The organism is Mycobacterium sp. MYCO198283 (assembly GCF_021213805.1).
Classification (GTDB): domain Bacteria; phylum Actinomycetota; class Actinomycetes; order Mycobacteriales; family Mycobacteriaceae; genus Mycobacterium.
The window spans coordinates 227621-283416 of sequence record NZ_JAJQJI010000004.1 but is presented as its reverse complement, the minus strand read 5'-3'; the positions used below and the strand labels follow the sequence as shown (position 1 = coordinate 283416).

Genomic DNA, 55796 nt, shown 5'->3' with positions numbered 1-55796 from the left:
TCTGGAAGCACTGGCCGCCTCTGGAGGGTCCCGCGAAGCCGTTCTGGCCGCATCTCAACGACGGCATCGTGCCGGTGATGTTTTGCTTCGGCTTCCTGCTGCTCGCCACGACGGGCGCGGGCCTGTGGTCGGTCGACTCCCGCCGCCGGGGTGCCTACGGGGCGGGTTACACCGGCGCCGGGTACGCCGGCACGACGGCTGCGCAACCCGTGACGACGACGGGCACCGCCCAGCGCGTGGTGCCGCAGCGCCGTGGCCTCGCCGGGCTCCGCGACCGCTTCAGCCGCCGCCGGTACTGAGCCGGCCGCTGCAAGGCACCCCACCTCATCGTCGTGTTCAGCCGACGCGTCCGGTGAAATTGACGTAGACCCCTCAGCGGGCGTCCCGCGCCCAGGCGGGCGTGATGAACACGCCGTCGGCCGCCACGGTGGGCTCGCCGTCGCGCAAGATGTGGCCGCGCGCATAGGTTTTGGCGCCGTCGACCCGCTCGATCCAGGCCTCGGCGCGCAGGTCCCCGAGCGGGGTGGCGCGCACGTACCGCAGGGTGATGGTGCCGGTGAACGCCGGCTTCTTCAGGTCGCCGCTCGCCGCCTCACCCAGGAGGTGGTCGAGGATCAGCGCGCTCACGCCGCCGTGGACGTGTCCGGGCGGCCCCTCGTAGGCGGCGCCGAGGTGAAATTCCGCCCAGCGCAGGCCGTTCGGCTCCGTGGTGATCTGCAGCGGCGGTGCGATCGGGTTGCGCAGCCCGATCACCGGGTTACCCCACGGCGCACCGCGGCCTCCGACGCGCATGCCGATGCCGTAGGCACCGGGTAACTGGTGGGCGCGCAGCGTCGCGGTGACGGCTTCGATCGCCGCCTGCGCGTCGCGGATCTGGTCGTCGTCGGCGAGCGTGCGGATGGTGGCGTCGACCAGCTCGCGGACGGCGTCGGCGAACGGTCCGTGCAGCGCCGCCAACCGCTGGTACTCCTCGACGCTCACCTGCTGCTGGGTGAAATCCGCCTGTCTCATTCAGGCACCGAACACCTTGCGCACCACCGTCTTCGCTCGTCGGGTCACCCGCAGATAGTTGTCCAGGAAGGCACCGCCGTCGTCGTCGGGCCAGCCCGCCGCGACAGCGACCGCGTTGAGCTGCGTGCCGGGACCGGGCAATTGGTCGGTGGGCTTGCCGCGCACCAACACCAACGCGTTGCGGGCCCGGGTGGCGGTCAGCCAGGCCTGCCGGAGCTGGTCGACGTCGCCCTCGGCGATCAGCTCGGCGGCGCCGATGGCGTCGAGCGCGGCCAACGTGGAGGTGCCGCGCAACGCCGGCACCCGGTGCGCGTGACGGAGCTGCAGGAGCTGCACGGTCCACTCGACGTCGGCGAGTCCCCCGCGACCCAGCTTGGTGTGCGTGTTGGGGTCGGCCCCCCGCGGCAGCCGCTCGGCGTCCACCCGGGCCTTGATCCGCCGGATCTCCTGGATCGCCCTCTCCGAGATGCCATCCGGCGGATAGCGGAACTCGTCGATCATCAGCAGGAAACGCTGACCGAGGTCCTCGTCGCCTGCGACCCGGTGGGCCCGAAGCAACGCCTGCACCTCCCATACCTGCGCCCACTGCCGGTAATACGCCTCGTAGGAGGTCAAGGTGCGCACGAGCGGGCCGTTGCGGCCCTCGGGGCGCAGGTTGGCGTCCACCTGCAGCGGCGGGTCGGCGCTGGGCGTCCCCAAGAGCGAGCGGACCTGCTCGGCGACGGGGCTGGCCCACCGCAACGCGTCGTTGTCGCTGACGCCCTCGGCGGGCTCGCAGACGAACAGCACGTCGGCGTCCGAGCCGTACCCCAGTTCGCCGCCACCGAGCCGGCCCATCCCGATGACCGCGATGCGCGCCGGCACCGGCCGGTCGCCGCGGCTGTGTGAGCGGATGACGGCGTCGAGCGCGGCCTGCAGCACCGCCACCCAGACCGACGACAACGCCCGGCACACCTCGGTCACCGGCATCATGCCGAGCAGGTCGGCCGACGCGATCCGCGCCAGCTCCCGGCGCCGCAGCGTGCGGGCCGCGGCGACCGCACGCACCGGGTCGGCGTGCCGGGCGGCGGACGCGATCAACGCGCGCGACACCCCCTCCGGCGTGCTGTCGAGCAGCTTCGCACCGTCGGGTCCGTCGGCGTAGAGCTGGATCACCTCCGGTGCGCGCAGCAGGAGCTCCGGCACGAACGCCGACGTCCCGAGCACCCGCATCAGCCGCTTGGCCACCGCCCCCTCGTCGCGCAGCGTCGACAGGAACCAGCGCTCCCGCTCGGCGAGCGCATCGCTCAACTTGCGGTAGGCCAACAGCCCGCCGTCGGGATCCGGTGTGTCGGAGAGCCATTCGAGCAGCGTCGGCAACAGCACCGACTGCACGCGGCCGCGCCGGCCGCTCTGGTTGGCGAGCGAACGCAGGTGCGTCAGCGCGTTGCGCGGCGCGAGATAGCCGAGCGCGGCGATCTGCCGTTCCGCCGCCTCCGGTGACAGCCCCTGCGAGAAGGTCTGTGCGCCAACTGATTCCAGCAGTGGCTGGTAGAACAGCTTGGCGTGTAGCCGCGAGACGCGGATGTGCTGGCGTTTGAGCTCCTCGCGCAGCACGCCGAGCGCGTCGTGACGGCCGTCGGGTCGCATGTGCGCCGCGCGCGCGAGCCAGCGCATCGCTTCGTCGTCGTCGGGTTTGGGCAACAGGTGGGTGCGCTTCATGCGCTGCAGCTGCAGCCGGTGCTCGAGCAGCCGCAGGAACTCGTAGGAGGCCGTCAGGTTGGCGGCGTCGTCGCGGCCGATGTAGCCGCCGGCGCCGAGCGCGGCGAGCGCCTCGACGGTCGACCGCACCCGCAGCGACTCGTCGTTGCGGCCGTGCACCAGCTGCAGCAGCTGCACGGCGAACTCCACGTCGCGCAGCCCGCCGGTGCCGAGCTTGAGCTCACGTTCGCGGACGTCGGCGGGCACCAGCGACTCCACCCGGCGCCGCATCGCCTGCACCTCGGGCACGAACTGCTCGCGCTCGCAGGCCCGCCAGACCATCGGCTTGAGCGCGGCCATGTACTGCTCGCCGAGCTCGGCGTCGCCCACGGCAGGCCGCGCCTTTAAAAGCGCCTGGAACTCCCAGGTCTTGGCCCACCGCTCGTAGTAGGCGACATGGGACTCCAGCGTGCGCACCAGCTCGCCGCTCTTGCCCTCGGGCCGCAGCGCGGCGTCGACCTCGAAGAACGCCTCGCTGGCCAGGCGCATCAGCTCCCCGGCGACCCGGGCCGCGACGGCGTCGGCCCGCTCGGCCACGAAGATGACGTCGACGTCGCTGACGTAGTTCAGTTCGCGCCCACCGCATTTGCCCATCGCGATGATCGCCAGCCGCGGCGCGGTGGCCGGATCGTCGCACACCTTGCGCACCGCCACGCCCAGGGTGGCGTGCAGCGCGGCGTCGGCGAGGTCGGCCAGCTGCGCGCCGATCGTGGCGAACGGCAGCACCGGTTCGTTCTCGACGGTCGGCGCGACGTCGAGTGCGGCGAGCACCAGCACCCGGTCGCGGTAGAGCCGCCGCAGGTCCGCCATCACCGGCGTGCCGGCGTGCTCTGCGTCGGCGACCCGGTCGTCGAACAGGCGGCGCAACGCGTCGGCGGACGGCAGTGAGACGTCACCGGCCAACAGGTGCCAGCTCTGCGGGTTCGCGACGAGGTGATCGCCCAGGGCCAACGAGCTTCCCAGCACGGCGAACAGCCGGCCCCGCAGCGAACGGTCGGTCACCAACCGCGAGTTCAGCGCGTCCCAGTCGTCGGCGAGCGCCTCGGCGAGCCGCACCATCGCCAGCAGCGCGGCGTCGGCATCGGGCGCCCGCGACAGCGACCACAGCAGTTCGACGTGCGCCTCGGTGTTCCAGCCGAGCCGGTCGAGGTCGTCGCGCGCGGTACCGCCCACCAACCCCAGCCGGCCCACGCTGGGTAACCGGGAACGCTGCGAGGCGGGGGTGGCCACGGAGTCGACGTTAGCCGACCTACCTGACGGCGAAGTAATGCCCGGCCGCCAGGTCCTCCAACAGCGTGGGCTGTTCGGGCGTCCACCCCAGGAGCCGGCGGGTGATCGCGCTCGACGTCGGATTGTCGAGCGCGGCGACCCAGCCGATGAAGCCCAACTGCTCGAACGCCGCCTCCGGCGAGACGCTGACGGCCGGAACGCCGAGCTGCTGGCCGATCGCTTCGGCGATGTCCCGGAACGGGACTCCCTCCTCGGCGGCACCGTGCAACATCGACCCGGCCGGAGCGGATTCGAGCGCCAACCGGTAGAGCCGCGCGGCATCGACGTCGTGGATCGCGGGCCAGCGGTTGGTCCCGTCGCCGACATAGACGGCCTGACCGGTTTTCCGGGCGTTGGAGATGAGGGTGGGGATGAAGCCGTGGTGATCCGCAGGGCCGTGCACCGTGGGGGCCAGCCGGATGACCGACGCCCGCACCCCGCGTCCGGCCAGGGCCAGGGTGGCGTTCTCCGAGGCGACGCGCAGCCCCTGCGGATGCGCTGGCGTCACCTCTGTCGCCAAGGCGCTGGACGAGCCGGTGGCCAACATCGCCGTACCAGAGGTGTTGACGAACGGTTTGCCGGAGCCAGCCAGCGACGCACCGATGGCTTCGACCGCTTTGACGTCGGTTTCGGCCGCACCGCCGTAGTCGGCAAAGTCGTGCTTGAACGCCAGGTGGATCACGCCGTCTGCCTGCGCGGCCGCATCGGCCAGCACATCGACGTCGTCGAGCGAGCCGCGGACCACCTGTCCGCCGGCCGCGGCGATCGACGCCGCCGAGGCGTCGGACCGGGCGAGGCCGGTGACTTGATGACCGTGATCGAGCAGTTCCCGAACCACCAGCGACCCGATGTGCCCCGAGGCACCCGTGATGAAGACGCGCACCTTTCTCCCTTTCACTAAACCGATGTCAGTTTATGACATTACCTGCGGTGATGTCAGCGTCTGTCATCGCCGTAGTATTCCCGGGTGGGTCGTTGGGAGCCGGATGCACGAGGGCGCCTCGAGCGTGCCGCGCTCGAGCTCTATGCCGAGCACGCCTACGAGCAGACCACCGTCGCCGAGATCGCCGAGCGGGCCGGCGTCAGCGAACGCACCTTCTACCGGCACTTCGCCGACAAGCGCGAAGTGCTGTTCGGCGGCGACGCCGTCGGCCGCGGAATCGCGGACGCGCTCGATGCCGTACCCACGTCGGTCGCGCCGCTGGACGCCGTCGCAGACGCCCTCGCATCGACCGCCGACTTTTTCGACGAGCGCCGGCCCTTCACCCAGAAGCGGCAGGCCGTCATCGACGCCAACCCGGCGCTACGGGAACGCGAACTCATCAAGCTCGCGTCGTTGACCGAGCGGATCGGCCAGACGCTCCGCCGTCGTGGCGTCGAAGAGCCGGCGGCCGCACTCACCGCGGAAGCCGGAGTTGCGGTGTTCAAGGTGGCGTTCGCACAATGGCTCGCCGACCCGGCGAACCGCAGCTTCGCCGTGCACGTCCGCGAAACGCTGACCGAACTCCGCTCCGTGACCGGCGGCAGCTGAGAACTGTCGCGACCGTCGTTACAGCGAGAGGTAGGCCTTGAGCTCGAACGGGGTGACGTGGCTGCGGTAGTCCGCCCACTCGGCGCGCTTGTTGCGCAGGAAGAAGTCGAAGACGTGCTCGCCCAACGCTTCTGCGACCAGCTCGGAGTTCTCCATCGCGGTGAGCGCCTCGCCGAGGCTGGACGGCAGCTCGCGGTAGCCCATCGCGCGCCGTTCCTCCGGGGTCAGCGTCCACACGTTGTCCTCGGCCTCCGGCCCCAGCACGTAGTGCTTCTCGACGCCGCGCAGGCCCGCGGCCAGCAGCACCGCGAACGTGAGGTAGGGGTTGCACGCGGAGTCGGGGCTGCGCACCTCGATGCGCCGCGAGGACGTCTTGCGCGGGCTGTACATCGGCACCCGCACCAGCGCCGACCGGTTGGCCGCACCCCACGACGCCGCGGTGGGCGCCTCGCCGCCGTGCACCAGCCGCTTGTAGGAGTTCACCCACTGATTGGTGACCGCGCTGATCTCGCACGCGTGTTCGAGAATGCCGGCGATGAAGGACTTGCCGACGTCGGAGAGCTGCAGCGGGTCGCCCGCGCTGTGGAACGCGTTGTTCTCGCCTTCGAACAGGCTCATGTGGGTGTGCATCGCCGAGCCGGGGTACTGGCTGAACGGCTTGGGCATGAACGACGCCCGCACGCCCTCGCCCAGCGCGACCTCCTTGACGACATAGCGGAACGTCATCACGTTGTCGGCCATGGACAGCGCGTCGGCATAGCGCAGGTCGATCTCCTGCTGGCCGGGCGCCCCCTCGTGGTGGCTGAACTCGACCGGGATGCCCATCGACTCCAGCGCGTCGATCGCGTGGCGGCGGAAGTTCGGCGCCGAATCGTGCACGGCCTGGTCGAAGTAGCCGCCGTTGTCCGCCGGCACCGGCGTGTCCTCGTCCGAGCCGGGCCGCAGCAGGAAGAACTCGATCTCGGGATGCACCATGCACGAGAAGCCCAGGTCGCTGGCCTTCGCCAGCTGGCGGCGCAGCACGTGGCGGGAGTCCGCCCAGGACGGCGAGCCGTCGGGCATCGTGATGTCGCAGAACATGCGGGCCGAGTGGTGGTGGCCGGCGCTGGTGGTCCACGGCAGCACCTGGAACGTCGAGGGGTCGGGACGGGCGACGGTGTCGGATTCCGAGACGCGCGCGAAGCCCTCGATCGACGAGCCGTCGAAGCCGATGCCCTCCTCGAAGGCGCCCTCCAGCTCGGCCGGCGCGATGGCCACCGATTTGAGGAATCCGAGCACGTCGGTGAACCACAGCCGGACGAAGCGGATGTCCCGTTCCTCCAGCGTGCGCAGCACGAATTCCTTCTGACGGTCCATGACGCGAGACTACGGTTCGGGCTGTTAATTCCGTGTTACAGCTTCAGCACCGCAGGCCCGGTGCCGGCGGCGTCAACTCGACGAGGTAGCGCTCGACGGGCTGGTCGATGCAGTCGTTGCCGCTGAACACCACGGTGTGCTGTTCGCCGTCGTAGGTGACCAGCGGCGCCTGCAGCTGACGTGCCAGTTCGACACCGTCGGCGTAGGGGGTGGCCGGGTCGCGGGTGGTCGACACCACGACGGCCTTGCCCGGACCGGGCGACGACACCGGCGCCGGGCCGGAGGTGGCGGGCACCGGCCACAGCGCGCAGATGTCGCGGGGCGCGAACCCGGTGAAGGTGCCGTAGGAGGCGAACGGCGCGACCTGGCGGATCTCGCGGTCGGCCGCCACCCAGGGCGCCGGATCGGTGGGGAACGCGCTGTCGACGCAGCGGATGGCGGTGAAGGCGTCCTGCAGGTTGGCGTAGTGGCCCGCCGGGTCGCGCAGCTGATACTCGTCGGCGAGCAGCAGCAGGTCGCCCGGATCGGTGCCGCGCGCCAGGCCCAACAACCCGCTGGTCAGGAAGTCCCAGTACCGCGGCGTGTAGAGCGCCTTGAGCGTGCCGGTGATGGCGTCGGCGTAGCTCAGGCCCCGCGGGTCGGAGGTGGGCGCCGGCGCACGAACCAGCGGATCGACCAGCGTCCGGTAGCGGGCGACCGCTTGCGCGGGGTCGCTCCCCAGGGGGCAGTCCCGATAGCGCCGGCAGGAAGCCGCGTAGGCGTCGAACACCCGCTGGAAGCCCGCCAGCTGGGAGATCGCCGCCGAGATCGGGTCTTCGGCCGGGTTGATCGCCGCGTCGAGCACCATCGCCCGCACCTGATCGGGGTGGGCCTGGGCGTAGCGGGCGCCGAGCAGCGTGCCGTAGGAGTAGCCGAGATAGTTGAGCTGGTTCTCGCCGAGCGCTTCGCGCACCACGTCCATGTCGCGGACCGTGCTGGCGGTCCCGACGCTGGACAGGAACTCCGGACCCGTGCGGGCCAGGCAGCCGTCGGCGACGGAGCGGTACACCTGCTCGATGTGGGCGACGCCGGCCGGGCTGAAATCGACGAGCGGTTCGCGGCGGTAGGCGTCGAACTCCTCGTCGGAGCGGCAGCGGATGGCCGGCGTGGAGTGCCCGACGCCGCGCGGGTCGAAGCCCACCAGGTCGAAGCTGCGCCCGAGGTCGGTCCCCGCCAGCCGGGGCGCGGTGGTGGCCACGCTGTCGACGGCCGAGGCGCCCGGACCACCCGGGTTGATGAGCAGCGTGCCGATGCGCGTGCCGCTGGCGGGGATCCGGATGACGGCCAGCTGCGCCTGGGCGCCGGCGGGGTTTGCGTAGTCGACGGGCACCGCGACGGTGGTGCACTGCGCCGTCGGCAGGGCCGCCGTGTTGTCGATCACCGCCGCACAGTCGGTCCAGGTGGGCGGCGCGACGGCGAGGCCACCGCCCGGGGTGGCGCGTGCCGACGGCGCGACGGCGCCCGCCACGAGTGCGGCGACGACGAGAACGGCCGGTGCGACCCGCCCCACCCGAGGCGCCCTGGGCGACATGGCGAACATGGTCGCACGGCCGCACCGGACCGCGGCGGCCGCGAGACCGTTGCGTGACCGGATGGCGACGGCGACGACACCCGCTCAGGCGCAGCGGGTGCCCGGCGGCGGCAGGGTGAGGTCGATGAGGTAGGCGGTGACCTTGTCGTCGATGCAGGCGTCGCTCTGGTAGGCCGCCAGGTGCTGGGTGCCCTCGTAGGTCAGCAGGACGCCGCCGAGCTGGCGGGCCAGTTCGACGCCGGCGGTGTAGGGCGTGGCGGGGTCGTTGGTGGTCGACACCACCAGCACCGTCGGCAGGCCGGGCGCCGACACCTCGCCCGGCCGGCTGGTGGGCGGCACCGGCCAGCGACCGCACGCCCCGATCGGCGCATGGCCCGTGAACTCGCCGTAGGCGCTGAAGGGTTCGACCTCCCTGCTGCGCCGGTCGGCCTCCACCCACGCCGCCCGATCCGTGGGCCACACGTTGTCGACGCAGCTGATGGCGACGAAGGCGTCGTGCAGGTTGTCGTAGTGACCGGACTGGTCGCGCCGCAGGTAGGCGTCGGCGAGCAGCAGCAGGTCGTCGCCGCCCGTCCCGGCGCGCAGCGACTGCAGCCCGCGGTAGAGCGGGGTCCACAGCTGCTTGGAGTAGAGCGCGAACTTGGTGGCGGTGATGGCGTCGCTGTAGGACAGTCCGCGACCGTCGGAGGTGGGCGCCGGCTTCTGCACGAGCGGCGCCACCAGCTGCTTGAACGTCTCGGTGGCGTTGGCGGGGTCGTCGCCGATCGGGCACTGCCCGGCCGCCGCGCAGTCCCGGGCGAAGTCCTCGAACGCTCGCTGGAACCCGGCGGCCTGGCGGATGCCGGCTTCGAGCGGGTCGAGGTTCGGGTCCACCGCACCGTCGAGCACCAGGGCGCGCACGTGCTGGGGGAACTGCTCGGCGTAGGAGGAGCCGATCGCGGTGCCGTAGGAGTAGCCGAGGTAGGTGAGCTTCTCGTCGCCGAGCGCCGCGCGCAGCAGGTCGAGGTCCTTCGCGACGTTGACGGTGCCGACGTTGGCCAGGAACGCGGTGCCCATCTTGTCGACGCAGCGCTGCACGAAGGCGCCGATCTTCGCGTCGGCGTCCGCGACGCCCGCCGGGCTGTAGTCGACGCCCGGGTCCTGCCGTTCGCGGTCGGTGTCCTCGTCGGAGTTGCAGCGGATCGCCGGCGTCGACTCCCCCACACCGCGCGGGTCGAAGCCCACCAGGTCGAACCGAGCCAGCAGGGCCGGCGGGAACGTCGGGTGCATCGAGATCGCGGCCTCGACGCCCGAGCCGCCCGGCCCGCCCGGGTTGATCACCAGCGAGCCGATCTTGTTCCCGGTGGCGGGGATGCGGATCACCGCCAGGCTCGCCCGCTCCCCCGCGGGGGCGGCGTAGTCGACCGGAACGGCGAGGGTGCCGCACTCCGCGCCCGCCGGCAGGGTCAGCGGCGCCGCCGGCTTGGTGCAGGGCTGCCAGGCGATCGCGGCGCCGACGGCCGGTGCCGGCGGCGGGGCCACCGCGGTGCCGCCCACCACGTGCGTGCAGCCCGCCGTCACCGCCAGCATCGACACGAGGGCAGCGGCGCGGCGCGGCAGGTGGCGGCTCATCGCCCACATGGTGCCACGGGGTGCCGGCGCTCCCCGCCCGTCGCGCTCAGCGACAGCGCGCGCCCTCGGCGGGTAGCTGCAGCTCCACGAGGTAGCGCGTCACCGCGTCGTCCACACAGGCGTCGGCCTGGAACACCGCCGTGTGCGCGGTCGCCGCCACCGTGAGCACGCGCGCCCGCAGCTTTCCCGCGAGGTCCACACCCGCCTGGTACGGCGTGACCGGGTCGTCGGTGCTCGAGACCACCAGCGTCGACGGCAGCGTCGGCGCCCCGACCACCGGCGGCGGCTCGGCCCGCGGCACCGGCCAGAAAGCGCAGACACCGAGCGGCGCGTGGCCGGTGAACCGGCCGTAGCTCAGAAAGGGCGCCACCTCCCGCATCCGGCGGTCGGCGTCGGCCGCAACCGCCGGATCGGTGACGCGCGGCAGGTCCACGCACCGCACCGCGATGCGGTTGTCCACCGAGTTGTCGTAATGACCGTGCGCGTCCCGGCCCATCGTGAGGTCGGCCATCGCCAGCAGGTTGTCGCCGGCGCCGCCCCGCAGCTGACGGAGGCCGTCGTCGAGGTATTTCCAGTAGCGCGGGGTGTACAGCGACTGCAGCGTGCCGCTGATCGCGTCGTTGTAGGACAGCCCGCGCGGGTCGGCGGTGGCCGCCGGGCGGGTGACGAGCGGGTCGACCAGTTGCCGGTAGACCTCGACGGCCTTGGCCGGGTCGGTGCCGAGCGGACAGTCGGGACGCTGCGCGCAGTCGGCGGCGAAGGTGTCGAAGGCCCGCTGGAACGCCGCGGCCTGCCGGAGGTCGGAGTCGACGGGATCGGCGTTGACGTCCAGGACGGCGTCGAGCACCAGCGCCCGCACGTGCTCGGGGTAAGCAAACGCGTAGGCTGCGCCGAGCACGGTGCCGTAGGAGTAGCCGAGGTAGGTGAGCTTCTCGTCGCCCAGCGCTGCCCGCAGCCGGTCGATGTCGTGGGCGACGGTGCCGCTGTCCACGTTCGCCAGGAACTCGGCGCCGGTCTTGTCGAGGCAGCGCTGCACGTAGGCCTTGGTGTCGGCGTCGATGCGCTCGATGCCGGCCGGGGTGTAGTCGACCGCCGGTTCGGCGCGCTGCCGGTCGGTGTCGGCGTCGGAGTTGCACCACAGCGCGGGGCGGGACTGGCCGACGCCGCGCGGATCGAAGCCGACGACGTCGAAGCGCTCCCGGATCTGCGCCGGATAGCCGGGCTGCTGTTGCACGGCCGCCTGCACACCCGAACCACCGGGACCGCCGGGGTTGATCACCAGCGAGCCGATCCGGTCGCCCGTCGCCGGGATCTTGATCACCGCGACCGACGCGCGGGCGCCGTCGGCGTCGTCGTAGTCGACGGGCACGCCGAGCTCGCCGCACCGCGCACCGGGCGGCGGGGTCAGCGCACCGAGGAAGTCGGCGCCGCAGTCGAACCAGACGATCCCGGTGTCGAGGTCCGGCGCACCGCGGGTGGCGTCGCCGTCGACGACCGTGCTGCAACCGGTGACCATCGCGACGGCGAGCACTGCGGCCGCCGCGCGTCTCGTCACGGCGCACATGCTGCCACGGCGTCGGTCAGGGCTTGGCGCGCAGCAGCTCTTCGAGCGCGACCGGGAATTCGTCGGCCAGCGCCCACAGGTCGGGCAGCAGCTCCGGACACGAGATGAGGCCGACGTTGAGCTTGCCGGACAGCGACATCACGGTGATGTTGAGCCCCGAGCCGTGGAAGATCGGCCCCAGCGGGTACATCGCGGCGACCCGCGCGCCGAGGAAGTACAGCGACTCCTGCGGGCCGGGCACGTTGGACAGCACCAGGTTGTGCACCGGGCGCGCCTCGGTGAGCCGCGTGTTGGCGTACACCCGCATCGCCAGGCCGAAGACGCTGGGGGCGGCGAACTGGGTCCAGTCCTGCAGCAGCGTGGCGCCGATCGCCGAACTGTGTTCCTTGGCAACGGAATTGGCCTCGGCGATGGCGCGCAGCCGCTCGACCGGATCCGCGATGTGCGTCTCCAGCCGGGAGAACATGCCCGAGACTTGGTTGCGGCCGGGCCGGTCGGACTTGTCGCGCACCGACACCGGGACCATGGCGACCAGCGGCACGTCGGGCAGCTCGCCGCGGTCGAGCAGGAACTGGCGCATCACGCCCGCGGTCAGCGCCATCACCACGTCGTTCACCTTGACGCCGAACCGGTTTTTCACCGTCTTGACGTCGTCGAGCTCCAGCTGCGAGTAGGCGATGTTGCGGTGCCCGGTGATGGTCGCGTTGAACACCGTCTTCGGCGCCCGGAACGGCCGTGTCATGGCCTGGCCGCTGCGCGCCCGCCGGATGGTCTCCACCACGCCGGCCACGGTGTTCGGCACGACGTTGACCAACCCGAGGGGACGGGTGGCGAACCGGAAGAGACCGGTGGCGGCCAGCTCGAGCGGGTTCAGCCCGCCCGGCCCCGGCACCGGGTCCGGCGGCGGCGCATCGGGTTCGGTGCTGCACAGCACCGACATCAGGTTCGCGCCGCTGACCCCGTCGACCGCGGCGTGGTGCACCTTGGTGAGCACCGCCAGCCGGCCGCCGTCGGCGGCGTCGGTGCCGGCGACGTTCTCGATGATCCACATCTCCCACAGCGGGCGGCCGCGGTCGAGCTGCAACGAGGCGATGTGGCCGCAGATCTCGGCCAATTCGTTGCGGCCGCCGGGCGCCGGCAACCCGATGCGGTGCAGGTGCCGGTCGAGGTCGAAGTCGTCGTCCTCGATCCACACCGGGTGGTCGAGGTTGAAGGCGCTGTCGGCCAGCTTCTCCCGGAACTCCGGCATGCCCTTGATGCGCAGCATCAGCGCATCGCGCAGCCGGTCGAAGGTGTAGCCGCCGGGGATCGTCGACGTGTCGACCTCCAGGATCGAGCACACATGCAACGGCTGCGCCGGCGATTCGAGGTACAGGAAGCTGGCGTCGAGCCCGCTGAGCCGTTGCATGCCGCGATGGTAGGTGGGCAGCGGTCGGCGCTGTGAGGAAGTCGACGCATCGGGTCCGTTCCGGGTTGTCCCCGGGCGATGGAATACTGGACGCCGTCAGACGAACCCGGGGACCCGCGCGCGGGCCACGAGGATCGACCCGACGATCAACCGAGGGACAACGATGTCTGAGACGTCTGTGTACGGTGCCCCATCGTCCGCTCCGCGGACTCCCGCCGAACCGTCTGCCGCGCCGCGGGTGAAGGTCCGCACCCACCACCTGCAGAAGTGGAAGGCCGAAGGGCACCGGTGGGCCATGCTCACCGCCTACGACTACTCCACCGCCCGGGTCTTCGACGACGCCGGGATCCCCGTGCTGCTGGTCGGCGACTCGGCCGCCAACGTGGTCTACGGCTACGACACCACGGTGCCGGTGACCGTCGACGAGCTCCTCCCGCTGGTACGCGGCGTGGTGCGCGGTGCTCCCCACGCGCTCGTCGTCGCGGACCTGCCGTTCGGCAGCTACGAGGGCGGCCCCGCGCAGGCGCTCGCCACGGCCACCCGGTTCCTCAAGGAGACCGGCGCCCACGCGGTGAAGCTGGAGGGCGGCGAGCGCGTCGCCGAGCAGATCGCCACGCTCACCGCGGCCGGTATCCCGGTGATGGCCCACATCGGCTTCACCCCGCAGAGCGTCAACACGCTCGGCGGCTTCCGGGTGCAGGGCCGCGGGGACGCCGCCGAGCAGACCATCGCCGACGCGATCGCCGTCGCGGAGGCGGGCGCGTTCGCCGTGGTGATGGAGATGGTTCCCGCCGACCTCGCCACGCAGATCACCGGCAAGCTGACCATCCCGACCGTCGGGATCGGCGCCGGACCGAACTGCGACGCGCAGGTGCTGGTGTGGCAGGACATGGCCGGCCTGACGAGCGGCCGCACCGCCCGCTTCGTGAAACGCTTCGGCGACGTGGGCGCCGAATTGCGCCGCGCGGCAACGCAGTACGCTGCCGAGGTGGCCAGCGGAGCATTCCCGGCCGAGGAGCACAGTTTCTGATCCGTTGGGAGGACCGACGCCATGGTGCCGCCGCCCGATCGCCATATCGAGGTGGAGCGCAAGTTCGACGTCACCGACGGCGCCGTGGCACCGTCCTTCGCCGGGCTGTCCGCGGTGGCGCGCACCGAGCAGCTGCCGTCCGTCACGCTCGACGCGCAGTACTTCGACACCCCGCGGCATGACCTGCGGGCCCACCGGATCACGCTGCGACGGCGGACGGGCGGACCGGACGAGGGCTGGCACCTGAAGCTGCCCGCCGGCGACGACACCCGCAGCGAGCTGCGCGCGCCGCTCGGCGACGACACCGACGAGGTGCCGTCCGAGTTGCGTGACATGGTGCTGGCGATCGTGCGTGACCGGCTGTTGGCCCCGGTCGCCCGCATCACCACCGAGCGCACCGTCACCCGCCTGTATGACGCCGACGGACGGCTGCTCGCCGAGTTCAGCGACGACCGGGTGACCGCGAGCCCCGCCGCCGACGGCGCGCCCGAACAGACCTGGCGGGAATGGGAGATCGAGCTCGCCGAGGACGCCGCCGACGACACCGCCCTGCTCGACCGGCTGGGCAACCGGCTGCTCGACGCCGGCGCCGAACCCGCCGCCAGCAGTTCGAAACTGGGGCGCGTGCTGACCGCCGCCGGGCCCGACGTCTCGCCGCGGACCCCGAGCGACGATCCGCTGCACCGCGCGGTCGCCGAGCAGGTCGACGAGCTGTTGCGGTGGGACCGCGCGGTGCGGGTCGACGCCCATGACAGCGTGCACCAGATGCGGGTGACCACCCGCAAGATCCGCAGCCTGATCAGCGGCGCCGAGGCATCGTTCGGGTTGACACCCGACGCCTGGCTGCTCGACGAGCTGCGCGAGCTGGCCGCCGTGCTCGGCACCGCCCGCGACGCCGAGGTGCTCGCCGAACGGTATGAGGCGGCGCTCGCCGCATTGCCCGACGAGCTCGTCCGCGGCGACGTCCGGAAGCGACTGGTCGACGGCGCGCACCGCCGCTACCGCGCCGGCCTGCGCCGCAGTCTGGCCGCCATGCGCTCACCGCGGTACTTCCGGCTGCTCGACGCGCTCGAGGGGCTTGCCGCCGCGGAGCCGCACGACGACGGCCAGTCGGCCACCTCGCTGGCGGCGGCGTACAAGAAGCTGCGCAAACGCGCCAAGGCGGCGCGCGCGGCCGGGGACCACGACGACGAGGCGCTGCACCGTATCCGCAAGGCCGCCAAAGGCCTGCGTTACACCGCATCCGCGACCGGGGCGACCAGATTGGCCGACGCCGCGAAGCGGGTGCAGAGCCTGCTGGGCGACCATCAGGACGCCGTGGTGAGCCGCGACCACCTGGCCCGCGAGGCCGCCGCCGCGCACGCCGCCGGCGAGGACACCTTCACCTACGGCGTGCTGTACCAGCGGGAGGACGAGGCGGCCCGCACGTCGCGGGCCGCGCTCGGCGACGCGTTGAAAGCCCTGCGGAAGGCGGCCGAGAAGGCCTGAGGCGGACGAGTTGGCCTGTAAGCCGGATTCTGTTCCGCACCTCCACGGTGGTCCGTGACGGCGCGGCGGCGACCATCCATCTGGGCAGCCCGTCGCCGGGTGCCTCAAGCGGCCTACCCGCAGGCTCGGGCGAGCAACCCTCGAACGCCTGCGCGGCCGCACCGGAGTGCGGCCTTCTTGGCCTTGCTTCGGGTGGGGTTTGCCGAGCCACCCCGGTCACCCGGGGTGCTGGTGCGCTCTTACCGCACCGTTTCACCCTTACCACCGCGTCGTCCGAAGACTCAGTGGTGGCGGTCTGTTCTCTGTGGCACTGTCCCGCGAGTCACCTCGGATTGCCGTTAGCAATCACCCTGCTCTGCGAAGTCCGGACTTTCCTCGAGCCCCGGAGGGCCCGCGGCCGCCCGGCCAACTCGTCCGCACCGGAACGATACCCCGCCGCGGCGCGGCGGCGACCCTTTCCGCGGCGGGCAGGCCGGGTGCTGCGGCCCTAGAGGTAGGCCGTCTGGTTGACCAGCCGCACCGACGTCGGGCCGTCGGGGTAGAACTCCGCGATCGACAGCGACGCCAAGTCGAGGTGCAGCCGGTAGAGGATGCCGGCGCCGGCGTCGAGCGCCAGCCGCAGCATCATCTTGATCGGCCCGACGTGGGAGACGACGAGCACGGTGGCCGGCCCGTGCTCGGCGACGATCCGGTCGCGGGCTCGGGCCACGCGCTGCGCGACCGCGTCGAAGCTCTCGCCGCCAGGCGGTGTCACCGACGTGTCGCGGAGCCAGGCGCGGTGCAGCTCCGGATCGCGCTGCGACGCCTCGGCGAACGTGAGGCCCTCCCAGTCGCCGAAGTCGGTCTCGATCAGGTCGTCGTCCACCGTGACCGGCAGGCCGAGTGCGTCGGCGGCCGCGGCAGCGGTTTCGCGGGCCCGCCGCAGCGGGGATGTCACCACCGCCGAGATGCCGCCCTGCTGCGCGAGGTAGGCGGCCGCCGCCGCGGCCTGCGCGCGGCCGGTCTCGCTGAGCTCGGGGTTGCCGCGGCCGGAGTAGCGGCGTTCTACCGACAGCGCGGTCTGGCCGTGCCGCAGCAGCAGCATCCGCGTCGGCCGGCCGGTCGCCCCCGTCCAGCCCGGAGAGGTCGAGGTCGCCACCGCGGCTGAGCCCGCGGCGTCCATCGCCTCGTTGGCGAGCCGGTCGGCGTGGGAGTTCTCGGCGCGCGGGATCCACCGGTAGGTGACGGCGTCGAACCGGTCGGCCACCGACTGCGCCTCGCGGTGCAGGGGCGCGATGTCGGGGTGCTTGACCTTCCAGCGCCCCGACATCTGCTCGACGACCAGCTTGGAGTCCATCGCGACGGCCACCTCGGTGGCACCCACCGCCGCGGCTTCGCGCAGCCCGGCGATCAGACCTCGGTACTCGGCGACGTTGTTGGTGGCGTGCCCGATCGCCGCCTTGGTCTCGGCGAGCACCGTCGTCCGGTCGGGCGACCAGACCACCGCGCCGTAACCGGCCGGACCGGGGTTGCCACGCGATCCGCCGTCGGCCTCGACCAGCACCCTCACGGCGTGACCCGCACGAGGATCGCGCGGCACTCGGGGCACCGCAGCACCTCGTCGTCGGCCGCGGCGGCGATCCGCGACAGCTCGCCGCGATCGAGCTCGATGCGGCAGGCGCCGCACCGGTGGCCCTGCAACACGCCGGCGCCCACACCCCCGGACGCCCGCTGCTTGTCGTAGAGCGCCAGCAGTTCCGGGTCGATGCCGCCGGCGAGCTGGCGTCGTTGCTCGGCGCGCTGCGCCCGCAGGGTGTCGATCTGCACCAGCGCGTCGTCCCGGTTGTGCCGGGCGGTGTCGGCGTCGGCGCGCAGCCCCGCCAGCGCCCGCTCCTCGGCGTCGTACTGCGCCTGCAGCTCCTCGCGCCGCTCCATCACCTCGAGCAGTGAATCCTCCAGGCTGGCCTGCCGGCGTTCGAGGGTCTCGAGTTCGTGCGAGATCTCCGCCACCTGCTTGGCCTGCACATTCGGTGAGGCGAGCAGGTTCCGGTCGCGCTGCTCGCGGCTGCGCACCCCGTCGATCTCGGCCTCGAACTTCGCGACCTCGGCGTCGAGGTCCTCCTGGGCCAGCCGCAGCGCCGCCAGCCGATCCTCCGCGGCCCGCAGTCGCTGCTGGGCCGCCTCGTGTTCCTGCTGTTCGACGAGGTGGGACTGCCGGTGCGCGAGCCGCGACAGCTCCGTGTCGATGCCGGCGAGGTCGATCAGGGTCCGTTGCTGGGTGGGGTCAGCTTTCATGGGGCACTCCGCACGGCTCGACGTTCCACGGGTCGGTTCGGACCGTCGACACCCGCACGGGCAGGGCTGCGCCGAACGCGTCGGACAGCACCGCGGCGGCCTGCGCGCACCACGGCTGTTCGCTGGCCCAATGCGCCACGTCGACCAATCCCACCGCCGATCCGCGGCGGTGTTCGTCGGCCGGGTGGTGCCGCAGGTCCGCGGTCACGTAGGCGTCGACGCCGCAGCCCGCGACCGTCGACAGCAGCGAGTCGCCGGCGCCCCCGCAGACGGCGACTCGCCGCACCGGCATCGCGGCGTCGCCCGCGGCACGCACGCCCCACGACGTCGCCGGCAGCGACCGGTGCACCCGGGCGGCGAACCGCGCGAAGGATTCGGGCGCGGGCAGCGAACAGATCCGGCCGATGCCGGCGCCCGACGGGATCGGCGCCATCGGGAAGATGTCGAACGCCGGTTCTTCGTAGGGGTGGGCGGCGCGCAGCGCGGCGAGCACCGTGGCGCGGGCGGCGGCCGGCGCGACCGCCTCGACGCGCTCCTCGGTGACCCGCTCGACGGTGCCGACCTCGCCGATCGCGGGCCGGGCCCCGTCGTGCGGCAGGAACTGCCCGGTTCCGGTGACGCTCCAGCTGCAGTGCGAGTAGTTCCCCAGGTGTCCGGCGCCGGCGGCGAAGATCGCCTCGCGCACCGTGTCGGCGTCGGGCACCGGCACGTAGACGACCCACTTGTCGAGCCCTGGCCCGGAGGCCACCGGCTCGAGCACGCCGTCGACTTTCAGCCCGAGTGCCGCCGCCAGCGCATCGGACACGCCCGGGGCTGCCGCGTCGGCGTTGGTGTGGGCAGTGAACAGCGCCGATCCCCGGCGCAACAACCGGTGCACCAGCGCGCCCTTCGGGCTGTCGGCGGCCACGGTGTCGACGCCGCGCAGCAGCAGCGGGTGATGGGCGACGAGCAGCGCCCGGTCGCCGGTCTCGTCGACGACGGCCGCGGTCGGGTCGACGGCGACGGTCACCGAGTCGACCGTCTCGACCGGATCGCCGCACACCAGCCCGACCGAATCCCAGTCCTGCGCCAGCGCCGGCGGATACGCCGCCTCGAGAACGTCGATGATCTCCCCGAGCCGAACCGCCACGCTTTTAGACAGTAGTGCGCCGCCGAGGCCGGCCGCCGCCATCCCGGCAGCGCCCGCCGCCGCTGCGGTCGGGGACAATGGCGGTGTGACCGATGTCGAGATGCAGCAGACCCGGGCCGGGCGCGCGGGCGTGCGACCGCAGCTGGTGCTGTTCGACCTCGACGGCACGCTCACCGATTCGGCGCCGGGCATCGTCGGCAGCTTCCGGCACGCGCTGGCGTCCGTCGGCGCCGCCGCCCCGCCAGACACCGACCTGGCGACGATGATCGTCGGTCCGCCGATGCACCTCACGCTGCAGTCGATGGGCCTCGGCGACCGGGCGTCGGACGCCATCGCCGCCTACCGCGCCGACTACACCAGCCGCGGCTGGCGGGACAACCGGGTCTTCGACGGCATCCCGGAGCTGCTGGCCGCACTGCACCAGGCCGGCGTGCGGCTGGCGGTCGCCACGTCCAAGGCCGAACCGACGGCGCGGCGAATCCTCGAACACTTCGGCCTCGACGGGTTCTTCGAGGTGATCGCCGGTGCCAGCCCGGACGGCGTGCGCTCGTCGAAGGCCGACGTGGTGGCCCACGCGCTGGCGCAGCTCGCGCCGCTGCCCGAGCGAATGCTGATGGTCGGCGACCGCGCCCACGACGTCCTGGGCGCCTCCGACCACGGCATCGACACGGTGGTCGTCGGCTGGGGTTACGGCCGCGACGACTTCACCGATCCGGCCGATGCTGCCCGCGCGGTCGCCCACGTCGACACCACCGCCGAGCTGCGCGAGGTGCTCGGTGTCTGACGGCCGGCCGACCGAGGACGTGGCGGGCCGATGACGCGCTGGGCGTTCCTGCTGCGGCCGGGCTGGCTGGCGCTGGCCGCGGTGGTTGCGCTGTTCGCCTACCTGTGCTTCACGGTGCTGGCGCCGTGGCAGCTCGGCAAGAACACCGCGACGTCACGGGAGAACGACCAGATCGCGCGGTCGGTGACGGCGGAGCCCGTGCCGCTCGCCGAGCTGCTACCGGCCCCGAACGCACCGGTGGGCGACGCGCAGTGGCGTCGCGTCGTCGTGACGGGTCGCTACCTCGCCGACCGGCAGGCGCTGGCGCGGCTGCGGGTGGTGGACGCCGAGCCGGCGTTCGAGGTGCTCACGCCGTTCGCGGTCGACGGTGGGCCGGTCATCTTGGTGGACCGCGGCTATGTGCGGCCGGTGGCGGGTTCGCAGGTGCCCGACATCGCGCCGGCGCCCACCGGCCCCGTCACCCTCACCGCCCGGCTCCGCGAATCGGAGTCGCGCGCCGAAGGCCGCGAGCCGCTGTTCGAGGGCCCCTTCCCGCAGGTGTACTCCATCGACACCGCGCAGGTGGCCGACGTGCTGCGGACGCCGCTCGCAGCGCCCTACCTGCAGCTCACCGACGGCCAGCCCGGCGGCCTGGGCGTCGTTCCGCTGCCGCACCTCGACGCCGGACCGTTCCTGTCGTACGGCATCCAGTGGATCGCGTTCGGCATCATCGCGCCGATCGGGCTCGCGTACTTCGCCTACGCCGAGATCCGGCAGCGGCGGCGTGAGCGCACGGCGCCCGCGCCCGTCACCAGCGAGCAGCGCCTCGCCGACCGCTACGGCCGGCGACGGTGATCACGAGCAGCGCCGCCGCGGCCTGCACCGCCCGCGCCAACCGGACAGCCCGTCGCAGGTCCGCCACCGTCGGCGCGGGGCCGTCGCCGAGCGTGGGACGGATCTCCAGCTGGTGCGCGTACTGGGTCGGCCCGCCGAGCCGGACGCCCAGCGCGCCCGCGAACGCCGCCTCGGCGACGCCGGCGTTGGGGCTCGGATGCCGCCGGGCGTCGCGGCGCCACACCCGCAGCGCCGCCGCCGGGCTGCCGCCCACCAGCGGTGCGCACAGCGCGGTCAACCCGCCGGTGACCCGAGCCGGCACGTAGTTCAGCAGGTCGTCGACCCGTGCCGCCGCCCAGCCGAAGCGGGCGTAGCGCGGCGAGCGGTAACCGATCATCGCGTCGAGCGTGTTGACCGCCCGGTAGGCCAGCGCCGCCGGCGCTCCGCCCAGCGCGTAGAGCACCGGGGCGACATAGGCGTCCGAGGTGTTCTCCGCGACCGACTCCAGGGCCGCGCGCACCAGGCCGGCCGCGTCGAGCGCGCGTGGATCGCGGCCGCACAGCGACGGCAGCAGCGCCCGGGCGGCGTCGACGTCGCCGGCCTCGATCAGACCGGCGAGCCGGGCAGCGGTGCGCGCCAACGATTCTCCGCCCAGCACCACCCACGTCGCGGCCGCCACCACCGCGCCCTCGGCCACCGGACCGACGGGGCGCGCCGCCCGCTGCAGGGCCATGCCGAGCACCGCGACGGCACCGACCGCCAGCAGTTCGTGGCCCACGCCGGCGCAGCGCCGGTCGGAGTAGGTGACGCGCTGCAGCGCGGCGGCGGCGGCGCCGAAACCGGCGACCGGATGTCCGCGCGCCGGATCGGTCACCAGCCGGTCGGCGAGCGCGCCCACGGCGATGCCGGCCGCCACCACCCGCCGATCGCTCACGGTCCGCAGCTTGTCACTGCGCGTCGCGGCGTCGGCGACGAGGTGTGCGCTCGGGGCGTTGCGCCGGCACCTACTCCGTCGGGGTGAAGAGCGCGACCGTGCTCAGTTGCCAGGACGTGCCGTTGCACTCCAGCGGGTTGCCGTCCGGTGCCTGTGCCAAGCCACGCTCGCCGACCCGGCACGGCTCGCCGAAGCGCCGCTCACCGATGAGCGGCGCCGTCGGCACCCAGAACTGTGTGGGGTTGCACATGTACGTGTTGCCCGCCGCGTCGAGGCCGAAGTCGTAGGCGAGGCTGAACGGGCAGGTGCCGCGGGGCGTGATGTTCCGGTCTACAAAGGGCACGCAGTACGCATCGTTGCAGGGGGCCGCCGTCGCCCCGCCCGCCATCAGCAGCGGAGCGGTGATCAGTCCGCCGATCACCCCGAGCAATGCCGCCCACCTGGCCATGACGTCTCCTCAACGGCTCGTGCCCCGACCCGGTCAGCGTAGGAGGCGCAGACCGGAGGCGGGCCGGATTTCCGACACCCGCATCTCCGACACCCGCATTCCCCGGCGCAACGCGGCCGAACCTGCCAATTGGCCGTTTCGGCCAACGACGGCGGGGTATTGGAGGCGGTGCGACACCCGTCGCACCTCCGTCCGAAGTTCGGCCCGGAGGTCTACGAAGGGATGTGAAATGCGAATTGCACTCGCTGCGCTCATGATGTCGGCCGGCCTGCTGCTGGGCGGGGCCGGTGTGGCCGCCGCCCAGCCGGTGGTCGCGAGCCCCGCCGCGCACGTCGCGGTGGTGGCCGCGGACAACGAGGACGACGGCGGCGACAACGGCCTGTGGGGTCTGCTCGGCCTCGCGGGCTTGGCGGGCCTGCTGGGGCTGCGGCGTCGTCCCGATCACCAGGGGGTTGACCGGACGGGCGGCGCCACGCCGCCGCGGGGCTAGCGACTCCCGGCGCCCGGGGGCAGCGTTTCGGCGCTGTTCCCGGGCGCTGTGCTGTGCGCAACCGGTGGGCGTGGACGGTATCGAACCGCCGACCGCTGGTGTGTAAATGCCTTTGACCAGCGTTTATTGCATTTCACCGTGTTCGCTCTGTACCTATATGTCCAGGTCAGCGGGTTGCGCCTGTCTCGCCCTGTCTTCACCATCTCGCGCGTTTCTGCGGGTCTTGGCACACTCTTGGCACAGCGGGGGTTTTGGACAGTAGCCGATGGAGGAGCCGCGGGTGCATTGCCACGCAGGAAGATACGCCCCCCTTCGCCCCTCTTTTCGGCTCACGATCAGAGCGTGCGTCCAGACGGCCGCAAGACTTCGTGTCGCGTGTGCGCCCCTCCAGGCGTTCGGTCAGTCGGCCGTGTCATTGCCGGCCCCAAGAGCACCCGAACCAACCGTCGTGCCGCCACAACGAACAGGTGATTAACCGCGAACCTTGGAACCGGGCGGCCCCTCGCGGTGGTTTACGCCGGACCAGTCGACACCGGCTGTCGGCGGTAACCATCAGGCACCGTCACCACTTGGGGTAAGCGGCGCCGCAAACGCCGAGGAACGCTGATTGCAGTCCTAACCGGCCAGCGCTTCAATTGCCGCTTTGAGCCTATCGGCAACTTCTTGGGCGATCGGTTGCAGTTCGGGTTCGTCGGTGACGTCTACAAGCAATTGGGGGTTCATGGCCTCGACGAGTGTGAGTTCCGGGTCGTCAGGGTCGCTGCGTACTACGACATTGCATGGCAGGAGCAGGCCAATCTGACGGTGCGCCGTGATCGCACGGTGGGCCAGCGGTGGGTTGCAGGCGCCAAGGATCAGGTAGTTCTCCATGTCCTCATCGAGCTTGTTCTTCAGTGTCGCTTTGACATCAATTTCGGTGAGAACGCCAAATCCTTGCTGGGACAACACTTCCCGGGTGCGGGCCACGGCGTCGTCGAATGGTAGTTTCAGGCTCGTGGCTAGCGCGATGCTCATAATGACTCCTTTGTCGTGGTTAGTTAGGCCAGCGCGAGGAAGAGCTTTTCCAGTTCCGCTTCGGTCATGGGCTTGTCGGCGCCGGCCTGCTCACCGGTAACGCATTCCCGCAATCCGGTGGCCACAATCTTGAAGCCGGCGCGGTCGAGTGCGCGGGAAACGGCCGCCAGCTGTGTGACGACGTCTTTGCATTCGCGGCCGTTCTCGATCATCGAGATGACGCCGGCGAGTTGGCCTTGGGCCCGGCGCAGCCGGTTGAGGACCGCATCGATGGCTTCTTGGTCGCCGACCATGGCATTTCCTTTCATCGCCCCTACGCCAATATTACCCGAGGGGGTATTTGACGTCTCGAGTCAACGGTTCAACCTTTCAAAGCATTGCCGCTGGCAGGGCGTATCTCCGTGGCGATCAGCTTCGCGCGTGTGGCGCTTCACGTAGTTGACCGGTGATCGTCGCGGCATCGCAGGTGGCGCCGGCGCGGTTGTGGGGAAGCCGGGCCAGCAGCATTCCCATGGCGCAGGTGTTGGTCAGCGCGGCTACGGTGAGGCCGGCGCCGATCGCGAAGGCGATCCACTCTAGGTATGGAACGAATGCGCTCAGGAGAATGCTGACGGCGACGATGAGCCCGGCGGCCAGGCGTACCTGCCGCTCCAGGTCCCAGCGCTGCACGCCGCGGTTGACGGCGAAACCGTGGGCCGCCCACCCGGTGATGCCCCCCGCCAAGATGTGGACGTTCGGCAGACCGGCTTTGCGCAGCGTCTGCTCAGCCTCATTGGCGCGTTGTCCGGAGCGGCAGATCAGGACAACCTGCTGATCGAGGTGGCCAGCGATGTCGTCGCGATGCTTCCGCAGTAGGTCCAGCGGCACGTTGTAGGCACCGTCGATGTGCAGGGTCTCGAACTCCGCGGGGGTGCGGACGTCGATGAGGCGCGGCGGATTGGCCGAGGCGAGCAGTTCCTGCAGCTCGGCGGCGTCGATCGTCGTGTTCGTCATGGATCAGGGACCTCCTATCGGTTGATCGAAGATACCCATGGGGGTATCGTCGCCTTCGACGCTAGCATACCCAGAGGGGTATTCGTCAGACGGAAATATATACCCCTGGGGGTATTGTAGGAATATCTAGCGGGCCGTCATGAACCAAAGCCCGAAACACGACTGAGAGGAATTCCAATGATCCTGGAGCAGTACTACATCGAGTGCCTTTCGCACGCGTCTTACCTGATCGGCGACGACACCACCGGCCGCGCAGTGGTGGTCGATCCGCGCCGTGACATCAGCGATTACCTGGCCGACGCAAAGAAGTTCGGGCTGACGATCGAAGGGGTGATCAACACCCACTTCCACGCCGACTTCGTGTCGGGCCACCTGGAGTTGGTGGATGCGACCGACGCATGGATTGGCTTCGGCGAGGTCGCCGAGACCGACTACCCAATCCGCCGGCTGGCCGACGGCGAGCACGTGTCTCTCGGTGAGGTTGATCTGGAGATCTTGTCGACCCCGGGCCACACCTGGGAATCGATCAGCGTGCTCGTCCGCGACCGTGCCGGGGCCGAGCCGGTGGCCGTGCTGACCGGGGACTCGCTGTTCATCGGCGACGTCGGCCGTCCGGACCTGGCGAACATCGGTGACAGCTCGACGAGCGACCTGGCTCGGGCGATGTACCGCACGCTGCACGGCACGCTCATGACGCTGCCCGACAGCGTGACGGTGATGCCTGCCCACGGCGCCGGCTCGTCGTGCGGAAAGAATCTTTCGAGCGAGCTGACGTCGACGATCGGGGACCAGCGGGCGAGCAATCCGTCGGCGCAGCCAATGACCGAGGAAGCGTTCGTCGCGATGCTGACCGCGGGCCAGCCCGCCGCACCGGCGTACTTCGCCTCCGACGCCGCAATGAACAAGCGCATCCACCCCCTACTGCAGGCGGACCGCACCGTGCCCGAGATGACACCTCAGCAGATCCGCGCTGCGCTCGATGCGGGGGTGCGGGTGCTCGATGCCCGCAGCGTCGAGGACTTCGCCGCCGGGCACCTGCGCGGGACGGTCAACGTCGGCTTCGACGGCCGGTTCGCCGAAACCGGCGGCATGGTCGCCGACGTCGGTGAGCAGATCGCCCTGATCACCTACCCGGGTGACGAGCAGCAGGCCGCGCTGCGCCTGGCATGTATTGGTTCCGATGACGCCATTGGCTACCTCAACGTGAGCCGCGACGGGCACTTCCCTGCCGAACTCGCCGACCTCGTGCAGGCCGCACAACGCACTACGGTCACCAAACTCGATGAGCTGCTGGCCGAGGACGCAGTGACGCTGGTCGACATCCGCAACCCCGGTGAACGCGAGGGCGGCGCCATCCCCGACTCCCTGCACATCCCGCTCGCCCAGTTGCGTGTGCGTCTCGGCGAAGTGCCCGCCGACAAGCCGATCGTCGTGCACTGCGCCGGTGGCTGGCGTTCCAGCGTGGCCGCATCGGTGTTGCGCGCCAACGGCATTGGGCAGGTCTCCGACCTGCTCGGCGGCTACAACGCGTGGGCCGACGCCCACGCCGCAGTCTGACGTGACTGCTCGAGCAAGGAATTCACGCGATGTTGCACCGCCGATCAAACGGGTAGGGGAATTGTCATGGCGTTCGCGGTAGGCCTGGCCCTGGGTGCGCTGATCGGCGTGCTGCTGGGGCTGCTCGGCGGCGGGGGGTCGATCCTCGCCGTCCCGGCGCTGGTCTACGGGATGGGTTTCGACGTCGAGCAGGCCATCCCCATCTCGCTGATCGTCGTCGCCGCGGCCTCAGCGGTCGGGGTGCTGCCGAAGATCCGCGCCAAGCAGGTGCGGTGGCGCATGGCCGCAATCTTCGCCGCCGCCGGTATACCGGCCACGGTTGCCGGCAGCGCCATCAGCGCTCTGCTGCCCCAGTCGGTCCTGATGATCGGATTCGCGGTGGTGATGGTGGTCGCCGGCATCCGCATGCTCGCCGACCAGGGCGCCACTGGCACGGCGTGCAAGATCGAGGCCGGCCAGGTCAACTGGCGTCGCTGCGCGCCCCGATCGATCGGTGCCGGCCTGCTGGTCGGGTTGCTCACCGGACTGTTCGGCGTTGGCGGCGGCTTCCTCATCATCCCGGCCCTGGTGGTGGCCCTCGGTGTCGAAATGTCCACGGCCATCGGCACCTCGCTACTGATCATCATCGCCAACTCCGTCACCGGCGTCTTCTCTCACCTCCAGGGAATCAACGTCGACTGGCAGGTCACCGCCGCCTTCGTCGCCGCGGCGATGGCCACCGCACTGGTCGCCGGATACTTCGGCACCAAGACCGACACCACCCGGCTACAGCGCTGGTTCGCCTACCTGGTGTTCGCCGTCGCCGCCTACGTGCTCGTCGACACCCTCATCCTCAACTGACCCAACGATCAAAGGAACAGAACATGGACGTCTCGATCGTCGAAACCTCCGGACTCGGAGACCGCAGCTACCTGATCACCCACCACGGCATCGCCGTCGTCGTCGACCCGCAACGAGACATCGACCGCATACTCGCCCTCGCCGAAGAGAACGAGGTCCGCATCACTCACGTGCTGGAGACTCACCTGCACAACGACTACGTGACCGGAGGACTGGAACTGTCACGCACCGTCGGCGCCGACTACGCGGTACCCGCCGGGGATGACGTCGACTACAGCCGCCGCCCGGTGGCCGACGGCGACATCATCGACGCCGGACCGATCCAACTGGAAGTGCTGCACACCCCCGGCCATACCCATCACCACGTCAGCTACGTGCTCCGCGACGACGCCGGCGCCGTCCACGGCGTGTTCACCGGAGGCTCGATGCTCTACGGCACCACCGGACGCACCGACCTCATCGGACCCGACGACACCGAGGAACTGTCACACGCCCAGTACCACTCGGTGCACAAACTCGCCGACCGCCTGCCCGCAGATACTGCGATCTACCCGACCCACGGCTTCGGCAGCTTCTGCTCGGCTACACCAGCATCCGGAGACTCCTCGACCATCGAAGAGCAGCGCAACACCAACCCGGCCTTGACCAAAGACGAGCAGAGCTTCGTCGACGAACTACTCGCAGGACTGTCTGCCTACCCGGCGTACTACGCCCACATGGGTGTCATCAACAGCGAAGGACCCGCACCAGTGGACCTGACGCCACCGGCACCGATCGACCCCACCGAGCTGCGCCGCCGGATCAACGCCGGCGAATGGGTCGTGGACCTACGCACCCGCACAGCATTCGCCGCCGGACACCTACCCGGCACCTACGGGTTCGAACTGTCGGGCTCATTCGTCAGCTACTTCGGCTGGCTCTACGACTGGGGCGCCCCGATCACAGTGATCGGAGACTCGCCCGAACAGGTCGCCGAGGCCAAACGGGAACTTGTGCGCATCGGCGTCGACCGGCTCACCGGCGCCGCCACCGACGACATCGACACACTGGCCAACGGCAGCCGTATCGGATGCTATCCCGTCGCCGACTTCGCCCGTCTCGCAGAAGAACTCGGCACCGGATCGCCTTCCATACTAGACGTGCGCCAAACCCACGAGTACGACGGAGAGCACATCCCCGGCGCCACCAACATCCCCCTCCACGAACTGCCCGACCGCCTGGATGACGTGCCCGCCGGACCCGTCTGGGTGCACTGCGGATCGGGCTACCGCGCCTCCATCGCGACGTCGCTGCTCGACCGCGCAGGTGTGGACGTCGTCTTGATCGACGACGCCTTCGCCAGGGCCAGCGAGCAGGGCCTGACTACAACCCAACCTCGTGCATGGTAGGTGTGCACGGAAGATCCCGCGGCGCGCCGCGGACAGTGGCGCGATGAACGATGTCGTTGCCTCGGAGTTGCATTCGCGCGAAGCGGTCGATGTCGCGCTCAGAGGCTTCGTCGGTGTTCCACGTCTTCCTAAGCGTTCTGGGCCGCGCTTCCACGCACGAAGTGATCACCAGATCGACGTCGCGGCCCAACTCGTCGTCCACTGGTCCCACCTGTCAGCCAAGCCCAGCTGGCTGGGCATGGAGTAGATCGTTGCGTCTACTCTTCACGCTGTTCCGACGCGATAGTCGGTTCTGACCGGCATCACAGAGGCACGGCCCCGCAGCAACCTCCTTTTGGAACCCGCATGACCGGCTACCTCTCTTACGTCATCTCCGTAGGAAGTCAGTAGATGATGACAGACGAATCTCGGTCGGGTTGAGATGTGGCGTCAGGTAGGTGCTGTCGCGGGTGGCGGTGTCATTCTGGTTCCGTGGCACCTAGGACAGCGAGGAAGACCGACAGCAGGCTGGCCGCTCGGCTCGCCGCGCTCGCCTCGCTCGGCGCGGCGGTCATCCACTTCGCCGTCGTACCGGCCCATTGGCAGGAGTGGATGCCAGCAGGCGTGTTCTTCGCGTCGCTCGCGCTGTTCCAACTCTTCTGGACGCGGCTGATTCTCGCTCGAACCACGACACCTGTGCTCGCCGCCGGCATCATGCTCAACATTGGAGCCATTGCTCTGTGGGCTCTGTCCAGGACCGCGGGAGCCCCGTTCGGCCCCCACGCTGGAGAAGCGGAATTGGTCCAAGCCGCGGACCTTTGCGCGCTGCTGCTTCAGATTTACGTCGTGATGGGCGCCAGCTGGGTGTGGTATCGCGGCCTGCAGGGAGAGCCGATACCGATGTTCTTCAGCGCATCAGTGCTCATGGGCGCAGTCGGTATCGTGGCGCTGGCGTCAACGGTAGGCGTTGCCTCAGGCCTGCGGCACGGCCACCACGCGCCAGCGAGCGCAGATGGCGGCCACCACGGGACGGCCCCCGGGGACGCGCATAGCGAGCACCACGGGACAGTCCGCGAGGATGCACATAGCGACCAGCACGTCACCGACGCCGAGCCTGAAGCGAGCAATCAGCACGACACGAGTCCCGAGCATGCCCATGACGCTGACAACGACCACGAGTCGGCCGTCCCGCCGCCAATGGACGAGCCCGCCAGCCAGTCGCCGGCCCCGGCAGACGCTCCGGCGCCGGCAGAAGCTCCGGCTCCGCCCGCGGTGCCTGCGCACGACGAACACAGCGATCATGATCACAGCGAGTGAACAATCGATCTCTGCGCCGGCTCAGGGCCCCTCGACGACGAAGAGTTACTCGTCAGCAACCCGGGCGGCCCATCTCGAAAGATCAACGGTCAGAGGGCACGTCGTCGGCCAGGCCGACGGGTCAACGTCCAGGGGCGCCTATTGCCAACCTCCACCCCGACCGTGCACGCGGCCTACCATTCGCAGCGCACCACGGAAAAGGTTTGCCTCCCCCGGTCCTAACGATCGAGAACCGCGCGCGTGCTGGCCTCAGGACTCAGGTCGAGGCGGCGCAACACTTGCGCGTTGAGCGCCACGACGATCGTCGACAGAGACATTAGGATCGCTCCGACTGACATCGGCAGCACAAACCCGATCGGTGCGAGCACACCGGCAGCCAGTGGCACTGCAACGAGGTTGTAACCCGCTCCCCACCACAAGTTCTGCTTCATCTTCCGGTAGCTGGCACGGGACAGCTCGATCACCGACAGCACCGAGCGCGGGTCGGAACTGGCCAGGATTACGCCGGCAGATGCGATGGCGACGTCGGTCCCGGCGCCGATGGCGATGCCAACGTCGGCCTGCGCCAACGCGGGGGCATCGTTGACACCATCGCCAACCATGGCGACCTTCTTGCCCTCACGCTGCAGGGCAGAGACCTTCGATGCCTTGTCCTCCGGGCGTACGCCGGCGAACACTCGGTCAATGCCGAGTTCGTGGCCCACCGCCTGGGCGACCGCCTCTGCGTCACCGGTGATCATGACCACCTCGACGCCGAGCTTGTGGAGGGCATCGACCGCTTCGCGCGATTCGGGGCGGATCTCGTCAGCCAGGCGCAGCCCGCCGAGCACCGCGCTGTCGCGGACGACGTGCAAGATGATGGCGCCCTCCTCACGCCACGCGGTGGCGGTCTCAACTTCCTGTCCGCCGATATCGTCGAGCAGGCGGGGGCCGCCCACCCGGATCTCATGCCCTTCAACTGTGGCAGTCACACCGACCGCCGGAGACGACGAAAAGCCGCTGGCGCGCGGCACAGTGAGTGCGCGCTCCTCGGCGGCTCTCACGATGGCCCGTGCCAAGGGGTGTTCACTGTCTGCCTCGGCGGCGGCGGCCAGGGCGAGCACGGTGTCATCGTCGACGTCTCCGATGGCCTCGATCGCGGTTACGGTCGGTTCACCCTTGGTCAGGGTGCCGGTTTTGTCGAAAAGCACGGCGTCGACGGTGCGCATGCCTTCTAGGGCGAGGCGGTCCTTGATCAGCACGCCTCCCCGGGCGGCCCGTTCGGTGGCGATGGATACGACCAGTGGTATCGCCAACCCCAGTGCGTGGGGGCAGGCGATGACGAGCACGGTGATCGCCCGGACGACGGAGGCGTCGGGGTCGCCGACGATCGACCACGCCGCGGCGGTGATGGCGGCGGCCCCCAGGGCAAACCAGAACAGCCAGCCAGCCGCCCGGTCGGCAAGGCGCTGGGCTCGCGAGGACGAGTTCTGAGCTTCGGTGACAAGGCGCTGGATTCCCGCCAGGGCGGTATCGTCGCCGGTGGCGGTTATTTCGACCCGCAACCCCGAATCGGTGGCGACCGTTCCGGCCGTCACCGCGTCCCCGACGCTGCGGGCCACCGGCCGCGATTCACCGGTCACCATCGACTCGTCCATGTCCGCTCGTCCGTCGACGATTCTGCCGTCGGCGGGGACGCTGCCACCGGGTCGGACGACTACCAGATCCCCCACCTGCAGGTCGGCGGGTGAGACCGTGATGACGCGCTCGCCGTCGACCTTCTCGGCCTCGTCGGGAAGCAGGGCGGCCAGGGAGTCCAGTGCGGAGGTGGTCTGAGCCAGCGAGCGCATCTCGACCCAGTGGCCGAGCAGCATGATCACGATCAGCAGCGCCAGTTCCCACCAGAACTCCAGTTCGTGGTGGAGCAGGCCCAGGCTCGCGCCCCAGGAGGCGAAGAATGCGACGGTAATGGCCAGCCCGATGAGCAGCATCATTCCCGGCTTGCGAGAACGGATTTCGCTGACGGCGCCGGTGAGGAAGGGGCGACCACCGACGACGTACATGACCGTGCCGAGCAGTGGCGCGATCCAGCGGGCGCCGGGAAAGTCGGGTACTTCGTAGCCGAGCAGCATTGCGAACATGGTCGAGAACGCGATGACCGGGACGGCGATGATCACGTTGATCCAGAAAAGCCTCCGGAACACAGCGACGTGATCGCCGCCGTGGCCGGCATGACCCCCGTGCCCAGCATGGCCGTCGTGGTCAGGGCCTGTTTGGTGTTCGGGGCGTCGGCCGTGTTCGCCGCGACCTTCGTGGTCCGGGTGCGCGCCGCTGTGAGACGCCGCCACCGCGTGCTCGTCGTGGTGTGTCATATTTCGCTCCTTAGGAGACTCATGTGTCGGTTAGAACGCGTGAGCAGCGGCCAAAGGTCCGACGCAACTGCGTCGAGATGCACCGCTGTCACGCGTTATGGCCGCACGAGTCGGTCAATGGATTCCGACTCTTCAGTGCGTTCGGCGTCTTCGGCCGGTCCTGCGGCAGCAGCGTCTCGAACACGGGTCGTCATGACGAATGCAGTCAGGCCACGCTGGCGTACTTGTCAGGATCACGGTCGAACCGTGGTCCACAACCTTTGCAGCACAACCAGTACCGTCGGCCGCGGTAGTCGCGGAATAGGCCGGCAGCTTCAGCGGCCGCCTTCTTCACCGGCGTGCCGGGCATGACCGGGCATGTCGTCTCGTCGGTTGCGGGGTCGAGGAGGTTCGTGGCCGCAGGATTGATGACTGTCGTGCCGAGGTCTTCTGGTGAGCCGCTGCAGCAGCAGCTCGACGTCGGGTTCTCGTTGTCGGACATGGGTCTCCTTAGTGAGTAGGGGTCAGTGCGGTAGGGGTCTAGTGAGTAGGGGCAGAGGATGTGGATGTGGATTTGAAGCCGCGCAGTCGGAGGCTGTTGCCCACGACGAAGACGCTGGAGAACGCCATTGCCGCGCCGGCGAGCATGGGGTTGAGCATGCCCAGGGCTGCGACCGGTATGGCGGCGACGTTGTAGGCGAACGCCCAGAACAGGTTCGTCTTGATCGTCGACAATGTTCTGCGGGATAGGCGGATTGCGTCGACGGCGCTGCGCAGGTCGCCGCGCACCAGGGTGATGTCGGAGGCCTCGATCGCCACGTCAGTTCCGGTACCCATGGCCAAGCCGAGGTCGGCTTGGGCGAGGGCGGGCGCATCGTTGACGCCATCGCCGACCATCGCCACGGTCTTGCCTTCGGATTGCAGCCGGACGATGACGTCGACTTTGTCTTTCGGCATCACCTCGGCGATTACGGTGTCGATGCCGACCTCGGCGGCGATCTGCCTCGCAACGGCTTCGTTGTCACCGGTGAGCAACACGGGGGTCAGGCCCATCTGGCGCATCTGTGAGATCGCCTGTGCACTGGTAGGTTTCACGGTATCTGCGACGAGGAGCACACCCCGAGCCTGACCGTCCCAACCGGCGGCGACCACCGTCTTGCCCTGCGCTTCGGCCGCTTCTTTCGCCTGCACCAACTCTGGGCTCAGGTGTTGGGACCAGTCGGCGAGCAGTGATTGGCGTCCCACGACGACGGCGTGGCCGTCGACGACGCCCTGTACACCCTTGCCTTCCACATTGGCGAAGTCCTCAGGCGTGGGTAGCGTCCCGAGTTCTTCGGTCGCAGCGAGCGCGATGGCTTGGGCGATCGGGTGTTCCGACGCGTTCTCCAATGCTCCGGCTAGCCGGAGCAAGTCTGCGCGTTCGGTTCCCGCGGCAGTGATCACCTCGACCAGGGTCATCTTGCCGGTGGTGACAGTGCCGGTCTTGTCCAGCACCACCGTGTCGACCTTGCGGGTGGACTCCAGCACCTCCGGTCCCTTGATCAAGACGCCCAATTGCGCGCCGCGACCGGTGCCGACCAGCAGTGCCGTTGGCGTGGCCAAACCGAGCGCGCACGGGCACGCGATCACAAGGACCGCAACGGCGGCGGTGAAGGCGGCCGCGACCGGAAACCCTGCGCCCAGCCACGCGCCCAGTGTGATCACCGCGATCGCGAGGACGATCGGTACGAAGACTCCGGAGATGCGGTCTGCCAAGCGCTGGACTTCAGCTTTTCCGGTTTGGGCGTTCTCCACCAGTTGCGCCATCTGCGCCAACTGGGTGTCCGAACCGACGCGGGTGGCTCGCACCACCAGTCTCCCGCCGGCGTTGACGGTTGCACCGACCACGGAGTCACCTGGACCGACCTCCACGGGTACCGATTCGCCGGTCAACATCGACGCGTCGACCGCCGATGTCCCCGACGTCACCACCCCGTCGGTCGCGATCTTCTCCCCCGGGCGCACGACGAACTCGTCGTCCACCACCAGGTCCTCGACGGCGATCTTCGCTTCCGCGCCGTCGCGCAGCACGGACACCTCTTTGGCGCCCAGCTCCAGTAGGGCGCGCAGCGCCGCACCGGCCTGCCGTTTGGACCGTTTCTCGAAATACCGTCCCGCGAGGATGAATGTCGTTACACCTGCTGCGACCTCGAGGTAGATGTTGGCGGCGCCGTGAGACGGTGCCAGCGTCAGTTCGAAGGGGTGCTTCATTCCCGGGGTGCCCGCGGTCCCGAGGAACAGCGCGTACAGCGACCACAGGAACGCCGACAAGGTGCCCAGGGAGATGAGCGTGTCCATCGTCGCCGTGCCGTGTCGCAGGTTGGTCCACGCGGCGCGGTGAAACGGCCACGCCGCCCAGACGATCACCGGCGCAGCGAGCGCCAGCGACGCCCACTGCCAATACGTGAACTGCACTGCGGGGATCATCGCCATCGCGATCACCGGCACGGACAACAACACCGAACCGATCAACCGGTGGCGTAGCGACACCATGTCGGGGTCGTCGGTTTCGCCTGTTTCCCGGCCCGGGGCGGGCTTCTCCGGTGCCGGTAGCGCGGCGCTGTAGCCGGCGTTCTTCACCTCGGCGATCAGTAGCGCCGGATCGTATCCGTCAGGCACCGTGACGGTGGCCTTTTCTGTCGCGTAGTTGACCGTTGCGGCAACACCATCGATCTTGTTGAGCTTGCGCTCGATGCGGTTGGCGCAGGAGGCGCAGGTCATCCCGCTGATGCGTAATTCAACGCTCGGGCCGGACACTGGTGTCGATGTCGTCATGCGTGCCACTGCCTTTCAATTCTCTAGGTTGGGCGGAAGTCGTCAGTGCCCGCCGGCATGGCCGGCGGCGCGCGAAGGCTCTGGCGCGGGCTCATTGGTGTCGCCGCGTACGGCGTCGACGACGAACGTGGCGGTGTGCACGGCGTCATCGACTTTGAAGTCGAGGTAGAGCAGGTAGCGACCGGCGGTGGGTGCGGTCGCCGCGAATGACACCGCAGGCCCGCCGGTGCGGCCTACTACCGGCTCAGCCCCCTCAGGGTGCACGTGCAGATACGCTAGGTCTCCCTCACGCAACGCGACGAGGTGCCCATAGGCTCCCAGGTAGGGCTGCAATGTCGTCACCGGCTCGCCGTCACGGGTGACCGTCGCAGTGAGTTGCTGCGTGACGCCCGCGGTGAGCGCACCGTCGAGTTTCACGGTGTACCCGGCGATTTCATCGACGGTGCGTGTGGTCACCGGCGTCGACAGGGTGAGTTCGCCGGCCACCTCCACGGTGCGGGTGAGGGTGAGTTTGGTGCTGTCTGCCTGGGCGGGCTGAAAGTCGGCGAACACGCGGTAGGAGCCGGCGGCGTGCCACGTCCAGGGCGTCGACCACGTGCCCGCGGTCCGGTCCAGGACTGGGTGTACGTGCGCGAAGTGCTGGCCATCGGATCGGACGACGATGAGATGTAGCTGCTTGTCGTGCACGGTCGCGTAGTCGAGCAGGGGCGTGCCCACGGGATCGACGATGGTGAAGCTCAACGTGCCTCGATCATCGGGGGTGCCGGGTGCGCGTACCGGGCTGAGTTCGTAGCCGTCTCGGGCTAGCGACAACCCTGGCGGATCGGGGGCCGGAAGGGGCACCGGCGACGCCTGCTCGATGGTGGTGGTACGATCACCGGGGACATCCGCGCCGAGGTTGTGTGAAGCGGTCACCGCGGTGTCGGGAGCGACGGCCGCGGCGGTGACGTACGCAGCCGCAAACGCCACCGCCAGCCCCGTACCGAAAGCGGCCAACCGTCCCGCGGCATTCATGAGACACGCACCGCTGAATAGCCGGCCTCGTCGAGGGCGTTGAGAACCTGCGCGTCATCGATGGGACCGCTGGACGTCACGATCAGCGTCCCAGTCGTGGCGCTTACCTCGACGTCTTCAACCCCGGGCACCCCGCTCACTTCCTCGCGCACCGACAGCTCGCAATGTCCGCAGGTCATACCCGTGACGGTGTACTCGACCGTGCTCATGTCCGGCTCCCATCTCCATGTCGTATATACCCCTACCGGGTATTGGTACTCCACGAACGTATACCCCCCGAGGGTATAGTGCAAGGGTCGGTTGGCCGGGACTGTCGAAATGCCATCCGGGCATCAATGCTCTTAGAAGTCTTCGACGACGAGAGGAATTGTTGAGATGCGAGCGCTTCACGTGGGGGACGACGGCTGGCCGCTCATGGGCGAGGCGATCGGCAACGGCGAGCTGATCGTCATGCTGCACGGCGGTGGGCCCGATCACCACAGCATGTTGCCCCTTGCCGGCCGGCTTGCTGGTCGGTATCGCGTTGCGCTACCTGACATTCGAGGGTATGGCGCATCGCGATGTCCCGACCCGACGTTGCACCGGTGGGATCAGTACGTCACAGACGTCGTCGCGCTCGTGCACGCTCTCGACGCAACGTCCGCCCACCTCGTCGGCGCCGGCCTCGGCGGCACGATCGCCTTGCAGACCTGCCTCCAGCACTCTCGGATCGCCCGTTCTGCGGTCATCATCAGCGCTGAAGCCATTGAAGACGACGCCGACAAAGCCGCAGACACAGAGCTGATGGACCGTTTCGCCGACCGCGCCCGTACCGACGGTTTAGAGGCCGCCTGGGAGCTATTCGTTCCCCACCTTCAGCCGCTCATTGCCAACCTCGTCACCGACGCCATTCCGCGCGCTGACGCCCAAAGCGCTGCTGCGGCAGCAGCAATCGGTCACGATCGCGCCTTCGCGACCGTCGAGCAACTTCGGCGCATCGAGACGCCCACGCTCATCATTGCCGGCGACGACTCACGTCACCCAACGCACATAGCGCATACCCTCGCCGACGTCCTTCCACGGGGAGTACTCGCCGACGTCACTATGTCCGACCTGTTGGTCGACGCAGAAGACATGGCTCGCGCCTTCGCCCCAGAAATCGAACAGTTCCTCGCGACCGCCTCGCGGGACACCCGCACCCGCCCAAGGTAGTGGCGCGGAAGTATCGGGACGGACCGTCTAGGTGGAGGACGTTGCAGGACGAACCCCCGATAGTTGGCTCGCTGACGGCGCTTTCAGAACCCAGCGCGCCCGTGATACCAGAAGCCCGTCGCGCTGCGCCGACAGTCGCGTCAGCCGCAGCAGGAATCTCCCTTGTCCGCCTTGGTGGTCCGCCCATTCGTGAGGCTGCCCACGGCACACAGAGCGATGCACTTGGCGACCGTCCGAGCCGTCGGACTACGGAGCATCCGCCGCACCTTCTCAGCCATGTTCATCCGATCCCTTCCGCCAACTGCGCTATACCCCCCGGTGGTATGTCTACCGTAGCTCGCAGGGGTATCACCCGCAATGGTTGAGCAGTGCAGCGGGCCCACCGGGGCGAGGAAGCGCGTCGACGTCGGGTGTCGACGGGCCCACAATGACACGAAGCATTTCAACTGCCGGTTGAAGCGGGGCGCCCGCCTGTCACCCGGGCGCCCCGCGGCAATCGAGTTCGTTCGTTCAGGCGCCTAGCACTTGGCGTCGACTTGGATCGTGGTGTGCAGCACACGCTCGACCGTGCGATCACGCACGTTGGAACGCATTTCGGTCACTTCGTTGCCTGGCCGGATCGCAGTGACCACACATTCGTTGATGGGTGCTCCGCCGACCTTGTTCAGGATGACTTTATAGCCCTGGGCTTCCAGCGCGGCGATCGTGCCGGCGATGGGTTTCGGCCCCCTGTTCGGTGTCACATCGCCTATGGGTTTCGGTCCGGGGTGTGCGACGTTCTCATCCACTGGCTTCGGAACGGGATGAGCTGCGCCGGCCGAGGCTGGGTTGGCCAAGCTGACCGCGCCGGCCACGGCCATTCCCGCTACGATTGACAGGGCAATTCTGTTCATAAGATGTCTCCACGTCTTGATGGGATTGTTGGTGGGGCCCGGGTGCGATCCGGGTCCCACCGCCTACATTCGAGTCTTGTTGCAGTCGTTCATTATTGAGCGTCGGATCAGTCCACGATGTACCTCCTTTGGATGTTCCGCACCTGCCGTCGGTGACCGACGGTCAGACTGGGATGCGCGTCGGCGGCGGCGTGGGTCGGCGGCGGTTCAGTCGTTGGTCGAGCGCGACAGCACCGGTGGTGCTGGGTCTAGCCGCCCGCGGCGATCGAGACGGTGCAGCGCACAGGCCGCCAACACGCCAATGACGCTGAGTGCAACCCAAATCAGTTCCGAGGCGCCGGCGTCGCGCGCAACTTGCATCAGTGTTCCGGTGAGGAGGTTCCCCGCCAGGATGCCAACGCCGACGATGGTGTTGTAGAACCCGTAGTGAGTGCCGACTAGCTTGTCGCCGGCGAGCGACACGACGGTGTCCATCTCGAAGGGGAACACCGCTGCCGAGCCGATCGCCAGTATCGCCGCGGCGATGAGCAGGGCGGCCACGGCGGCGCCTTGGCCAAGGCGACTGTCGCTAGGCAGTACGGCAAGAGGCACGAACGACGCAGCCAGTACGGTCATGCCAACCACCAGTGAGCGGCCGCGTCCCCAGCGGCTGGCGAACCAGCGGGTGATGCGCATCTGTCCTGCCACGGCAACCAAACCCGACACCGCGAACACCGCTGCCACGATGGGGGTTTCATGATCAGGCGCCAGCTGCCTGGCATGTAACGGCAGCGCAAGGTAGACCTGAAACGACAGCACGTAGGAGCCGATCATCGCTGCGGCGAACAGCAGGAACGATCTGTTACGCAGTACCGTGCGCCAGTCCTCGACGACTGAGGTCTTCTCATTTGCTGCCGGCGCGGTTCGCTGCGGGAGCGCGAACAGCTGCGCCACGGTCAAGGCAGCGAACACCACGGCCGCCGCGGCGGCCGTCGCGCGAAAGTCGAGGAACATCAACGCCAACCCGACGAGCGGTCCGGCCAGGATTCCGGCCTGGTAGAAGACGTTGAATACCGCAAACGCCTCGACCCGCCGTTCACCGGCGTCGACCGCCAAATAGGCCCGGACCGCCGGGTTGAACAAGGCGCCGGCGAAACCGGTGGCCGCTGAGGCGAGCAGAATCGCTGGCAGAGTGTCGGCGAAGACAAGTAGCGCGAAACCGACGGTTCTCAGCAGGCATCCGGCCACGATGAGCGGCTTGAACCCGAGTCGGTCGGCCAGGGTGCCGCCGACGATGAACATGCCTTGTTGGGAGAAGTTGCGCACACCCAGCACCAGTCCGACTGCCCACGCGGCCAGACCGAGAGGCCCGGCCAAGTATCCGGCCAGGTAGGGCATGAGCATGTAGAAGCCCAAGTTGATTCCGAATTGGTTGAGCATCAGCATGCGGCTGGGCCAGCCGAAGCTTCGAAACCCTGACACGACGGCGATCACCGCGTACTCCGCAAGGGGTCAACCACCTTGGCGCACCGGGTCCAGGACGTCACTACCTGACTTGAGGGATCCTCCACCACGTGGGGCTCCTGCGGGGGGACGTTGTCGAGCAGGCCATGACGGCGGCAATAGTCGTCGTTGTAGACCGTATCGAAGTAGCGCTGCGGTCCGTCGGGGAAGACGGCGGCGACGGTGGTGTCTCGCGGAAGTACCCGCGCCGCCCAGCCGGCGACGAGCGCGACCGCTCCCACGCTCCACCCCCCGCTGGCGTAGTGCGTCGATGCCAATGTGCGGCAGGCCCACACGGCGTCCGCCGGCGCTACCCAGTGCACTTCGTCGAACGCGGCGTAATCGACATTGCCCGGATAGATGCTCGATCCGAGGCCCCGCATGAGGCGGGTGGTGGCGGGTTGGCCGAAGATCGTCGATCCAATCGTGTCCACGCCGATCAACCGGAGAGCCGGGTTGTATTCGCGCAGAACGCGGGCCACTCCTGCGGAGTGACCGCCGGTGCCCACCGAGCACACCAGGACATCGACGTGGCCGAGTTGCTTGTGCAGTTCGTCAGCCAAGCCGCGGTAGGCCTCCACGTTATCGGGGTTGTTGTACTGATCCGGGTGCCATGCCGCTGGTTCTGCGTCCAGAAGTTGTTGCACTCGGTCCCGTCGAGCCTGCTGCCAGCCGCCTTCGGGGTGAGGTTCGGTCACCAGGTCCACGTCAGCGCCGAAGGCGGTCAACATGCGGTGGACGATTGGTTCCAATCCAGGGTCGGTGACCAGTGTGACCGGATGCCCGTAGACCGTGCCGGCCAGAGCCAATCCGAGGCCGAGTGTCCCGCTGGTGGATTCGACGATGCGCCCTCCCGGTGTCAGCGCCCCGCGAGCGCGGGCGCGTTCGACCATGTGCAGGGCCGGCCGATCCTTCATACCTCCGGGGTTGAAGCCCTCGAGCTTGGCCCAGAAGCACTTGTCGTCGGCGGTGAATGGTGCGGCGATGCGTAGCACCGGTGTCCGGCCGACCATGGTGGCCGGTCGGTGATAGCGGGTGAGTCGTCGCTCCCGTGAGGGAAGCGCTGCGCGTGCAGGATTGGACAGGACATAGTTCATCGATTGACGTCGCTTCTGCTGGGGCCGCGACAAGACCGCGCGGCTGGTGTCGATAGGCAACGATCACCGACCAAGCCCACCTGTGGGGTGGGTGTGGTCTGGCGCTACCCGATCAGCGACGCGCGATGCACAACCGTGTCAAGGTCTGTCGGCCAGTGCTGGCCGAGGCCTTCCGGCGCGGCGGGCCACGAACGGCGGCGGGCGCGAGGTGACGCCACAGCGTCAACACCGTCACCGCAGCAGCGATCAATCCCAGAGCCAGCAGCGCCACGGTTCCGCGGGGAAGCACCGCCTCGGCGAAGAGTTCCGGCGATTCCGGCGCAGAGCCGCTCGACAAATGAGGATGCTCGATGGTCACTGGCGCCAAGGCGCCTACGGGGCTAGTGGCCAGACCGTGGGCCCCGTGCTGTGGTGCAGGGTCGAGTCCGGGCAGTGCCCATTCGGCACCCACGACGATCACCCAGAACGCCAAGAAGACCGCAACGGCAGTCTGCCGTCGCTGCCTTGGTCCGGTGTGGGTGTACGTCATGGCGTTGCCGACTGTACCAGCGGAGGCGGGGCGAATGGCTCAGCCCATTAGTCGGTGCTGTGTCGTTATCACTCTGCGACCACGCTCACCCGCGATGGCCGACGCCGCAATGGATTGCGTGTCCTATCCCAAACATGCGTGACGGCAGCCTGTTTAGCGGCATCGAGCCCATCTCCGGCGCTCGGCGACTGTCTCCATACCGCGGGACGTCTACTGTGCTGGATAGTAGGTGCGGGCCTGGCCCGGCTGCGCCGATCACGTCGGTGAGCGTTTGCCAAGTAGTTGCATCGGCGGAAGTCGACGGTCCTTTCGCCGCGGCCAACGACGTCCCGCTGCCGCCTCCGGCCGCCCGCGGCGACGCCCGCCACAACTACTGTGACGAGATGGCCGGTTCCACTGCCATGCGTAACCGGCCCGTGAATGGCCGACGCAGCGACCCGCGGCGGTCGGCTCCCATCTTTGGCGATCACTGCGGCAGGGCCAGGGCCGCAGACTCCACACCAATTCGCCGGCGCAGTTGGTACTCCTACCGTTGCCACGGCAGCTGAGGCGCGGTCTACCGGCAAGCCTGCACCCGTGCACCGGCAGTGATCGAATCTCGATGTCGATCTACGTACCTTGTTAGTATCTTCGTAGGCGCCGATGAAAGGGGTCGGTGCGGCTGACGGCCTGATGAGGAGTTCCCTTGCGCATCGATGGTTTCGGTCAGCTCGAGGCAAGCATCATGGAACGGATGTGGAGTCGTGGGCCGTCCGCCGCCGTGTCGGTTCGCGAAGTCCTCACCGAACTGAGGGCCGAGCGCGACATCGCCTACACCACGGTCATGTCCACCATGGACAACCTCCATACCAAGGGTTGGCTGGCTCGGGAGCGCCACGGTCGGGCCTACCGGTATCACGCGACGATGACGCGAGAAGAACGCAGCGCCCGCCTCATGAGTACGGCACTTGCAGGGGGCGGGCGGCCCGACCTCGTGCTCAAGTACTTCGTGGAGCAGATGGGGCACGACGAGTCGGAGACCATTCGTCGCGCCCTGCGCCGAGTTCCCCGCAGCGGGCGGTAATGGCAACGACATGCGAGACCAAGCGAGTTGAGTTCGCTTGCGAAAGTGCTATTGCAGCTGCGCCACTCGACCACCCGACGGCTTGGACGGGTCGGGCTCCCTTCGTCACGTGCAGCCCGCATCGCATACCTTCTCGGACGGCCGACGGCTGGCGCGCCGGAGGCTGCGGGTCGACCAGGCGGACCAGTGGACGGCGTTGACAGGCCGAATCGTCTAACCCCGGCTGGCCCCTGCTGCCCCCCGGCACTCCGATGCTGCAGCGTGTCCCAATTGATGAACGGCAGCGGCGCCACCGGACGACACGACGTTAGGCGCCGACGGGACGCATCTGACGATCGCATCGAGCGGCAGACAGAGCGATCGGACCCCGACCAAGGCAAGCGGCGATGTGGCCGTGGTGAAGCAAGCTCGCCGTCCACCTGGCAGCGCGAACGCGTTGTAAGCAAAGGCTGAAAGGGACCGCGAGAACCGGCATATGCCACACCGTGTGCTCGACACACATCGAACACGAAGCGTGGTACGTAGCGTTCGACGCCGCGTGCCGCGACGTTCGGCGGCGCCGTTTCTCCGCGCTGACCGGTACATCGCCGACCGCGCGACCGAGCTACACCGCTACTGCGGTTCCATCCCGCTGACCGGTTTGATCAAGGCGTAGTAGGCGTATCGGCTGTCGAGGCGGTTGCGCGGGACCAGAGTGACCAGCTGCGGCTCGAGGCCGCACTCGCCGGCGAGTCTCCAGAACTCCTCGATGGTGAACGTCGTGTTGAGCGCCAGGTTGCGAGCGTAGGCCAAGCCGATTCTTCCGCGGGTACGACCGTCGCTGGTGTGGTACTTCACCTGCACGAAGGCCATTCCACCCGGTCGAAGCACGCGCTGGGCGATGCCGAGGATGGTGCGCACGGCGTCGACTCCGGTGGTCAGCTCGATGACGTAGAGGCACAGGAACAGGTCGCACGCATGGCGCAAGCCGTCGGCGGCTGCGTTGGGGTCGGCGAGATCGATGCGTCGGGTGTCCATCGGGGTGTTGCAGACGGCCTGCACCTGCCGAGAGCATTCGGCGAGGTTGTCCGGCGATATGTCGGCGGCGATGAAGCGCTCGACATGCGGCGCGAAGGCCACGGCATTGGCTCCCCCACCTGCCCCCCATTCGATGATCGTCGCCGGAGTGTCTACCTCCAGCGCGCGGGCGAACCGCTGGTAAATCTCCCAGTGATGCCTACCGACCTCCGCGAAGGCCTCGTCGCCGATCCCGCGTCGCCAATGCGAATTCGAGTCCCACGACTGGTCGCCATCTGAGGCGGACCAGTATCGAGCCGCTTGTCTCCCGATACGGGCGTCGTATCGACCTGGCATGAGCAGCCGGACGGCGGCCACGATGAACTGTTCACCGCGCGCGGCCATGCTCAACCCCGTCGGCTGGTGACGGCACTGGCTGTCGCACCAGCGCCGCACGGTCGCACGGTCCCGCGGCCAGGCGCGTCGGCCAGGCAATACCCGACGCCGCGCACGCTCAGCACCAGGGCCGGTTCTTCGGAATCGTCTCCGAGTCGGCGGCGCAGCGCAGCGATGTGCACACTGACCCGCTCGGTGTTTGCGCTCGACCGCGATCCCCAGACCGCCTCCATCAGATCCCGGCGGGTGACCACGGCACCGCGCCGCCTGGCCAGCTCGACCAGGATGTCGAACTGGGTACGAGTCAGCCCGATCCGCTCGTCTGCGATTCGCACCTCACGTCGACCAACGTCGATCGACAGCGGGCCGTACGAATATCGCCGTGGCATAGGGTCGCCGCTTTCTGCGAGCGCTTCGTTGGCCTGCCATCTCCGCAGCGCGGCGCGCACCCGCGCCGCAAGCTCGCGGCTACTGCGCGGACCGGTCAGGACGTCGTCAGCGCCGGCTCGCAAGCCCGCCACGACGACATTCTCGTTGCCCGCGCTCGAGCACATCGTGACGTGGGAATCGCAGACGCTGCGTATTTCTCGGCACACCTGCATCACCGAACCACCCAGGAGATCCACGTCGAGCGCGACGAACCCCGGCTGCAGCCGCTGGGCGGCGCCCACCGCCTCATCACCGTCGTCGGCCACCACCAAGGAGACCTCATCGGTGCGGAAGTGGTCCGCGACCGCCTCGATCCACCTGAGGTGGTCACCGACGATCAACATCGTCGCCGGGACCGGTTCCGTCGCCATCACGCCGTCTCGCATTAGGAAATACTGCACTACTACGTAGACCAGTACAGAGCCTTGGCGGCGGCGTGTCGAATTCGCGCCCTTCCGCGAAGCCGAGACACACCGCCGCGAAAGCCGCAGCGCGCCGGAACTTTCGCGCGCCGCGCCGTAGCGGGGGCAATTGTTACGGAAGCGAGACTAGAGGCGCAAGTCACCTCACGTGACGGGTGTTACCGTTTGATCTGAACGTGTTACCTACGTACTGCCCTGCTACGTAGACGGTCGGCGGTCGGTCGGCAAGCATCCGGTGATCGACGCGGGATCTACCCGTGCGCTGCGCCGGCCGACGACCGAGAAGGCGAGGACCGTGTCCACGAAGCTCCACCGGCGCCTAAAGGCGCTGAGCTGTATGGCCATCGCCGCGCTCGCCGTGACCCTAGCGGCGCCCGCTGCCGCGCAACCGGGCGACGGAACCTGGGATCCAAGCCTTCCAAAGGTTGTCAGCGCTGGCGCACCGGGCGACCCTCTCGCCATCGCCAACGCCTCACTTCGCGCCACCGCCATGGCCACCGAGACCACGATGAACCTCGGCCGCAACTTCCTGCGCACTTTGGGTTTCGGGGGCGCCGAACCCAGCGCCGCTCCGCTCGCGTCGGGCCGGGTGTCGGGCGGTCAAGCCATCGAGTACGTGATTCGCCGTGCAGGCACCCAACTCGGGGTGCCTTACTCCTGGGGCGGCGGCAGCCTGACCGGGCCTAGCCGCGGCATCGACCAGGGCGCCGGCACAGTTGGGTTCGACTGTTCAGGACTGACTCGATTCGCCTTCGCCGGTGTGGGCATTCTGCTACCCCGCTGGTCCGGTGACCAGTACAACGCTGGCCGCAAGGTCCCTCCGTCGCAGGCCCGCCGAGGCGACCTGCTGTTCTGGGGACCCGGAGGCAGTCAGCACGAGGCGCTCTATTTGGGTAACGGTCAAATGCTGGAAGCTCAACAGACGGGTGTTCCGATCAAGATCTCACCGGTGCGAAAGGCCGGAATGACGCCTTACGTAACGCGCATCATCGAGTGACCCGCCCGCACAGCATCCGCATCCGCCCATCGTCGCCGTCCGGGCAGGCCAGGGGGCCGACCCGGGCCCGGGCTGGGTGTCGGCGATGGTGTTGGTCGCCGCCAAGATTGGTGGAGACGCGGCGGGCAGGCTCGGAACGCGGACGTTGTCGACGTCATTGGTGTTCACGGCCGAGGGCCGCTGTCCAACCGCCGCAGCTACACCCGGCTAGTGCAATCCGAGCAGGAGATGATCAGGATGGATCGGTGGCATCGGCGCTAAAGGCTTGATACTCGGCGCTACCGTCTATTAGTGGTGATGAATACCCCCGGTGGTGACGCAGCAACCGCACCGCGCTGGAGCGGCTCGGCGCTACTGCGCCCGGGCGTGTTGGCCTTCACCGGATCGATCGGCACCACCGATGCCCACGCCCACCATGCCGTTCAGGTCATCACCGCAACATCGGCTTTGACGGTCCTCGATGGGCACGGCGCGCAACACGTGGGAACGAAGGTGGTCGTGCCCGCCGACGCGCCACACCAGATCGCGGTCGGCGCCCAGGAGGGCACGGTGGTGTTCCTGGACCCGGAGTCCGCGCCGGGCCGGGCCGCGCATTCGCGCGCCGTCCGCTCCGGATGGACGGTTACCCCTGTGCTCAGTTTGACCCGACGACGAGCGCTGGCCGCGGTCGTCGACGAGCTGATCACGAGCCTGGCACCCACCCCTGTCGTTCACGGCAGTGACGCGGCACGCCATCCCGCCGTCGATGACGCATTGCGGCTGTTGCCCGACCTGGTGTCGGCGGGGCCAGTCAGCGGCACGAAATTAGCTGCAATGGTGGGGATCTCGGCGAGTCGGCTGACCCATCTGTTCACTGAGGAGGTCGGCATTCCGTTGCGCCGCTATGTGTTGTGGTCACGCTTGCGGGTCGCAATCATCCGGGTGCAGGCCGGTGATGACTTGACCGGCGCGGCGCACGGTGCGGGATTCGCCGACAGTGCCCACCTCACTCGCACCACGCGCGAGATGTTCGGCCTGCCGCCCTCGGCGCTGAGCCGGCACGTCTCCTGGGACCTCGACAGCGGGTAGCCGAATCGTTCAAGCCATGTTGCGGCGTGACCGCGACGATCAAAACATGAGTACGACTTCTCCTAGGGCCTCAACGGTTACCACCGCTGTCCAGGCGGTGGCCCGCTACGGCTATGTGCCATTCATGCTGATCGGTCTCAACGGCGCGGGTATCGCGGTGGCCGCCGGCGGCGACCAGAAGTACTGGCTGCTGATCATTTTGGCGGTCGCGATCGCCACGACGTTCCTGGTGGAGCGGCTCATCCCCTATGACCCGCAGTGGAACCACGACCGCGCCGACGGCGCCCGCGACCGCGTCCACGTCGCGGTCAACGAAACCCTCATCCTGGCCAGCGTCGCGGCCATCCCCCTGCTCGCCGCGGTCGTCGCCGCACCCCAGTTGTGGCCGCACAGCTGGCCATTCGTCGCACAGGTCCTCGCCGCGATTCTGGTCGCAGACCTCGGCATCACGGTCGTGCACCTGGCCAGCCACAAGATCGGGCTGCTGTGGCGCTTCCACGCGGTGCACCACAGCATCACCCGCTTCTACGGCCTTAACGGCCTGATGAAACACCCGCTGCACCAAACCGTGGAGATGGCCGCCGGTGTCGCACCGTTGATATTGATCGGGCTGCCCGTCGACGTCGCCTCCCCGCTGGCCCTGGCCGTGGCCATTCAGCTGCTACTGCAGCACTCCAACGCCGATTACTGCATCGGCCCGGCCAAATACGTCCTGGCGCTCAATGAAGGCCATCGCTTCCACCACCTGAAATGGGCCGGCATCGGTGACGTCAACTTCGGGCTATTCACACTGCTGTGGGACCACCTCATGCGCACCTTCTCCTACGACCCCGCCCGGCGATTCGACTCCACCCAACTGGGCATGGCCGCCAAACCCGATTACCCCAACGGCTATCTGCGCCAGATGATCTACCCATTCACCCGCAGCGGCAACTGCGCCCCGAAGCCCACCACGGCCACGAACCACACCGCGAACACATCAGCAGCCGACAAGGCCACAAAAGAACGTGGTTGATCGGTAATCAGCCGTTCTGAGACACGCTGTGCGACCAGGTCTCGACATCTACTGAGTAACCTAGTAGAAGTAACTGGAGAGCAGCGGATTCGTCGGCAGCCGCTACGCATCCAGCCACCGCTCATAGACCCTGAAAAGGAGATCGATGTTCGCTGCGACGCCCATCTTCGACGCTTTGGCCGAAAATTGCTGGGTCGGGAAACTGATTTCGTACCGCAATGGCTGACTGTTCGTCGTAATGGGTACAGCGAGTCACCGCCGGCCGGGTGGGCCCGCCATCGACTCCCCCGGTCAGCTTTGCATTCATGCGACGTCCCCGGCGGTGTGCACCGCATGCCCAGCACCGACTGAAGTGCTCCATTGTCCGCATGGGGCGGCCGCACGTCGTCCCTGATCTTGCCATCCCCTTCCCCGCGGCGTGACGCCATGGGGTTGGGGTTTGGCGCTGTGATGTTCGTTCCGATCTTGGTCGTCCTCTTGCCACGGCAGGACCGACCTCCTACGGCGGCCTCACGTGACGGCTCCGCCGACCGGCTCAACTGCAGACGAGCACGCCGGAAGCGGCCAGCGTCAGACCCGCCAATGGTGCCAGCGCGATGAGGCCCGCCGCGCCGGCCAGCGCAGCCTCCCTGCCCCTCAGGCGCTTTACTGGCGGCAGGGTCAATCGCTCGACGCGACTCACCACGGCGACATCGGCGGCACCCAACGCCGTCGCTGGCGCCGCGCCAGCCAGCGCGAGCAGCCCACGCAACACGGTGTGGCGGCCGAACCGTCGGGCCGCGGCATCATCGGCGCACATTTCCAGCAACCGCGTCACCTCCAGGGCGCCGTCTCGCATCAGCGCCAGCCGCGGCAGCACCGACGCCACCGCCCGCACGAAGATGGTTACTTCGAGGTGGTGTCCGCGTACGTGGGCCCACTCATGGGCGAGCACCGCATTCATCTCGTCTCCGTCGAGGGCGGAGACGGCGGCGCTGGTCATCACGATCGTTGCCGGCTTGCCGGCTACGCAGTAGGCGGCGCGGACATCGGCCTCGACCACGAAAGTGCGGTGGTCGAGGATGGGACGGCCCACCAGGCGGATGCCGTGGGCGTGGCCGTGGGCGAGCGTCCGCAATCGCGTCACGGCGCACACCAGTCGGACGGAGACCACCAGGACCGCGGCGACGACCGCGCCGGCGCTCAGCAGCAGCACCGCCCGTGGTGCACCACCAGACTGGCCGGCGAGCAGCTGACACACGATTTCGATGCAGGAGTCGATGAAGGTGTGCCGCTGGCTCCCGTGCGCGACCTCATCGACAACGATCAACACCGCCGAAACCAGCCAGGTCGCAAGCACGCTGACGATTGCGATCAACCACGTCGCCACACCCAGCCGGGGGACGCGTCCCGCCCTGGTGAGCGCACGCAGCATCGGCGGACCTACCAGGAGAATCGCCGCGCTATACAGCAGCAGGCAAGCGGCCAGGCTCACTGGCGCTTGGCATTGGTGGCGCGTCTCGACAAGCGGCGCAGTGCCGAACGCAACCCCTCGGACTCCTCCGGTCCGATCTGTTCGATGAAGTGGTTGAGCACCAGTTCGGAGCGACCTCCGCCCTCAAGCGCCTCGCGCATCAATCGGGCGGTGTGCTCCTCGCGGGTCATCACCGCCCAATAGCGGTATGCGCGACCGTCGCGCTCGCGGTCGAGCCAGCCTTTGGTGTGCAAATTGTCCATCGTCGACATCACCGTGGTGTAGGCAATCTGCCGCTCCTGTGCCATCTCCTCGAATATCTCGCGCACCGTCACGGTGTATGGATCGTGGTCCCACACGCGATCCATCACTGCGGCCTCCAGCTCGCCGAAACCTCGAACCCTCACCGCACAACCTCCACCGTCGTTGCTGGGCAGCGTACCTCGCGACCCTGCCGACACGGCGGACGCGCCGTGATCGCCGCGCGATCCAATGGCGGGCTCGGATCGGCACTTCTTCAGTACGGAGATTCTCCGTCGGTCATCGGGTGACAACGAACACAGGGCAATGATGCCGGGGATCGCCATCGCTCTCGACGAGTGCGGGTCACCCCCCGGTGCCCCATACGGCCGTGGGGAAGCGCCTCTGCCCGCTGGGTCCAAACTGGCCAAGACGGTATTGCCGCAACAGGTTCAGACGATTCCCTCTGGTTCGGGGCGACGGATGCGGAGTGTCGCGAAGCGCGATTCTCGCCGAGGACCGATCAAGTGCCGTGATATTCAGCCGGCTGTGCACGACGCCAGGGCACTGATCAACACGGCCACCACCAGTGCAGCCGTGCCGGCCAGCAGCATCGCGGTGCTCGCGGCCGCTGACGCCGCGATTCGCCCTGTGCTCGGCGAACGCCGCCCCGACAGCCGCTGCAGCCTCAGTTGCACGCACTCACCGGCGATACCTAGCGCGACCGCTGGCGCGTGAGTGTTCTGCAACGTCAACAGAGCACGGCGTAGCGGCCGGTATCCGTGGACCCGTGCGGCGTGCGCATCAGCGTCCAGCTCAACCAGTGTGCGAACCAATACCGGCGACTGCCGAGTCAGCGGCAGCCACCACAGTCCTGCCGCGGCCGCGTGGGCCACCCTGATAAGCAGATGGTGGCGTCGCTGCAGATGGGCGTGTTCGTGTGCCACCACCGCGCATACCGCGGCGCGGTCGAGGCACTCGCGCAAACCGGTGCTCACCACCACCAGCGGCGGGTTGCCCGCCAGGCTGTAGGCGTGCGGCTCAGCGGTGGGCAGCCACAGCACCCCTTCCGCACGCGGCGCGCCGCCGTGCAGCAACCACGCCAATTCGGCGTGACGTGCATGTAGCCGACGGCGATGCCGCTCCGCAGTGGCGAGGTGCCATCCTCCGCGGACCGCAGCGAGCGCGACGAGCCCGCCACTCAGCACGCCGACAGCCGTGTCGACCCCTCCGGGCGGGCCGGCGTGCATCGCCAGCCAGCACCGGTGAATCAGTTCGGCCAGGCCCGGCAACGCGACGGCGATCAAGGTGAGGCACACCAGCACCTCCCACGCCAGAAGCAGGACCCCCGCGTCGGCGCCGCGGCGCGTCAACCAGCGCAGCACCGGGGGCGACACTGCCGCCATCACCACCCCCACGACCGACCACCACATGATGCCGGTCACCAGCTAGCCCACCGTTCCTTCAGTCCCGTTGTCGACACGTGGACGCCTGCGTCGGAGACCTCTCGCGCGAAGTCCCGCATTGCAGACGCCCGATCGCTACTGGCCCCGTGCGGGTGCTGGTGCGTCGCCACACCTGCGGTGCCCACCGCCAGCGACGGTGGCTCCGATGCCCAGAACAGACCGACGATCAGGGCCGTGATCGCGACGACGGCGCCGGCGAGGATGACCAGCGGCCGCACCGGCACCATCAGCGCTGACCGGCGAAAGGGCCGCGAGGCGAGGCGGTTTCGGTGGCGGCCGGCGCCGTTACGGCACATGACCGCAGCGTCGACAGCCTGCGCCACAGCGCCCATCCCAGGACGGCCAACGAGACCACCGCCAGAACCGGCTGGATCGACGCCCACACCCCCAGCGCGCCGCTGACTCCAAGTGCGGCGACTACGAGTTTGTTGCACACCGGGCACCCCACCGCCAGCATCGAGCCGACGTTGGCGGCGATTCCCGCCCGCCGCGGCGTTCCCGGCGCCGAAGGGGCGTGCCAGTACGTTGCGGCGAGGATGCCGCTGAGCACCGACGTCGCCACCCACGCCGCGTAACTCCACCAAGGCACCGGGGTCATGCGCACGAAGAAGGGGTTGGCCAGCAGCGCACTCGGCACGCCGACGGCCACGGCGACGCCTGCAGACGCGGCCAAGCCGATCCCGAGTCGGATCCACGGCCTAACCGCAGGGGGCGCGATGAAGAACCACCGGGCCAAACGGGGCCCTTCAGACACGACGTGAGCCGCGCATCGTCGGTACGTCCCCCGCCACGGAGCTGGTGTCGACCCCGCGGGTCACCCGTGGTGCGCGTGGGCGCACGGGGCCGGAGAACAGCGCCGCGGTGGCCACGATGGCCGACATCCAACACGCGATGAGAACGCCGACAAGCAGCGGCCATGCATGCCAATCACCGCCCATCACCGGATGCGCCATCAGGTCCGCAGCCGTCACCGTGCTCATCTCGCCCTCCTCAGTCACCACCGTCGGTCACGCGCGCTGCGATAAAGGTGTTGGTCGTGTGAAGATTCGTTGAAGATGACACCTGGCGACGTCCGCGCGCCGGACCCGGCACCATGAACGTCATGAGTGATCCGGCATCGCGCACCGACGACCGTTCGCCCGAGTTCCGGGCGCTGGTGGTCGACGACGAAACCGCCTTGGCCGAAATCGTGGCCAGCTACCTGATTCGGGAACGTTTCGACACGCGGGTCGCTCATGACGGCGCCGCCGCCGTTGCTCTGGCGCGTGACCATGACCCCGATGTCGTGATCTTGGATTTGGGTCTGCCCGGCATGGACGGGTTGGAAGTGTGCCGTCAACTCCGGACGTTCTCTGACGCCTACGTCGTGATGCTCACCGCGCGCGACACCGAGCTGGACACCATCGTCGGACTCAGCGTGGGAGCCGACGACTACGTGACCAAGCCGTTCAGCTCTGGTGAGCTGGTCGCGCGAATACGGGCGATGTTACGCCGCCCTCGCTCGGTACCTGGCGCCGCGACCGCTGCTCCCGACGCCCCGGCGCCCCTGGTCCTAGGGCCACTGCGCATCGATCTGGCGGCCCGCGAGGTGTCCCTCGACGGCCAGTCGATCCCCTTGACGCGCACCGAATTCGACTTGCTCGCCGCGCTGTCCGGGCGGCCCGGCATGGTGATGAGCCGACGCCAGCTGCTCGAAACCGTGCGCGACGGCCCATGGGTAGGCAACGACCACCTCGTCGACGTCCACGTCGGACACGTGCGCCGCAAACTGGGAGACGACCCCACGAACCCTCGGTACATCATCACCGTGCGCGGCGTCGGATACCGGATCGGCAGCCTCCGATGACCATCTCGGCACTGCGCCGCCGACCCGGCCTGGGCATGCGGCTGCTCATCGCGCAGACCCTGGTCCTGCTCGCCGGGGCGATCACCACCTGGGTGGTCGCCGCCCTCGTCGGACCACCCCTGTTCCGAGAGCACTTGCATCAAGCAGGGGTATCGGCAGGTTCGGCCGAGCAGCTACACGCCGAGGAGGCCTATCTGTATGCCACCGTGTTCTCCGTGGGGGGCGCGGTCGCGGTCTCAGCGCTAACCGCGTTCGCGGTCTCGCTCTACGTCAGCCGCCGCCTGCAGCGGTCGGTCACCGAGGTGGCGGCCGCAGCCAGCGCCGTCTCCGAGGGCCGGTACGAGGTCCGGGTGGCCCCACAGAACCTCGGCGAGGAGTTCGACGCGCTCTCGGCGGCCTTCAACCGGATGGCCGCCCAGCTCCAGGCCATCGACACCACGCGCCGCCAGCTCTTCGGTGACCTCGCCCACGAAATCCGCACACCGGTGGCCGTGCTCGAGGCATGGCTGGAAGCCGTCGAAGACGGTGTTCGGCCGCTGACTCCCGACACCATCGCGTTGATGCGCGACCAGTCACGGCGCCTCGTCCGGTTTTCCGGGGACCTCGGCGCGCTGGCTCAGGCGGAGGAAAGTTCAGCCACGATGTCCTTCACCGACACTGACGTCGCCGACGTGATCACGACGACGGCTGCCGCCGTGGCCGACCGATATCAAGCCAAGGGTGTGGCGCTGTCGACGCACTTAGCAGCAAGCCGACATCACCTGTGGGGTGACCCGCAGCGGCTGAGCCAAGTGCTGACCAACGTCCTCGACAACGCGCTACGGCACACCTCCGCACACGGCCGGGTGGACGTAAGCACCGATACCGAGGGCGACCAGCTCGTCATTCGCATCGCCGACAACGGCGACGGTATTGCCGCGCCGCATCTACCGCACGTCTTCGATCGCCTCTACCGCGCTGATGCCGCCCGCGCCCGTGACCACGGTGGTTCGGGCCTGGGATTGGCCATCGCAAAGGCTCTCGTCGAAGCACACGGTGGGCGCATCGGCGCCGCCAGCGGCGGCGTCGGCGGCGGCGTCGGCGGCGGCGCGATCATCACGATCTATCTACCGCTGCCGACGACGAACCCGCCGCCACTGGGCGCCGCAGACGTCGCCCACCCGCCGCCCACCCCCTGAACTCCGAGACGAATCGGCCGAACCAGGGCGCCGACTCAGATCGAGGCCAGCATCGACTCCATGGAGTCGATCTCCTGCTGCTGGGACGCGATGATGCTGCGCGCCATCTCGGTTGCCGCTGGGAACTGGCCGCTGTCGACCTCGGTTCGAGCCATGGCGATGGCTCCCTTGTGGTGTTCGATCATCTGAGTCAGGAAGAGCTTGCTCGCTGCGACGCCCTGGGCGTTCTGCAGTGCTGCCATGTCCTGCTCGGACATCATGCCGCCGCCACCCATGCTGCTCATGTCGTGACCGGGCATCTCCGACATGGCCGGCATTTCAGAACTGGGGGTCGACACCTTCCAGTCGGACAGCCAACCCCGCATCTTCTCGATCTCTGGCCCTTGCGCCGCCTTGATTTCATTGGCCAACGTCATGACCGCAGGATCGATGCCCTGCTTGCCCAGCAGCATGTCGCTCATCTCGACTGCCTGCTGATGATGCGGGATCATGCCCTGCGCGAACGTCACGTCGGCGTCATTGTGCGCCTGCTCGGTCTGGCCGCTCGTCGTCGAGGGGGCCGCCGCTGCCGACGTCTGCGAGCTGCTCGTCGCCGACATGTCTTGATCCGCAGGGGTACTGCTACAGGCGCCCATCGTCAGCGTGGCCCCCACGGCAGCGACAACCAACAATCCGACCCGTGTCACGTTCATCATCAAATCCTCCACCATCGTGTATCTGAAAAAGGCCACTGCTGCCCTATCGCCGACCTTCACCTGACCGACCAGCGCGAGCGGTTCGCGACACCAGCTTGACCGTCACGCCTAAGGGTGACCGCGACGTTCGATGAAGAAACGGTAAAGACGGTCTTTTAGGTCCCGACATTGCGCCGGTCAGTAACGCCTGGCGTTGTAGAACGGCGACGACGAGATCGGCGCCACCTTGACCGGTGTCCCGAAGGTCGAGGCGTGCACCATCATCCCGTCGCCGATGTAGATGCCGGCGTGAGACACGTCGGAGTAGAACGTGACGATGTCGCCGGGCTGCAAGTCGGCTTCGGTGATCGGCTGTCCACCCACGGCCAGAGCCTGACTCGAGCGCGGCAACTTGCGGCCGGTCTGCAGGAACGCCCACTGAATCAAGCCCGAGCAGTCGAACGCATCCGGGCCCGTCGCTCCCCAGGAATAGGGCTTGCCGACCTGGGTGAGTGCCGCTTGAACGACAGTGGTGTTCTGTCCGTTCGGCACCTGCGCGGGCGCAGGTGCCCCTTCAGCCGGCGCAACCGGGGGCATCGCGATCACATTGGGATCCCTAGGGGACCCGAGATCAGGGGGCGGCGGTGGGCCGGGATCGGCCAGGACCGCGCGCTGCTCCGGCGTCAACACCGCGTATTGCGCCTTGACCGCTTCAATCTGTCGAATCAGGTTGCTCTGGCGCGCCTGGAGCTGGGCACGGACAGCACCAGCCTGCTCGGCGGCGCTGCGTGCTGCCACCGCGGAATTCGTCGACTCGCGCGCGGCCGCGTCCGCCCACTCGCGCGCCTGTCGGTATCCCTTCATGCGGCTGGCGGTCTCTATAGACACGACACGCTGGACGGACAACTCGTCGATCAACTGCTGCGGCGAATCCGCGGTCAACACCGCAGACGAACCGTCCGGGCGCCCGCCCATATACATCGCGGCGGCGAACTCGTCGACCGCGGCTTGATAGCGGTCCAATTCGGACCGGGCTTCCTCCACGGCGACCTGCCCCGCGGACTGACGTAGGTCCGCTGCGCGTTGATCAGCGAGCTTCGCCTCGAGGTCCAACTCGGCGGAGTTCATGGCCTCGGTGGTCTGCTCTGCGGCACGGGACAACTCGTTGAGTTTGGCCAACGCGTCCGTGGCGGGGTCCGCGTTACCGGTACTCGACACCAGCGCGAGTAACAGAGCCACCCCTGCGACGATGCGCAGCCCGCGGCTACAACGCCCACGTGTCATCCTGACAACGCGTTCGACAGTCAAAACAGATAATCCTTCGCGTCGCCATTAAACTGGGTATCTACTACGTAGGTCCCGACTAGGTTACGAAACGGCAACGGTGTTGTCTACGGGGGTGCCGACGGGGCAGCGAGCCGTCTTTACCGAATCTTCACTGAAGAGCCAAGCCAACCATATTCGCCGACGCGACACTGAAGGTCGCAGCAACGGCGCCGCGCAGGCAGTCCGTACGTTCGAAGGGGTGGTTTCGTGCCAACCGACCACACGTCACCGTCCGCACGTCTCAGTAGCGGATTCGCACCACGACGGCGCCGGCGTTTCGCTGCGGCGATCGCCGTGCTCGGGGCCTCGATACTTGCAATAACGGCGTGCGCGAATCCA

At 68.7% G+C, this 55796-nt stretch carries 54 protein-coding genes and 1 other RNA gene (2 of these 55 running past the window's edge); 20 read left to right on the top strand and 35 right to left on the bottom strand.

From position 1 onward, the window contains the following. Positions 1-299 carry the 3' portion of a DoxX family protein gene (locus tag LV457_RS10260; protein ID WP_232170678.1) on the top strand. Its footprint begins 259 nt before the window's first position, so only the last 299 of its 558 coding nucleotides appear in the window; the start codon falls outside the window, past its left edge; the stop codon is at positions 297-299. Between the two features lie 73 nt (positions 300-372). Here the strand turns inward: LV457_RS10260 and LV457_RS10255 are convergent, their stop codons facing one another. From LV457_RS10255 to LV457_RS10245, 3 genes are read right to left on the bottom strand one after another with little or no spacing between them, the layout of a single operon-like run. After that, positions 373-1011 carry a PaaI family thioesterase gene (locus LV457_RS10255; RefSeq protein WP_232170676.1) on the bottom strand — a complete coding sequence of 213 codons (639 nt, stop codon included), beginning with the start codon at positions 1009-1011 and terminating at the stop codon, positions 373-375. Further along, on the bottom strand, positions 1012-3981 hold the full coding sequence (locus tag LV457_RS10250) for a bifunctional [glutamine synthetase] adenylyltransferase/[glutamine synthetase]-adenylyl-L-tyrosine phosphorylase (RefSeq protein ID WP_232170674.1): 2970 nt from the start codon (positions 3979-3981) through the stop codon (positions 1012-1014). It abuts the gene before it with no gap. A gap of 19 nt (positions 3982-4000) precedes the next feature. Further along, a complete protein-coding gene (locus tag LV457_RS10245; protein ID WP_232170673.1) occupies positions 4001-4903 on the bottom strand; it encodes an SDR family oxidoreductase in 903 nt (300 codons plus the stop codon). A gap of 84 nt (positions 4904-4987) precedes the next feature. Between LV457_RS10245 and LV457_RS10240 the strand changes: the two genes are divergently transcribed. Next, positions 4988-5551 carry a TetR/AcrR family transcriptional regulator gene (locus tag LV457_RS10240; RefSeq protein WP_232170672.1) on the top strand — a complete coding sequence of 188 codons (564 nt, stop codon included), beginning with the start codon at positions 4988-4990 and terminating at the stop codon, positions 5549-5551. An 18-nt stretch (positions 5552-5569) separates the two neighbouring features. Here the strand turns inward: LV457_RS10240 and LV457_RS10235 are convergent, their stop codons facing one another. The 5 genes from LV457_RS10235 to LV457_RS10215 all read right to left on the bottom strand — a co-directional run bounded on the left by LV457_RS10235 (position 5570) and on the right by LV457_RS10215 (position 13060). Next, positions 5570-6907, bottom strand: a complete 1338-nt coding sequence (locus tag LV457_RS10235; RefSeq protein ID WP_232170671.1) for a glutamine synthetase family protein — start codon at positions 6905-6907, stop codon at positions 5570-5572. 43 nt (positions 6908-6950) lie between these two features. Next, the gene (locus LV457_RS10230; protein ID WP_232170670.1) at positions 6951-8477 is read right to left on the bottom strand and encodes an alpha/beta hydrolase; all 1527 of its coding nucleotides are present in this window, start codon (positions 8475-8477) and stop codon (positions 6951-6953) included. 84 nt (positions 8478-8561) lie between these two features. Further along, complete coding sequence (locus LV457_RS10225; protein ID WP_374198800.1) at positions 8562-10097, bottom strand: alpha/beta hydrolase; 1536 nt, start codon at positions 10095-10097, stop codon at positions 8562-8564. 37 nt (positions 10098-10134) lie between these two features. Continuing rightward, positions 10135-11652 carry an alpha/beta hydrolase gene (locus LV457_RS10220; RefSeq protein ID WP_374198799.1) on the bottom strand — a complete coding sequence of 506 codons (1518 nt, stop codon included), beginning with the start codon at positions 11650-11652 and terminating at the stop codon, positions 10135-10137. 16 nt (positions 11653-11668) lie between these two features. Further along, positions 11669-13060, bottom strand: a complete 1392-nt coding sequence (locus LV457_RS10215; RefSeq protein WP_232170668.1) for a wax ester/triacylglycerol synthase family O-acyltransferase — start codon at positions 13058-13060, stop codon at positions 11669-11671. Positions 13061-13223: 163 nt separating this feature from the next. On the opposite strand from LV457_RS10215, the gene panB reads away from it, so the two are divergent. Beyond that, on the top strand, positions 13224-14090 hold the full coding sequence (gene panB / locus LV457_RS10210) for a 3-methyl-2-oxobutanoate hydroxymethyltransferase (protein WP_232170667.1): 867 nt from the start codon (positions 13224-13226) through the stop codon (positions 14088-14090). Between the two features lie 21 nt (positions 14091-14111). After that, on the top strand, positions 14112-15578 hold the full coding sequence (locus LV457_RS10205) for a CYTH and CHAD domain-containing protein (RefSeq protein ID WP_232170666.1): 1467 nt from the start codon (positions 14112-14114) through the stop codon (positions 15576-15578). A 2-nt stretch (positions 15579-15580) separates the two neighbouring features. On the opposite strand, the gene rnpB is transcribed toward LV457_RS10205, so the two are convergent. The 4 genes from rnpB to LV457_RS10185 form a co-directional block, all read right to left on the bottom strand. Continuing rightward, positions 15581-15991, bottom strand: an RNA gene (gene rnpB, locus LV457_RS10200) — RNase P RNA component class A. 74 nt (positions 15992-16065) lie between these two features. Continuing rightward, positions 16066-17127 (bottom strand): bifunctional RNase H/acid phosphatase, encoded by a 1062-nt coding sequence (locus LV457_RS10195; RefSeq protein ID WP_232170665.1) that lies wholly within the window; start codon positions 17125-17127, stop codon positions 16066-16068. Next, the gene (locus LV457_RS10190; protein WP_232170664.1) at positions 17124-17852 is read right to left on the bottom strand and encodes a zinc ribbon domain-containing protein; all 729 of its coding nucleotides are present in this window, start codon (positions 17850-17852) and stop codon (positions 17124-17126) included. Before LV457_RS10190 ends, LV457_RS10195 begins: the two co-directional genes overlap by 4 nt. Next, positions 17842-19023: a Nif3-like dinuclear metal center hexameric protein gene (locus LV457_RS10185; RefSeq protein WP_374198797.1), complete on the bottom strand. Its 1182-nt coding sequence runs from the start codon at positions 19021-19023 to the stop codon at positions 17842-17844. Before LV457_RS10185 ends, LV457_RS10190 begins: the two co-directional genes overlap by 11 nt. Positions 19024-19081: 58 nt before the next feature. On the opposite strand from LV457_RS10185, the gene LV457_RS10180 reads away from it, so the two are divergent. Together LV457_RS10180 and LV457_RS10175 are read left to right on the top strand one after the other, a co-directional pair. Beyond that, a complete protein-coding gene (locus LV457_RS10180; RefSeq protein WP_232170961.1) occupies positions 19082-19765 on the top strand; it encodes an HAD-IA family hydrolase in 684 nt (227 codons plus the stop codon). A 30-nt stretch (positions 19766-19795) separates the two neighbouring features. Next, positions 19796-20599 carry an SURF1 family protein gene (locus LV457_RS10175; RefSeq protein WP_232170662.1) on the top strand — a complete coding sequence of 268 codons (804 nt, stop codon included), beginning with the start codon at positions 19796-19798 and terminating at the stop codon, positions 20597-20599. On the opposite strand, the gene LV457_RS10170 is transcribed toward LV457_RS10175, so the two are convergent. Further along, positions 20553-21512 carry a cobalamin biosynthesis protein gene (locus LV457_RS10170; RefSeq protein WP_232170661.1) on the bottom strand — a complete coding sequence of 320 codons (960 nt, stop codon included), beginning with the start codon at positions 21510-21512 and terminating at the stop codon, positions 20553-20555. The two genes, LV457_RS10175 and LV457_RS10170, sit on opposite strands and share 47 nt — an antisense overlap. Before the next feature lie 70 nt (positions 21513-21582). Then, entirely contained in the window at positions 21583-21960 is a 378-nt protein-coding gene (locus LV457_RS10165) for a hypothetical protein (protein ID WP_232170660.1), read from the bottom strand. Positions 21961-22189: 229 nt separating this feature from the next. Here LV457_RS10165 and LV457_RS10160 point away from each other — a divergent pair, with 229 nt between their 5' ends. After that, positions 22190-22450, top strand: a complete 261-nt coding sequence (locus LV457_RS10160; protein ID WP_232170659.1) for a WGxxGxxG family protein — start codon at positions 22190-22192, stop codon at positions 22448-22450. 615 nt (positions 22451-23065) lie between these two features. Here the strand turns inward: LV457_RS10160 and LV457_RS10155 are convergent. From LV457_RS10155 to LV457_RS10145, 3 genes are all read right to left on the bottom strand, one after another. Next, positions 23066-23464, bottom strand: coding sequence for a DUF302 domain-containing protein (locus LV457_RS10155; RefSeq protein WP_232170658.1), 399 nt, complete (start codon positions 23462-23464; stop codon positions 23066-23068). Between the two features lie 23 nt (positions 23465-23487). Then, positions 23488-23757, bottom strand: coding sequence for a metal-sensitive transcriptional regulator (locus tag LV457_RS10150; RefSeq protein ID WP_163923118.1), 270 nt, complete (start codon positions 23755-23757; stop codon positions 23488-23490). Between the two features lie 115 nt (positions 23758-23872). Continuing rightward, positions 23873-24457, bottom strand: a complete 585-nt coding sequence (locus LV457_RS10145) for a rhodanese-like domain-containing protein (protein ID WP_232170657.1) — start codon at positions 24455-24457, stop codon at positions 23873-23875. A gap of 177 nt (positions 24458-24634) precedes the next feature. On the opposite strand from LV457_RS10145, the gene LV457_RS10140 reads away from it, so the two are divergent. From LV457_RS10140 to LV457_RS10120, 5 genes are all read left to right on the top strand, one after another. Next, positions 24635-26014: a rhodanese-like domain-containing protein gene (locus LV457_RS10140; RefSeq protein WP_232170656.1), complete on the top strand. Its 1380-nt coding sequence runs from the start codon at positions 24635-24637 to the stop codon at positions 26012-26014. Positions 26015-26080: 66 nt separating this feature from the next. After that, a complete protein-coding gene (locus tag LV457_RS10135) occupies positions 26081-26854 on the top strand; it encodes a sulfite exporter TauE/SafE family protein (RefSeq protein ID WP_232170655.1) in 774 nt (257 codons plus the stop codon). Positions 26855-26877: 23 nt separating this feature from the next. Beyond that, positions 26878-28242 (top strand): rhodanese-like domain-containing protein, encoded by a 1365-nt coding sequence (locus LV457_RS10130; RefSeq protein WP_232170654.1) that lies wholly within the window; start codon positions 26878-26880, stop codon positions 28240-28242. 43 nt (positions 28243-28285) lie between these two features. Continuing rightward, the gene (locus LV457_RS10125) at positions 28286-28489 is read left to right on the top strand and encodes a hypothetical protein (protein WP_232170653.1); all 204 of its coding nucleotides are present in this window, start codon (positions 28286-28288) and stop codon (positions 28487-28489) included. A 224-nt stretch (positions 28490-28713) separates the two neighbouring features. Continuing rightward, complete coding sequence (locus LV457_RS10120; protein ID WP_308192183.1) at positions 28714-29538, top strand: hypothetical protein; 825 nt, start codon at positions 28714-28716, stop codon at positions 29536-29538. A gap of 218 nt (positions 29539-29756) precedes the next feature. Here the strand turns inward: LV457_RS10120 and LV457_RS10115 are convergent, their stop codons facing one another. The 5 genes from LV457_RS10115 to LV457_RS10095 form a co-directional block, all read right to left on the bottom strand. Beyond that, a complete protein-coding gene (locus LV457_RS10115) occupies positions 29757-31889 on the bottom strand; it encodes a heavy metal translocating P-type ATPase (RefSeq protein ID WP_232170651.1) in 2133 nt (710 codons plus the stop codon). 205 nt (positions 31890-32094) lie between these two features. Beyond that, positions 32095-32370 carry a hypothetical protein gene (locus tag LV457_RS10110; protein WP_232170650.1) on the bottom strand — a complete coding sequence of 92 codons (276 nt, stop codon included), beginning with the start codon at positions 32368-32370 and terminating at the stop codon, positions 32095-32097. A 38-nt stretch (positions 32371-32408) separates the two neighbouring features. After that, on the bottom strand, positions 32409-34682 hold the full coding sequence (locus LV457_RS10105; RefSeq protein ID WP_232170649.1) for a cation-translocating P-type ATPase: 2274 nt from the start codon (positions 34680-34682) through the stop codon (positions 32409-32411). A 42-nt stretch (positions 34683-34724) separates the two neighbouring features. Continuing rightward, positions 34725-35696, bottom strand: coding sequence for a heavy-metal-associated domain-containing protein (locus LV457_RS10100; protein ID WP_232170648.1), 972 nt, complete (start codon positions 35694-35696; stop codon positions 34725-34727). Beyond that, positions 35693-35905 (bottom strand): heavy-metal-associated domain-containing protein, encoded by a 213-nt coding sequence (locus tag LV457_RS10095; protein WP_232170647.1) that lies wholly within the window; start codon positions 35903-35905, stop codon positions 35693-35695. Before LV457_RS10095 ends, LV457_RS10100 begins: the two co-directional genes overlap by 4 nt. A gap of 166 nt (positions 35906-36071) precedes the next feature. Between LV457_RS10095 and LV457_RS10090 the strand changes: the two genes are divergently transcribed. Then, positions 36072-36887, top strand: coding sequence for an alpha/beta fold hydrolase (locus tag LV457_RS10090; RefSeq protein ID WP_374198795.1), 816 nt, complete (start codon positions 36072-36074; stop codon positions 36885-36887). Between the two features lie 518 nt (positions 36888-37405). Here LV457_RS10090 and LV457_RS10085 read toward each other — a convergent pair. The 4 genes from LV457_RS10085 to LV457_RS10070 all read right to left on the bottom strand — a co-directional run bounded on the left by LV457_RS10085 (position 37406) and on the right by LV457_RS10070 (position 40888). After that, a complete protein-coding gene (locus tag LV457_RS10085; RefSeq protein ID WP_232170645.1) occupies positions 37406-37747 on the bottom strand; it encodes a hypothetical protein in 342 nt (113 codons plus the stop codon). Between the two features lie 240 nt (positions 37748-37987). After that, a complete protein-coding gene (locus LV457_RS10080) occupies positions 37988-39205 on the bottom strand; it encodes an MFS transporter (protein WP_239030601.1) in 1218 nt (405 codons plus the stop codon). Positions 39206-39249: 44 nt separating this feature from the next. Continuing rightward, on the bottom strand, positions 39250-40359 hold the full coding sequence (locus LV457_RS10075) for a PLP-dependent cysteine synthase family protein (RefSeq protein WP_232170644.1): 1110 nt from the start codon (positions 40357-40359) through the stop codon (positions 39250-39252). Between the two features lie 112 nt (positions 40360-40471). After that, on the bottom strand, positions 40472-40888 hold the full coding sequence (locus tag LV457_RS10070) for a hypothetical protein (RefSeq protein WP_232170643.1): 417 nt from the start codon (positions 40886-40888) through the stop codon (positions 40472-40474). Positions 40889-41573: 685 nt separating this feature from the next. On the opposite strand from LV457_RS10070, the gene LV457_RS10065 reads away from it, so the two are divergent. After that, complete coding sequence (locus LV457_RS10065; RefSeq protein WP_232170642.1) at positions 41574-41951, top strand: BlaI/MecI/CopY family transcriptional regulator; 378 nt, start codon at positions 41574-41576, stop codon at positions 41949-41951. Positions 41952-42563: 612 nt separating this feature from the next. Here the strand turns inward: LV457_RS10065 and LV457_RS10060 are convergent. Together LV457_RS10060 and LV457_RS10055 are read right to left on the bottom strand one after the other, a co-directional pair. After that, complete coding sequence (locus LV457_RS10060) at positions 42564-43352, bottom strand: class I SAM-dependent methyltransferase (RefSeq protein ID WP_232170641.1); 789 nt, start codon at positions 43350-43352, stop codon at positions 42564-42566. A gap of 2 nt (positions 43353-43354) precedes the next feature. Then, on the bottom strand, positions 43355-44158 hold the full coding sequence (locus tag LV457_RS10055; protein WP_232170640.1) for a response regulator transcription factor: 804 nt from the start codon (positions 44156-44158) through the stop codon (positions 43355-43357). A gap of 373 nt (positions 44159-44531) precedes the next feature. Here LV457_RS10055 and ripB point away from each other — a divergent pair, with 373 nt between their 5' ends. The 3 genes from ripB to LV457_RS10040 all read left to right on the top strand — a co-directional run bounded on the left by ripB (position 44532) and on the right by LV457_RS10040 (position 47274). After that, on the top strand, positions 44532-45191 hold the full coding sequence (gene ripB / locus LV457_RS10050; protein WP_232170957.1) for an NlpC/P60 family peptidoglycan endopeptidase RipB: 660 nt from the start codon (positions 44532-44534) through the stop codon (positions 45189-45191). Positions 45192-45488: 297 nt separating this feature from the next. Next, entirely contained in the window at positions 45489-46259 is a 771-nt protein-coding gene (locus tag LV457_RS10045; protein ID WP_232170955.1) for a helix-turn-helix domain-containing protein, read from the top strand. 46 nt (positions 46260-46305) lie between these two features. Next, positions 46306-47274, top strand: coding sequence for a sterol desaturase family protein (locus LV457_RS10040; RefSeq protein WP_232170953.1), 969 nt, complete (start codon positions 46306-46308; stop codon positions 47272-47274). Between the two features lie 535 nt (positions 47275-47809). Here LV457_RS10040 and LV457_RS10035 read toward each other — a convergent pair. The 5 genes from LV457_RS10035 to LV457_RS10015 all read right to left on the bottom strand — a co-directional run bounded on the left by LV457_RS10035 (position 47810) and on the right by LV457_RS10015 (position 51413). Then, positions 47810-48748 (bottom strand): M56 family metallopeptidase, encoded by a 939-nt coding sequence (locus LV457_RS10035; protein WP_232170639.1) that lies wholly within the window; start codon positions 48746-48748, stop codon positions 47810-47812. Next, on the bottom strand, positions 48745-49134 hold the full coding sequence (locus tag LV457_RS10030) for a BlaI/MecI/CopY family transcriptional regulator (RefSeq protein ID WP_232170951.1): 390 nt from the start codon (positions 49132-49134) through the stop codon (positions 48745-48747). Before LV457_RS10030 ends, LV457_RS10035 begins: the two co-directional genes overlap by 4 nt. Positions 49135-49506: 372 nt before the next feature. Then, on the bottom strand, positions 49507-50412 hold the full coding sequence (locus LV457_RS10025) for a M56 family metallopeptidase (protein ID WP_232170638.1): 906 nt from the start codon (positions 50410-50412) through the stop codon (positions 49507-49509). A 247-nt stretch (positions 50413-50659) separates the two neighbouring features. After that, positions 50660-51106, bottom strand: coding sequence for a hypothetical protein (locus LV457_RS10020; protein ID WP_232170637.1), 447 nt, complete (start codon positions 51104-51106; stop codon positions 50660-50662). 73 nt (positions 51107-51179) lie between these two features. After that, the gene (locus tag LV457_RS10015) at positions 51180-51413 is read right to left on the bottom strand and encodes a hypothetical protein (RefSeq protein WP_232170636.1); all 234 of its coding nucleotides are present in this window, start codon (positions 51411-51413) and stop codon (positions 51180-51182) included. Between the two features lie 113 nt (positions 51414-51526). On the opposite strand from LV457_RS10015, the gene LV457_RS10010 reads away from it, so the two are divergent. Together LV457_RS10010 and LV457_RS10005 are read left to right on the top strand one after the other, a co-directional pair. Beyond that, positions 51527-52279, top strand: coding sequence for a response regulator transcription factor (locus LV457_RS10010; protein ID WP_232170635.1), 753 nt, complete (start codon positions 51527-51529; stop codon positions 52277-52279). Next, positions 52276-53457, top strand: coding sequence for a cell wall metabolism sensor histidine kinase WalK (locus LV457_RS10005; RefSeq protein WP_232170634.1), 1182 nt, complete (start codon positions 52276-52278; stop codon positions 53455-53457). Before LV457_RS10010 ends, LV457_RS10005 begins: the two co-directional genes overlap by 4 nt. Before the next feature lie 35 nt (positions 53458-53492). On the opposite strand, the gene LV457_RS10000 is transcribed toward LV457_RS10005, so the two are convergent. Beyond that, positions 53493-54149, bottom strand: a complete 657-nt coding sequence (locus LV457_RS10000) for a DUF305 domain-containing protein (RefSeq protein ID WP_374198805.1) — start codon at positions 54147-54149, stop codon at positions 53493-53495. Positions 54150-54329: 180 nt separating this feature from the next. Beyond that, the gene (gene ripC / locus LV457_RS09995; protein ID WP_232170947.1) at positions 54330-55415 is read right to left on the bottom strand and encodes a peptidoglycan hydrolase RipC; all 1086 of its coding nucleotides are present in this window, start codon (positions 55413-55415) and stop codon (positions 54330-54332) included. Between the two features lie 330 nt (positions 55416-55745). On the opposite strand from ripC, the gene LV457_RS09990 reads away from it, so the two are divergent. Next, a protein-coding gene (locus LV457_RS09990; RefSeq protein WP_374198804.1) for an Ig-like domain-containing protein crosses the window boundary here: on the top strand, positions 55746-55796 show its beginning. The gene runs 1122 nt beyond the window's last position; only the first 51 of its 1173 coding nucleotides appear in the window; its start codon is at positions 55746-55748; its stop codon lies off the right edge, out of view.

What these genes read in the sequence shown, in the direction of transcription:
- LV457_RS10190 (WP_232170664.1), bottom strand. Translation starts at nt 17,852, where the DNA reads ATGAAAGCTGACCCCACCCAGCAACGGACCCTGATCGACCTCGCCGGC.
- panB (WP_232170667.1), top strand. Translation starts at nt 13,224, where the DNA reads ATGTCTGAGACGTCTGTGTACGGTGCCCCATCGTCCGCTCCGCGGACT.
- LV457_RS10225 (WP_374198800.1), bottom strand. Translation starts at nt 10,097, where the DNA reads ATGTGGGCGATGAGCCGCCACCTGCCGCGCCGCGCCGCTGCCCTCGTG.
- LV457_RS10015 (WP_232170636.1), bottom strand. Translation starts at nt 51,413, where the DNA reads ATGAGCACGGTGACGGCTGCGGACCTGATGGCGCATCCGGTGATGGGC.
- LV457_RS10040 (WP_232170953.1), top strand. Translation starts at nt 46,306, where the DNA reads ATGAGTACGACTTCTCCTAGGGCCTCAACGGTTACCACCGCTGTCCAG.
- LV457_RS10000 (WP_374198805.1), bottom strand. Translation starts at nt 54,149, where the DNA reads ATGAACGTGACACGGGTCGGATTGTTGGTTGTCGCTGCCGTGGGGGCC.
- LV457_RS10150 (WP_163923118.1), bottom strand. Translation starts at nt 23,757, where the DNA reads ATGGTCGGCGACCAAGAAGCCATCGATGCGGTCCTCAACCGGCTGCGC.
- LV457_RS10160 (WP_232170659.1), top strand. Translation starts at nt 22,190, where the DNA reads ATGCGAATTGCACTCGCTGCGCTCATGATGTCGGCCGGCCTGCTGCTG.
- LV457_RS10010 (WP_232170635.1), top strand. Translation starts at nt 51,527, where the DNA reads ATGAACGTCATGAGTGATCCGGCATCGCGCACCGACGACCGTTCGCCC.
- LV457_RS10235 (WP_232170671.1), bottom strand. Translation starts at nt 6,907, where the DNA reads ATGGACCGTCAGAAGGAATTCGTGCTGCGCACGCTGGAGGAACGGGAC.
- LV457_RS10140 (WP_232170656.1), top strand. Translation starts at nt 24,635, where the DNA reads ATGATCCTGGAGCAGTACTACATCGAGTGCCTTTCGCACGCGTCTTAC.
- LV457_RS10125 (WP_232170653.1), top strand. Translation starts at nt 28,286, where the DNA reads ATGAACGATGTCGTTGCCTCGGAGTTGCATTCGCGCGAAGCGGTCGAT.
- LV457_RS10230 (WP_232170670.1), bottom strand. Translation starts at nt 8,477, where the DNA reads ATGTCGCCCAGGGCGCCTCGGGTGGGGCGGGTCGCACCGGCCGTTCTC.
- LV457_RS10205 (WP_232170666.1), top strand. Translation starts at nt 14,112, where the DNA reads ATGGTGCCGCCGCCCGATCGCCATATCGAGGTGGAGCGCAAGTTCGAC.
- LV457_RS10220 (WP_374198799.1), bottom strand. Translation starts at nt 11,652, where the DNA reads ATGTGCGCCGTGACGAGACGCGCGGCGGCCGCAGTGCTCGCCGTCGCG.
- LV457_RS10115 (WP_232170651.1), bottom strand. Translation starts at nt 31,889, where the DNA reads ATGACACACCACGACGAGCACGCGGTGGCGGCGTCTCACAGCGGCGCG.
- LV457_RS10045 (WP_232170955.1), top strand. Translation starts at nt 45,489, where the DNA reads ATGAATACCCCCGGTGGTGACGCAGCAACCGCACCGCGCTGGAGCGGC.
- LV457_RS10005 (WP_232170634.1), top strand. Translation starts at nt 52,276, where the DNA reads ATGACCATCTCGGCACTGCGCCGCCGACCCGGCCTGGGCATGCGGCTG.
- LV457_RS10110 (WP_232170650.1), bottom strand. Translation starts at nt 32,370, where the DNA reads ATGTCCGACAACGAGAACCCGACGTCGAGCTGCTGCTGCAGCGGCTCA.
- LV457_RS10100 (WP_232170648.1), bottom strand. Translation starts at nt 35,696, where the DNA reads ATGAATGCCGCGGGACGGTTGGCCGCTTTCGGTACGGGGCTGGCGGTG.
- LV457_RS10215 (WP_232170668.1), bottom strand. Translation starts at nt 13,060, where the DNA reads ATGCAACGGCTCAGCGGGCTCGACGCCAGCTTCCTGTACCTCGAATCG.
- LV457_RS10055 (WP_232170640.1), bottom strand. Translation starts at nt 44,158, where the DNA reads ATGCGAGACGGCGTGATGGCGACGGAACCGGTCCCGGCGACGATGTTG.
- LV457_RS10180 (WP_232170961.1), top strand. Translation starts at nt 19,082, where the DNA reads ATGCAGCAGACCCGGGCCGGGCGCGCGGGCGTGCGACCGCAGCTGGTG.
- LV457_RS10165 (WP_232170660.1), bottom strand. Translation starts at nt 21,960, where the DNA reads ATGGCCAGGTGGGCGGCATTGCTCGGGGTGATCGGCGGACTGATCACC.
- LV457_RS10155 (WP_232170658.1), bottom strand. Translation starts at nt 23,464, where the DNA reads ATGAGCATCGCGCTAGCCACGAGCCTGAAACTACCATTCGACGACGCC.
- ripC (WP_232170947.1), bottom strand. Translation starts at nt 55,415, where the DNA reads ATGACACGTGGGCGTTGTAGCCGCGGGCTGCGCATCGTCGCAGGGGTG.
- LV457_RS10075 (WP_232170644.1), bottom strand. Translation starts at nt 40,359, where the DNA reads ATGAACTATGTCCTGTCCAATCCTGCACGCGCAGCGCTTCCCTCACGG.
- LV457_RS10105 (WP_232170649.1), bottom strand. Translation starts at nt 34,682, where the DNA reads ATGACGACATCGACACCAGTGTCCGGCCCGAGCGTTGAATTACGCATC.
- LV457_RS10060 (WP_232170641.1), bottom strand. Translation starts at nt 43,352, where the DNA reads ATGGCCGCGCGCGGTGAACAGTTCATCGTGGCCGCCGTCCGGCTGCTC.
- LV457_RS10090 (WP_374198795.1), top strand. Translation starts at nt 36,072, where the DNA reads ATGCGAGCGCTTCACGTGGGGGACGACGGCTGGCCGCTCATGGGCGAG.
- LV457_RS10080 (WP_239030601.1), bottom strand. Translation starts at nt 39,205, where the DNA reads ATGCTGATGCTCAACCAATTCGGAATCAACTTGGGCTTCTACATGCTC.
- LV457_RS10085 (WP_232170645.1), bottom strand. Translation starts at nt 37,747, where the DNA reads ATGGCCGTGGCCGGCGCGGTCAGCTTGGCCAACCCAGCCTCGGCCGGC.
- LV457_RS10135 (WP_232170655.1), top strand. Translation starts at nt 26,081, where the DNA reads ATGGCGTTCGCGGTAGGCCTGGCCCTGGGTGCGCTGATCGGCGTGCTG.
- LV457_RS10130 (WP_232170654.1), top strand. Translation starts at nt 26,878, where the DNA reads ATGGACGTCTCGATCGTCGAAACCTCCGGACTCGGAGACCGCAGCTAC.
- LV457_RS10145 (WP_232170657.1), bottom strand. Translation starts at nt 24,457, where the DNA reads ATGACGAACACGACGATCGACGCCGCCGAGCTGCAGGAACTGCTCGCC.
- LV457_RS10255 (WP_232170676.1), bottom strand. Translation starts at nt 1,011, where the DNA reads ATGAGACAGGCGGATTTCACCCAGCAGCAGGTGAGCGTCGAGGAGTAC.
- LV457_RS10070 (WP_232170643.1), bottom strand. Translation starts at nt 40,888, where the DNA reads ATGACGTACACCCACACCGGACCAAGGCAGCGACGGCAGACTGCCGTT.
- LV457_RS10095 (WP_232170647.1), bottom strand. Translation starts at nt 35,905, where the DNA reads ATGAGCACGGTCGAGTACACCGTCACGGGTATGACCTGCGGACATTGC.
- ripB (WP_232170957.1), top strand. Translation starts at nt 44,532, where the DNA reads ATGGCCATCGCCGCGCTCGCCGTGACCCTAGCGGCGCCCGCTGCCGCG.
- LV457_RS10175 (WP_232170662.1), top strand. Translation starts at nt 19,796, where the DNA reads ATGACGCGCTGGGCGTTCCTGCTGCGGCCGGGCTGGCTGGCGCTGGCC.
- LV457_RS10185 (WP_374198797.1), bottom strand. Translation starts at nt 19,023, where the DNA reads ATGGCGGCGGCCGGCCTCGGCGGCGCACTACTGTCTAAAAGCGTGGCG.